This window comes from Streptomyces sp. CRCS-T-1 (assembly GCF_024442335.1).
Classification (GTDB): domain Bacteria; phylum Actinomycetota; class Actinomycetes; order Streptomycetales; family Streptomycetaceae; genus Streptomyces; species Streptomyces koelreuteriae.
This window is the reverse complement of sequence record NZ_CP101651.1, coordinates 967,318-1,024,371: the sequence shown is the minus strand read 5'-3', so window position 1 is coordinate 1,024,371 and position 57,054 is coordinate 967,318. Positions and strand designations below refer to the sequence as shown.

The following is a 57,054-nucleotide window of genomic DNA, read 5'->3' as shown; positions in this document are numbered from 1 at the left end:
CCTGAAACACTCCTTCCGCGCAGATTCCGTCATGTTCCGGCCATCCAGCACCTCAGGATGAGAGGTCTGTCCTTCATGTCCGAAGTAAACCGGCGCCGCTTTCTTCAACTCGCGGGTGCCACCACGGCCTTCAGTGCGCTGTCCGCCAGCATCCAGCGCGCCGCCGCACTTCCGGCGAACCACCGCACCGGGTCGATCGAGGACGTCGAGCACATCGTCGTCCTGATGCAGGAGAACCGTTCCTTCGACCACTACTTCGGGACTCTGAGAGGCGTCCGCGGCTTCGGCGACCCGCGTCCGGTCGCGCTCGACAACGGCAAGTCGGTCTGGCACCAGGAGAAGGACGGCAAGGAGATCCTGCCGTTCCATCCGGACGCCGACGACCTCGGCATGCAGTTCCTGGAGGGCCTGCCGCACTCCTGGCCCGACGGCCACCAGGCCTACCGCGGCGGCAAGTACGACCGGTGGGTGCCCGCCAAGGGCACCACGACCATGGCGTACCTGACCCGCGAGGACATCCCCTTCCACTACGCCCTCGCCGACTCCTTCACCGTCTGCGACGCCTACCACTGCTCGTTCATCGGCTCCACCGACCCGAACCGCTACTACATGTGGTCCGGCTACACGGGCAACGACGGCACCGGCGGCGGCCCGGTCCTCGGCAACGACGAACTCGGCTACGGCTGGACGACCTACCCCGAGCGCCTGGAGCAGGCCGGCCTCTCCTGGAAGGTCTACCAGGACATCGGCGACGGCCTCGACGCCAAGGGCTCCTGGGGCTGGATCGAGGACGCCTACCGCGGCAACTACGGTGACAACTCCCTGCTGTACTTCAACAAGTACCGGGGCGCCCAGCCCGGCGACCCCTGGTACGACAAGGCCCGCACCGGCACGAACGCCAAGGCGGGCGAGGGCTACTTCGACCAGTTGAAGGCGGACGTCAAGGCGGGCAAGCTGCCGCAGATCTCCTGGATCGCCGCCCCCGAGGCCTTCTCCGAGCACTCCAACTGGCCCTCGAACTACGGTGCCTGGTACATCGCGCAGGTCCTGGACGCCCTCACCTCCAACCCGGAGGTCTGGTCGAAGACCGCCCTGTTCATCACGTACGACGAGAACGACGGCTTCTTCGACCACGTGGTGCCGCCGCTGCCGCCCAAGGACGCCTCGCGCGGTCTGTCCACCGTCGACGTCTCCCTCGACCTCTTCCCGGGCGACGCGAAGAACACGGCCGGCCCCTACGGCCTCGGGCCCCGGGTGCCGATGCTGGTCGTCTCGCCGTGGAGCAAGGGCGGTTACGTCTGCTCGGAGACCCTCGACCACACCTCGATCCTGCGGTTCATGGAACGCCGCTTCGGGGTGCGCGAGCCCAACATCTCGCCCTGGCGCCGGGCCATCTGCGGCGATCTGACGGCCGCGTTCGACTTCTCCCGCAAGGACGCGCGACCGGTCCCGCTGCCCGGCACCGACGAGTACGAGCCGCAGGACCGCGAACGCCACCCCGACTACAAGCCGGCCCCGCCCGCCGACCCGCGCATGCCCCGGCAGGAACGCGGCTCGCGCCGCACCCGGCCGCTGAGGTACGCCCCGCACGTGGACGCCTCCGTCGACGCCGCCGCCGGGAAGCTCACCCTCGCCTTCGCCTCCGGGCCGAAGGCCGGCGCCGCCTTCCACATCACCTCCGGCAACCGGACCGACGGCCCCTGGATGTACACCACCGAGGCCGGCAAGTCGCTCTCCGACACCTGGAACTCGGCCTATTCGGGGGGCTCGTACGACCTGACCGTGCACGGCCCGAACGGCTTCGTGCGGGTCTTCAAGGGGTCGAACAAGAAGGCCGGCTGTGAGGTCACCGCACGCCACACCGGTGACGACATCGAGCTGACCTTCACCAACAAGGGCTCCGGCACGGCACGGCTGAAGCTCTCCGACCGCTACGGCGCCAAGCCCACGACCGTCTCCGTCCGCCCGGGCGCGAAGGTACGGCGGACCGTCGACCTCGACCGCAGCCGCCGCTGGTACGACCTGACCGTCACCGTCGAGGGCGACGCGGCGTTCCTGCGGCGGTTCGCGGGACACGTCGAGAACGGCCGGCCGGGTGTGAGCGACCCGGCGATCATCACCGGGTAGCAGGGAAGAGGTGCCCCGGATCGTGCGGCCGGGGCACCAACACCGGTTCGGCCGTGGCCGAGCCGGGTTCCAGGGCCAGGACGGCGGCCACCGGATGGTCGTCGTCCACCGGACGGTCGTGGTCCTGGGGCGTCGCCCTGCTGAGCAGTACCACGCCCCAGGACGCCAGCCCGGCCCCGGCGAGCGCGAGCAGCACGCCCGCCGGGCCGCCCTGGAGGCGTTCGCCCAGCAGCGACAGCCCGATCACCGCGGCGGCCAGCGGGTTGGACAGGGTCACCATGGCGAGCGGGGCGCCCAGACCGCCCCGGTACGCCACCTGCGACAGCAGCAGCCCGCCGGCCGCGAAGGCCGCCACGAGCAGCGCCACCCCGACCACCTGGACGCTCAGCAGCGGACCCGAACGGTCCGTCGCGGCCACCGTCACGGTCTGGGTGAGGGCCGAGGCCACTCCTGACGCGATGCCGGACGCGGTCGCGTGCCGCAGCCCCGGGCGGGCGCCCGGCCGGGACAGCATTCCGATGAGGGCGGCGGTGGCACCCGCCACGGCCAGCGCCTCGGGAACGCTCAGCACCTCCTCGGGCGCCGGGCCGGACGCGGTGACCAGGACCGCGCCCAGGCCGAGCAGTGTCAGCGCGGTGCCCTTCCACTCGACCGTGCTCACCCGCCGTCCCGCGAGCCGCGCACCCATGGGCACCGCCGCGACCAGGGTGAGCGCGCCGAGCGGCTGGACCACGGTCAGCGGCCCGTACCTCAGGGCCACGACGTGCAGCAGCGCGGCCGACGCGTTCAGTCCGACCGACGACCACCAGGCGCCGCTGCCGAGCATCCGCAGCACGCCCGAGCCGGGGGAGCGGGAGGCGAGCCGCTCCTGGGCGACGGCCGCTGCCGCGTAGGCGACGGCGGAGACGAGGGACAGGGCGACGGCGACGACGACGGCGTTCATCGGCCGGCTCCCGCGAGTGCCTGCTCCTCGGTTCGGCCCTGGGCGGGTACGAGCCCGCCCTGCGCGCGGCCCGCCGTGGTCGCCGTGCGGTGCGGCACGTGGACCACGGCGAGCGCGAGAGCGAGCAGGGCCGTCGCCACGATCGCGTCCAGCCAGTAGTGGTTCGCGGTGCCGACGATCACCAGCAGCGTCAGCAGCGGATGCAGCAGCCAGAGCAGGCGCCACCGCGACCGGGTCGCGACGATCAGGCCGATCGCCACCATCAGGGCCCAGCCGAAGTGCAGTGACGGCATCGCGGCGAACTGGTTCGAGAGGGAGTCGGTCGCGGGATCGCCGTAGACCGACGGCCCGTACACGCGGGCCGTGTCCACCAGGCCGGTCGCGGCCAGCATCCGGGGCGGGGCGAGCGGGAAGAGCAGGTGCAGTGCCAGCGCGGCGGCGGTGACGGCGGCCAGGACCCGGCGGGCCCAGACGTAGTGGGCCGGGCGGCGCAGATAGAGCCAGACCAGGAAGGCGACCGTGGCCGGGAAGTGGACGGTCGCGTAGTAGGTGTTCGCGACACGCACCAGAGCGTCGCCGTGCAGCAGCAGGGACTGCACCGCCCCTTCGCCGGGCAGATGGACCGCCCGCTCGAAGTCCCACACGCGGTGCGCGTTGTGGAAGGCCTCGCCGGTGTGGCCCGTGGCCAGCTGCCGGCCGAGCTTGTAGACGAGGAAGAGCCCCGCGACGAGCAGGAGCTCCCGGACGAGCGGCGGTCGGGCTATGACGTGCGGCGGTCGCGCTGTCGCGTCGGACCCCGCCGGCGCAGGCTCGGTGCGGGCATTCATCCCCCGGCCCCTTCGGTGACGGTGGTGCTGTTATCGGTACGAGTGCGTACCGATACGCCAGTGTACCGATACGCTCGCGTTCCGGTACACTGGCGTATCGATAGACGTAGAACACACTGCCGGCCGGAATGTCTCGGCCGCCCGAGGGAAGCCAGGAGCACGGTCATGACGCCGCAGGCTGCGGACGACCGACCCGAGCCGGTCGGTGCCACACGCCGCTCCAAGATCACGCCGGAGCGTGAGCAGGAGTTCTTCGACGCCGTGCTGGAACAGCTCCGCGAGTGCGGCTACGACTCCGTCACCATGGAGGGGATCGCCGCCAGCACCCGCTGCAGCAAGTCCACGCTCTACCGGCAGTGGAAGACCAAGCCCCAGTTCGTGGCGGCGGCGCTGCGCTCACACCGGCGGACGCACTGCATCGACACCGGCTCGCTCGCGGACGATCTGCGTGAGGCCGCCCGGGCGGCGGGGGAGTTGTCCGGCCGGGACACCCAGCTCCTCCAGGCGCTCGCCCACGCGGCCCCTCAGGACCCGGAGTTGCAGCGGGCGTTGCGCGAGGCCCTGATCGAACCGGAGATCGCCGCGCTGAAGGAGATCATCCGGCGCGGCGTCGAGAGGGGAGAGGTGCCCGCCGATCACCCGGCGCTGGAGTACATCCCTGCGCAGATGTTCGGCGTCCTGCGGGTGCGGCCCGTCCTGGAGGGCGAGTGGGCCGACCCGGACTATCTGGTCCGGTTCGTGGAGGCCGCCGTGCTGCCGGCGCTGGGCCTGAGATGAGACCCGGGCCGCCGTCCGTCGGATGACAGGACGGTGACCCGACCGCGCCGACCCGTGGGGACGGGGGCGGCGCGCACCCCCCGGCCGGGTGGGGTTCCCCTGTGAGCGGCGGGGGCGCCCCACCCGGCCGACCGGTTCTTGTGCTCTGTGTCAGACGTCCTGGCCGTTGCCGCTGCCCGTCGACACCTTGATGCCCTTGGCGATGTCGTCGAGGACGGACTCCTTCTGGTCGGCGTCCACGCCGAACCGGACGACGACCATCTGCTTCGCGTTCGCCGGGGAGGGGAACGCGAGGGACTCCACGATGCCGTCGGCGCCCTTGCTGGTGACGGCCTTCCAGCGGACCAGGTAGCCCTTCTGCCCGGCCACGGTCACCGCCTTGGCCGCCAGTACGTCGTGGGAGGTGATCCCGCCGTAGGACTTGCCGCCGTACGACTCCTCCGCGTTGGCCGAGATGTCCGCCTTGGCGATCTCCTCGGGGGTGCTGCCCTTGGTGCCGAGGGCCAGGGCCGGAGCGGAGTAGGCTCCGCCCTTCGTGCAGGTCGAGGAGGTGTCGCCGGGGCACTTGTAGGAGTCGTCGGACGTGACCTGCGCGCCGACCGTGATCTCCTGGCCGTACCAGCCCTTCGGGATCGGCATGCTGATCCCGCTGACCGCGTCGGTCACCGACCCGCTCCTGATCTTCGGCGGCTCGGACTGCTCGGGGGACGGACTCTGCCCACCGGAGCCGCCGGAATCTCCGGAGCCACCATCGTCGCCGGATCCCCCCGAGCCACCCGGTCCGCCGAACGGCCCGCCATTGCCGCCGGGCGCTCCCGGCCCGCCCGGGCCCTGCGAGGTGGCCGAACCTCCGCCCGAGCCCCCGTTGTCGGTCAGCGCGTACACCCCGACCCCGATGCTCGCGAGCACAACGACAGCCGCCCCGACGGCAATCCCGACCCGCAGCCGGCTTCCCCGGGCGGCCGGGGGAGCGGCGGGGTAGCCGGGGTAGGCGCCGGCGGCCGGGTATCCGGGGGTGTGGGGGTATCCGGGGGCGTTGGGGTATTGGGCAGGCCCTGGGGGTTGTTCCGGCGTGCCTGGGTATCCGGGGGTGCCTGGGTATGCGGTGGCGCCCGGGTGCCCGGGGGTGCCTGGGTGGCCAGGGGCGCTCGGATGTCCGGTGGTGCTCGGGTATCCGGGAGGTCCCGGTTGCCCGGCGGCGCTGCCATGCCCGGCAGCGTCCGGATGTGCGGCAGCAGGTGGATCCCCCGCCGGGGCCGAATCACCCGCGGTGCCCAAGTCTGCCGCAGGAGCAGAATCGCCGGCGGCGCCTGAGCCTGCCGCAGGAGCAGAATCGCCGACGGCGCCCGAGCCTTCGGCAGAGGCCGCATTCACCGCAGCGTCGGAGCCCGCGGCAGGGGCGTGACCGCCCGCGGCGCCCGAGCCCGCCGCAGGGGCGTGACCACCTGCGGCGCCCGAGCCCGCCGCAGGGGTGTTATCGCCCGCAGTGGCCGAACTGTTCCCGCTGTCCGAGTCCCTCGCAGGCGCAGAGGCCTCCGCGGCGGCCGGATTCCTCGCGGCGGGAGCCGGGCCGTCAGTCGCGCCCGAGTCTCCAACAGAGCCCGGGGTGCCCGCAGCACCCGAGTTCGTCGCAGCCGAACCCCCCTCAGCCGCCGGAGGCGTCGGCGGCTGGGTCGGGCGGATGTCGGCCGTCCAGGCCTTGCCGTCCCACCAGCGTTCGGTGGCGGGCCCGTCACTTTTCTGGCCGGGGTCGGGGTACCACCCGGAAGGAGTCTCCTGCGTCATGCCCCCACCGTATGAGGCGTCGGTGAAAGAGGCATGAGAGGAGTCGACCAGGATCGGTCATTCCAGGATCAACCGGGTCGGCCGCAGGTGCGCGGGCGGTGGGAGTCGCAGTCCGTCCCGGCCCGGGGTCACCGAACCCAGCACGCTCGGATGCCGGGCACCCGTGCTCGCGGGGGACGTGCCGGGCAGGCCGTGCAGGGTCAGGAAGCCCAGGACGGCGAAGGCGTAGGTCTCCTTCGCCCCGGACGGCAGCCCCAGTTCGTCCGAGGCGCGCACCGCAACCCCGGGCAGCAGCTCCCCGAGCATCCTCATCAGCACCGGGTTGCGCGTCCCGCCGCCGGAGGCGATCACCTCCGTCGCGTCCACCGACCGCACGGCGTCCGCAACGGTCCGGGCCGTGAGCATCGTCAGGGTCGCGACGACGTCCTCGGCGGGCAGCGTCCCGAACCCGGCCAGTGCGTCCCGCAGATGCCCCAGGTGGAACAGCTCCTTGCCCGTCGTCTTGGGCGCGGGCAGCGCGTAGTACGGCTCCTGGAGCAGCCGTTCCAGCAGCGGCCCGTGCACCCGGCCCCGGGCGGCCAGGGCCCCGTCCGTGTCGTAGGCCAGGGCCCCGCCGCTGAACCCCCGCGCCGCCGCGTCGATCAGCGCGCAGCCCGCCCCGGTGTCGAAGGCGGTCCCGTCGAGGGCGGTGAGGTTGGCAATGCCGCCGACGTTCAGTGCGACGGGCCGGCCCGGACGGCCGCGCAGCCACAGCAGGTCGACCAGGCTGACCAGCGGCGCGCCCTGCCCGCCCGCGGCGATGTCACGAGGCCGGAAGTCGGCGACGACCGGCAGCCCGGTCGCCTCGGCGATCCAGGCCGGCTGCCCCAGCTGGAGCGTGCCGTGGACCTCGCCCTCGGCGACCCAGTGGTACACGGTCTGCCCGTGCGAGGCCACCAACTCCGCTCGTCCCACGCACAGTTCCCGGTCGGCCCGCAGCGCCGCCGCCGCGAAGGCCTGACCGATCCGGGTGTCCAGCCGGCACACCTCGCCCAGGGTGGTGGTCCCCGGCGGCAGCGCGGCCGACAGGGCATCGCGCAGTTCGCCGTCGTACGCCTCGCTCACCATGCCGAGCGGCTTCAGCACCAGGCTGTCGCCGACGAGCTCCAGCTCGGCCGCCGCCGCGTCGATCGCGTCGTACGACGTCCCGGACATCAGCCCGATCACCCGCATCGCCTCAACCCGTCCTCTCCGCCACCGCTTTCGCCCCGCGCACCCGCCGCGCGGGCAGCGTGAGCAGGGCCGGTACGCTCACCGCGCACGCCGCCGCCGCGTAGTACGCGGGGATGTCCACGCTCCCCGTCCGCTCGATCGTCTCCGTGATGATCAGCCCGGCGCACCCCGAGAACACCGCATTGGACAGCGCGTAGGCGAGCCCCAGGCCCGTGTAGCGCACCCGCGCCGGGAACATCTCCGACAGCATCGCCGGTCCCGGGCCCGCCAACAGCCCCACCACCGCACCCGCGCCGCACACCGCCGCACCCTTCACGGAGTTCGAAACGCCGGGCTCCTGGAGAAGGTTGAGCAGCGGCACCGACAGGACCACGACCAGCACCGCGCCCGTCAGCATCACCGCCCGCCGGCCGAGCAGGTCACTGAGCAGCCCCGCCGGCACGATCGTCACCGCGAAGCCCACATTGGCCAGCACGGTGGCGACCAGCGCCTCCTGGAAGGTCGCACCCAGCGAACTCTGCAGATACGACGGCAGCACGACGAGGAACGTGTAACCGGCCGCGGCCCAGCCCATGATCCGCCCCGCGCCCAGCGCGATCGCCCTCGCGACCTCGCGCGGGGGAGGTCTCTCCAGCGACCGCTCCGCCACGAACTCCGGTGTCTCGTCCAGCCGCAGCCTCAGCCACAACGCCCCCAGCCCCAGCGGCAGGGTCAGCAGGAACGGCAGCCGCCAGCCCCACGCCCCGAGCTGCTCCTCGGTCAGCACGGTGGCCAGCAGCGCCGCCGCGCCCGCACCGCCCAGCAGCCCCAGTGCCACCGTGAACGACTGCAACGACCCGTACAGCCCCCGCCGGCCCCGCGGAGCGAACTCCGTCATCACCGACACCGCCCCGCCGAACTCCCCACCGGCCGACAACCCTTGGAGCACCCGCAGGAAGGTCAGCAGCCAGGGCGCCAGCGCACCCGCCTGCGCGTAGGTCGGCAGCACGCCGATCAGCGTCGTCGCCACCGTCATCAAAGTGATCACCAGGACCAGCACCGGCCGACGGCCCACGCGGTCCCCGAGACGGCCGAAAAGCGCCGCCCCGACCGGTCGGAAGAAGAACGCGAGCGCGAACGAGGCGTACGTCTTCACGAGAGCCTCGATCTCGCTGCCGCCCTCCGGCGTGAAGAACCGCGCCGCGATGATCGTCGCGAAGTAGCCGTAGACGCCGAACTCGTACCACTCGATGAGATTGCCCACCGACCCCGCGATCAGCGCCCGTCGGCCGCGCCGTGCGTCCAGTCCCTGGTGAATGGCCGTCACCTCCCGTACCGTTGTGCCTTGTTGACCACAAGGCGGCTGGTGACGGGCCGGATGCGTCGTACGGTCGCCGTCGGTTTCACCCGTCACGGCAACAGGTGCCCGGACCGCCCACCGCTCAGGCAATCGGACGGCTACGCTCGACGTCTGTACGTCGTTCGGGCGACTTGGGGAGGTAGCGGGATGACGGAGGTACGGCCCACGGCCGCCGCCTCGGCTTCCCTTTGGGAGCGCGACGAGGAAGTCGCCGCCGTCGCGCGGGCGGTCGACAACCTGTGCGCGGACCGCTCCTCGTCCGGCGGACTGCTGGTCTTCCGGGGCGAGGCCGGACTCGGCAAGACCACGCTGCTGGCCGAAACCCGCCGCATCGCCGAGGCCCGCGGCTGCACGGTCTGGTCGGCACGCGGCGGCGAGACCCTCAGGTCCGTCCCCTTCAACGTGGTACGGCAGTTGCTGCAGCCGGCCCTCGTGTCGATGCTCCCGGAGGAGGCCCGCGAATACCTCGGCGACTGGTACGACATCGCCGGCCCCGCCCTCGGCATCGCGGAGCCCGGCGACCGGCAGGCCGACCCGCAGGGCGTGTGCGACGGACTGGTCGCCGCCGTGCGCCGGCTCGCCCGCCGGGACTGGCCGCTGGTCCTGCTCATCGACGACGCCCACTGGGCCGACCAGGAGACCCTGCACTGGCTCGCCGAACTCGCCGAGCGCCTCGACGAGATGTCCGTGCTGGTCGTCGTCACCCGCCGCCCCGGCGAGGTCTCCGGCACCAGCGCCCGCCACCTCGACACCGTCGCCGCCGCCGCGGACGGCCCCGTCACGACGCTGAGCGCCCTCACCCCGGACGCGACGGCGGGACTCACCCGCGCCACCCTCGGCCCGCACGCGGACGCCGCGTTCTGCCGCGAGGTCTGGGCCGTCACCGCGGGCAACCCCTACGAGACCGTCGAACTCCTCGCCAAGGTCCAGGACAGCGAACTCGAACCCGTCGAGGCCCGGGCCGGGGAACTGCGCGAACTGAACCGCTCGGCCCGCGGCGGCGGCCTCGTCGCCCGCCTGGAGGAACTCGGCATCGACGCCACGCGGTTCGCCTGGGCCGCCGCCATCCTCGGCACCGGCATCTCCACCGACCTGGTCGCCAAGCTCGCCACCCTGCGGCCCGACGACGCCCGCCGCTGCGCCGAACTGCTGCGCACCGCCCGCATCCTCACCACCCCCGACCCCGCGACCGGCCGCGGCGCCGACGGCGCCCTGGAGTTCGTCCACCCGCTGATCGCCACCGACGTCTACAACTCCATACCGGACGCCCTGTGCACCGCCATGCACGGCATAGCCGCCAGGATCGTCACCGACGAGGGGCGCGGCGCCGCCGCTGCCGCCCGCCACCTCCTCGAAGTCCACCCGGACGACGACGAGGAACTCGTCGGGCAACTGCGCGAGGCCGCCCGCGAGCACCTCGCCGTCGGCGCGCCCGACGCCGCCCGCCGCTGCCTGGAGCGCGCCCTGAAGGAACCGCCCCGGCCCGAATCGCACCCGCATGTGCTGTACGAACTGGCCGAGGCCACCTTCCTGACCGCGCCCGCCCGCACCATCGGCCATCTGCGGACCGCGCTCGCCATGCCCGGCCTCGGCGGGGACCAGCGCGTGGACGCCGTCTTCCGGCTCTCCCAGGCGCTGCTCCACAACGACCAGCTGGAGGAGGCGGTCCGCACGGTCGAGGCGGAGGCCGCCCGGCTGAGGCCCGGACCCGCCCGGATGCGGCTCCAGGCCGTGCACTTCATGTGGGAGGGCATACACGCGGGCGAGGCCACCTCGCCGGACCGCTCCCGGCGGCTCGCCGACCTCGCCGCCACCTGCACCGGCCGGGACAACTCCGAGCGCGCGCTGCTCATGCTGCGCGGCTTCGACGCCCTCATGCACGGCGAGAACGCCGAAGAGGTCGCCGAGCTGTGCGACCGCGCCCTCGTCAACGGCCGTCTGGCCCCCGGGCTCGGCTGGACCGACACCGAGTGGGGCATCGAGCTGCTGCTGATGCTGGCCAACGCGTACGCCTTCACCGACCGCCTCGACCGCGCCGAGACCCTCTACAACGAGGCCCTGCGCGCCTACGAGACGGCCGGCTGGAGCGGCGGCCACCTCGCGCTCGCCCACGCCTACGTCGGGCTCGGCCACCGCAGGCGCGGCCGGCTGAAGGAGGCGGAGGCGTCCCTGCGCGAGTCGCTGCGCCTCGCCGAGCGCGTCGGACGCGGCCTGCCGCTGTACTGGTCCGCGACCTGCAACCTCGTCGACACGCTGCTCGCCCGCGGCCATGTCCAGGAGGCCTGGGAGGTCGCCGAACGCTACGGCTTCGCCCCGCCCTACCCCTCCACCATCGTCCTGCCGGACCCGCGCTCGGTGCGCGGGCGGCTGCTGCTGGCCGTCGGCCGTACCAAAGACGGCATCAACGAACTGGAGGCCGCAGAGAAGGCCGCGGCGGCACGCGGCCACCACAACCCCGTGCTCGTCCCCTGGGCGGCCGACCTCGCCCGGGCCCTCAGCACCGAGGACCCGGCCCGTGCCGCCCGGCTCGCCGTCGACGTCCGGCGGCAGGCCGAGCGCTTCGGCACGGACACCGCCATCGGCGAGGCCCTGCGCTGCGCCGCCGCCCTGGAGACCGGGCAGCGCGCGGTCCGGCTCGCCACCCAGGCGATCACCTACCTGGAGGCGTCGCCCTGCCAGTACGAGCATGCGGCGGCCCGTATCGAGTACGGCATCATGGCCCGCTCGGTGAGCGACCTCGAACGCGGCCTTGACCTGGCGGTCTCCTGCGGCGCGGACGGCCTCGCGGAGCGGGCACGGGCCGTGCTCGCGGCCGGCCTAGGACCGGCATAGCCCGGACCACGACCGGCGGGGTCAGCCTGCCGTGCCGTCCTCCTCCGCCAGCACCCGCTGGGCCGTCGCGAACGCCGAGTTCGCCGCGGGCACCCCGCAGTACACGGCCGTCTGCAGCAGTACCGCGCCGATCTCCTCGGGTGTGAGCCCGCCCCGGCGGGTGGCCCGGACGTGCATGGCCAGTTCGTCGTAGTGGCCGTGCGCGACCAGCGCGGTGAGGGTGATCATGCTGCGCTCGCGGCGCGACAGCGTCGGGTCGGTCCAGATCTCGCCCCAGGCGTAGCGCGAGATGAAGTCCTGGAAGCGCGCGGTGAAGGGCGTCTGCTTGGACTGGGCCCGGTCGACGTGGGTGTCGCCGAGCACCTCCCGCCGCACCTCCATCCCGCGTCCGGCGGGCCCGCCGAAGTGGGCCCGCAGCGCGGTCAGTACCGCTTCCGGGCACTGCGCGGGCGCCAGATGCGAGGCGCCCGGGAGTTCGACGAGTGTCGAGTCCGGCACCGCGTCGGCGATCTCCCGTAGATGCGCGGGCGGCGTCGCCGGATCCTCGCGGCCGGCCACCAGCAGCGTCGGTACGGCGATTTCGGACAGCCGGTCGCGCAGATCGAACGCGGCGAGCGCGTCACAGCAGGCGGCGTACGCGTCCGGGTCGGCGTCCCGGTGGTCCCGTACCAGCTCCGGCACGGTGAACCCGGGCGTGAACCAGCGCGCGTCCGCGCCCTCCGCCAGCCCGGCCAGGCCCTCCCGCCGCACCAGCGCGGCCCGCTCCTCCCACGGCTTGGCCCCGTTGAAGTGCGCCGAGGAGCAGATCACGGCCAGCGACGACAGCCGCTCCGGACGGTGCACCGCGAGATGCAGCCCCACGGCCCCGCCCAGCGACACACCCGCGTACGCGAACCGTTCGACGCCGAGGGAGTCGGCGAGCGCCAGCACCAGGTCGGCGAGGTCACCGACCGTCGCGCCGGCCTCGATGAGCCCGGCCGCCGAACCGCCGTGCCCCGGCAGATCCCAACGGACCACCCGGTGGGTGATCGACAGTTCGGGCGCGACCTTGTCCCAGAGGGCGTACGACGTGCCGAGGGAGGGGCCGAGCAGCAGCGGGGGAGCGGAGGCGGGCCCTTCGGTGCGGTGGTTCAGGAGTGTCAACGTCGCTCCAGAGCGCGGTCGGTGAGGGCTCCGGCGGAGCCGGTGTAGTGGGTGGGGTCGAGGTCGACGTCCGCCAGCTCCGGTGCCTCGGCGAGCGGGCGTCCCTCGGCGGCCAGTCGGGCGAGGAGTTCCTTGGCACGGGCGCGGCCCAGCACCGGGGCCAGTTCGGCGGAGAGCCGCTCGGAGACGATCAACCCGCCGGTCAGGTCCAGGTGTTCACGCATGACCTCGGGCCTGACCCGCAGTCCCTCGGCCAGCTCCACGGCGTCCCGGGCGGCCCCGCCGGTCAGCCGCAGCAGGTCCCGCAGCGGTTCCCACTCGGCGTGCCAGGACCCGGCAGGCCGCTCGTCCTCCGCCGCCAGCGAGCCGTACAGCGTGGCCGCGAGCTGCGGTGCCCGTCGCGCGGCGGCGGCGATCAGGGTGGACCGTACGGGGTTGGACTTGTGGGGCATGGCGGACGAGCCCCCGCCGTTGCCCTCCGCGACCTCGGCGATCTCGGTGCGCGACAGGGTGAGGACGTCCACGGCGAGTTTGCCGAGCGCGCCCGCCGTGAAGGCGAGGCACCCGGCGAGATCGGCGACGGGTGTCCGCAGGGTGTGCCAGGGCAGATCGGGTGCCCTGAGGCCGAGTTCACGGGCGTACGCCGTCGGCAGTCCGGTCGGATCGCTCGCGCCGTACGCCCCGAAGGCAGCCAATGTGCCCGCCGCGCCGCCGAGTTGAGCGGGCAGTGAGTCCCGTACGGCCGTCGTCCGGTCACGTGCGTCCAGGACCAGCGCCCGCCATCCGGCCGCCTTCAGCCCGAAGGTCGTCGGTACGGCGTGCTGGGTGAGCGTCCGCCCCGGCATCGCGGTGTCACGGTGTTCGGCGGCCAGCCGGGCGAGGGACTGCTCGGTGCGTCCGAGGCCGGCGAGGACCAGGTCCAGGGTGCGCGCGGCGACCAGCATCGTCGCCGTGTCCATGATGTCCTGGCTGGTCGCGCCCCGGTGGACGTAGGGGCCGTACTCCTCGCCGACGGCCTTCGTCAGCTCGGCGACCAGCGGGATGACCGGGTTGCCACCCGCGCGGGCCCGCTCGGCGAGGGACCGGACGTCGAAGGCACCGGAGCCTGCCGCCTCGGTCACCGCCGTCGCCGCCTCGGCGGGGGCGAGCCCCAGCGCGGCCTGGGCCCGGGTCAGCGCGGCCTCCGCGTCGAGCAGCGCCCGCAGATACGCGTGGTCGCTCGTCGCGGACGCGGCCGCCGAGTCGGCCCACCCGGGGGCGAGCAGGCCGGTGTCGCCGTGCGCAGTTGTCACTGGAACTCCAGGAAGACCGTCTCGCCTTCGCCCTGAAGGCGGATGTCGAAACGGTACGTGCCGCGCGCCTCCGCCACGGCGATCAGCGTGTCGCGGCGCCCGTCCTCCAGCCCGGACAGCAGCGGGTCGGCGGCCAGCGCCGCCGTATCGCCCGGCAGATAGATCCGGGTGTACAGGTGCACCAGCAGCCCGCGCGCGAAGACGCACACGCTGAGGTACGGGGCGTTCCGCCCGCGTGCGCCGGGTCGCAGGGTGCGCGCGTACCAGTGGCCGTTCGCGTCGGTCTGGATGCGACCCCACCCGGTGAACTCCACGCCGTTGCGCCCCAGGAAGCCCCCCGACGCCGGGTCGCGCCGCATCGAACCGTCGGCCGTCGCCAGGTTGCCGTCCGGGTCCGGCCCCCACAACTCGATCAGGGCGTCCGGCAGCGGGTTGCCCTCGCCGTCGGTGACGTACCCGTGCACGGTGACCGTGTCCGGATGCCCGGCGGGTGCGATGTCCTCACCGCCGCGGAACGGCAGGGCGTGGCCGTAGAACGGGCCGACGGTGTGCGAGGGGGTGGGCAGCACGCTCTCCGGGCGGCTCGCGTCGATCTTCGTCATGGCAGGTCAGCGCCCTTCCTCTATCCAGGTGGCCTGCGGCCCGTCGAGCACGATGTCCCAGTGGTAGCCCATCGAGAACTCCGGCACCGACAGGCTGTGGTCGTAGGTGGCGACCAGCCGCTGCCGGGCCGCGTCGTCCGTCACCGACTGGATGATCGGGTCGTAGGGGAACAGCGGGTCGCTCGGGAAGTACATCTGCGTCACGAGCCGCTGGGTGAACGCCGAGCCGAAGAGCGAGAAGTGGATGTGGGCCGGCCGCCAGGCGTTGACGTGCTGGCGCCACGGGTACGGGCCCGGCTGGACCGTGGTGAAGCGGTAGTGCCCCTCGGCGTCGGTGAGCGTGCGGCCCACGCCGGTGAAGTTCGGGTCCAGCGGGGCGTCGTGCTGCTCACGCTGATGGGCGTAACGCCCCGCCGAGTTGGCCTGCCAGATCTCCACGAGCTGGCCGCGCACCGGGCGGCCGTCGCGGTCCAGCAGCCGGCCCGAGACGGTGATGCGCTCACCGATCGGCTCACCGTCGTGCTGCCGCGTGAGGTCACTGTCGATCTCGGTGATGTCCCGCTCCCCGAACGCCGGGGAGGACAGCTCCACCAGCTCCGGGTCCTTGCTGACGTCGATGGTGACCGGCGGCCGTTTGGGGTGCCGCAGTACCGAGGAGCGGTACGGCGCGTAATCGCGGCGCGGCTGGTTCTCGACGGGCCCGCCGTCGGCGAGCCGCTTCTCGTACGCGGCGTGCTCGGCCGCGATCTCCTGATCGATGTCGTGCTGAGTGAGAGTCATGGGGTTCCCTGAAAAGGTTCGTGAGGTTCTCGCCCTAAAGGGGCGCGGGGAACTGCGCGACCGGCCACGGACGGCCCGCAGCCGAACGCCTAACGTTCCAGAACGAGCGCAAGGCCTTGACCCACCCCGATGCAGAGCGTGGCAACACCGACGCCACTGCCCCGCCGGGCAAGCTGATGCGCAACCGTCCCGGCGAGCCGAGCCCCGGACGCACCCAGCGGATGCCCCAGAGCGATCGCCCCACCCTGCGGATTGAGAATCGCCGGGTCGAACTCGGGCCACTCGGCCACACACCCCAGCACCTGCGCCGCGAACGCCTCGTTCAGCTCCAGCACGGACAGGTCGTCAAACCCCTTACCCGCCTTGGCCAGAGCCCGGTTGACGGCCTCGACCGGAGCGAGTCCGAAGTAGTCCGGGTCGAGGGCGTTGACGCCGCTCGCGGACACCCGGGCCAGCGGCTCGCGCCCCGTGGCCCTCAGACCTTCCTCGTCGACCAGAAGAAGGGCAGCCGCACCGTCGTTGAGCGGTGACGCGTTACCCGCCGTCACCGTGCCGCCCTCCTCACGGAACGACGGCTTCAGCTTGGCCATCGACGCCAGGGAGGCATCCGTACGCACACACTCGTCGGCGTCAAAGACCACCGGATCGCCCTTGCGCTGCGGCACCGCCACCGGCACCGACTCCGCCTCGAACAGACCCTGTTCCCGCGCCCGCGCGGCCTTCTCATGGCTGCCGAGCGCGTACTCGTCCTGCTGCTCGCGGCTGATCTTGTGCTTGTCGGCGATGAGTTCGGCCGACTCGCCCAGCGGAATCGTCCACTGCGGCTCCATCCTCGGGTTGACCATCCGCCAGCCCAGAGTCGTGGAGTACAGCTCGGTGTGCCCGGCCGGGAAGGGCCTGTCGGACTTGGGCAGCACATAGGGCGCCCGGGTCATCGACTCGACGCCACCGGCCACGGCGATCGAGGCGTCCCCGACCGCGATCGCGCGGGCCGCCTGGATGACCGCCTCCAGCCCGGACGCGCACAGCCGGTTGACGGTCACACCCGGCACCGAGGTGGGCAGGCCCGCCAAAAGGGCCGCCATGCGGCCGACGTTGCGGTTCTCCTCACCGGCACCGTTGGCGTTGCCGAAGTACACGTCCTCGACGCGCGCAGGATCCAACTCCGGCGTGCGGGCGAGCAGTTCGCGGATCGCGTGCGCGCCCAGGTCGTCCGGGCGGACCGAGGCCAGCCCGCCGTTGTAGCGGCCGATCGGGGTGCGGACCGCGTCGACGATGTAGACGTCCTTCACTTCAGTCCCTCCGGCACGGTCAGTTCGGCGTCGGTCCTGGTGACGATCTCCTGGGCGCTCACGCCCGGCGCGGTCTCGACCAGGATGAGCCCGTCGTCGGTGACGTCGAGGACGCCGAGGTCGGTGATGATCCGGTTCACACACCCCTTGCCGGTCAGCGGCAGGGCGCACTCGGTGAGGATCTTGGGGGAGCCGTCCTTGGCGGTGTGGGTCATGACGACGACGACCGTACGGGCGCCGTGCACCAGGTCCATCGCCCCGCCGATGCCGGTGATCAGCTTGCCGGGGATCGCCCAGTTGGCCAGGTCGCCCCGCTCGGACACCTGCATGGCGCCCAGCACCGCGACGTCGATGTGCCCGCCCCGGATCATCGAGAAGGACAGCGCCGAGTCGAAGAAGGACGCGCCCGGCAGGACCGTCACGGTCTCCTTGCCGGCGTTGATCAGGTCCGGGTCGACGGTGTCCTCGGTGGGGTAAGGGCCGGTGCCCAGGATGCCGTTCTCCGATTCGAGGACGACTTCGACGCCCTCGGGCAGGTAGTTGGGGATGAGCGTGGGCAGGCCGATGCCGAGATTGACGTACTGGCCGTCCCGCAGCTCGCGCGCGGCCCGCGCGGCCATCTGTTCACGCGTCCAGGCCATCAGCTGCTCACCGTCCGCCGCTCGATCTTCTTGTCCGCCGCCTGCTCCGGGGTGAGCGCGAGTACCCGCTGCACGAAGATGCCGGGCAGATGCACCGCGTCCGGATCGATCTCGCCGGGCTCCACCAGCTCCTCCACCTCGGCGATCGTCACCCGCCCGGCCATCGCGGCCAGCGGGTTGAAGTTGCGGGAGGACTTGTTGAAGACCAGGTTCCCGTGCCGGTCGCCCTTCGCGGCCCGGACCAGAGCGAAGTCGGTACGGATGCCGCGCTCCAGCACGAACTCCTCGCCGTCGAACTCCCGGACCTCCTTCGGCGGTGAGGCCAGCGCGACCCCGCCCTCACCGTCGTAGCGCCAGGGCAGGCCGCCGTCGGCGACCTGGGTGCCCACCCCGGCCGGGGTGTAGAAGGCGGGGATTCCGGCGCCGCCGGCCCGCAGCCGCTCGGCCAGGGTGCCCTGCGGGATCAGCTCGACCTCCAGCTCCCCGGCCAGGTACTGCCGGGCGAACTCCTTGTTCGCGCCGATGTAGGAGCCCGTCACCCGGGCGATCCGGCCGGCGGCGAGCAGGACCGCGAGGCCCGACTCCATCGCCCCGCAGTTGTTGGAGACCACCGACACCCCGGCCACCCCGCGCTCGTACAGCGCCTGGATCAGCACGTTCGGCACACCGCTCAGCCCGAATCCGCCCACCGCGAGCGACGCGCCGTCGGGCACGTCGGCCACCGCCTCCAGGGCTGTGGCGACCACCTTGTCCATCCGAGAAGCCCCATCTCTTCCGAGCACCCCGACCTCGATTAGTCAGCGCACTGAGTATTTCCGTGAAGCTCCTTTCACGCTGCCATCGCCACAGCAGGGCGTCAAGACCTCGGAGAATGCGTCTCTGATCCCTGGTGCGGCCGGCAGACAGCCGGGGAACGGGTCGGTATTGTTCAGTGCACCAACGAAAACTACGGAGGGGTGCACATGGCGGCGGCCGACCTCACCACCCACCCCGGGCACCTGGCCCGGCGGCTCCAGCAGGCGCACTACCTGCTGTGGAACACGATGGTCTCCGAGGAGATCACCTCGCCCCAGTACGCGGTCCTCAACACGCTCGTCGCCGAGCCCGGCCTGGATCAGCGCACGGCGGGGGAGCGGGTGGGGCTCGACCGCTCCACCATCGCCGAGGTGATCAGCCGGCTCATCCGGCGCGGGCTGCTCGACAAGGTCCGTGACCCGCAGGACGGCCGCCGCTTCCTGCTCCGGCTCACGGAAGAGGGCGTGCGCACCCACCGCAAGCTGACCGTGCGCACCGCCCGGATGAACCAGATCTTCCTCGCGCCGCTGACCGCCGAGGAGCAGACGGTGTTCTTCGACCTCATCCGGCGTGTGTCGGACGCGGCCGAAGGCCTGCGCAACCCGGGGGAGTCCCTGGTGGCGCCCCGCTGACCGACGCGGCGGGCCCGGCCCGCGCGATCCGGTCAGGGCGCCTTGGCGTACACCACCCACACCTGGCCCTTCGCGAAGTTCACGGGTGTGCCGTCACGGGTGGTGAACGCCGTGCCGTCCGTGGCGTCCTCGCGCTCCCAGTTCACGTCGTAGGCCCGCCCGTCGCGCAGCACCTTCGCCTTCCCCGAGCCCACCGTCTCGGTGTACGGCGTGTTGTTGCCGAGGAAGTCCCGGAAGGCGGACTCGCGCACCTTCACGTACTGCACGACGACCGTCGCCGCCGCCATGCGCTTGCCGTCGGCCGTCGCGGCCGGTGTGCCGTCCATGCCGATCAGCCAGTGGTCCCGGGAGTCCGACCAGGTGAAGGTGAAGCGGGCCGCCGGATAGCGCACCGTCTGCGAGGGCGTCGCCGTGCCGCCCGCCGGGGCGGAGCCGTAGCGGAAGCCGGTGGTCAGGGCGTCCCGGCCCGGGGCTTCCGGCACGATCCGCTCGGGCCGCACATAGAGGTTGTGCGGGGCGGACCGGTCCGGGTCGCGGAAGAAGGCGTCGGAGGCGCTGCCCGGCGTCGCCGCCCGCAGCGGCGCCTTGTCGATCAGCGGCAGGAGCTTCGTCTGGGCGCCGGAGAAGGCGAGCGTGGGCCGGTCGAACTGGCGCAGCAGCTCCAGATCCGACTCACGGGCGCTGCGCACCGGACCGACCGCCTGCGGCAGCTTCGTGGCGTACACCGCCATCAGACGGCTCAGCCCGCCCTCGACCTGCTCCACGTACACCACGTCCGCGGCATCGACGCCCGTGGGCGGCCGGGCCGTACCGGCGTTGTCGATCTTGACGGCGAGTACCGAGCCGTCGGTCGCCCCGGGTGAGGCGCCGCGCTCCGAGGCGGTGGCCGATCCCCGGCCGTCGTCGGGCGGCCCGCCCCCGCTCGTACAGCCCGCCGCCAGGGCCGCCGTCACCGTCGCGGCCAGCAGCGCCGCCGTCGTAGCGGCCCGCCGTCCGCGCGCTTCTCGTCCCATGCCCACCGTCGCCACCGCGCCTCAAGTCATTCGTTTGTCATGATTGTGCGCTTATCTGAGCATCGATGGCCACATTCGATCGTTTCTGGCGGGACGGTGTCCCCGTCGCGTCCGTCGATCGGCTCAAGGTTCGCCACGGGCCACCCGGGTACCCGGGCCTCTCCGAAATGGCCGAGCCGAAACGACCGAGCCGAAACGACCGACGCGCACGCCGACGGAGGGAGCGCGAGGCGATGAGGGCAGTGACCTGGCAGGGCAAGCGGGACGTGCGGGTGGAGAACGTGCCCGATCCGACGATCCAGGAGCCGACGGACGCGATCATCCGCATCACCTCCAGCGGGTTGTGCGGATCCGACCTGCATCTGTACGAAGTGCTCACGCCGTTCATGACACCGGGCGACATCCTCGGCCATGAGCCCATGGGCATCGTCGAGGAGGTCGGCGCCGGTGTACCGGACCTCCAGGCCGGGGACCGGGTCGTGGTGCCGTTCCAGATCGCCTGCGGCAACTGCTGGATGTGCCTCACCGGCCTGCCCACCCAGTGCGAGACCACCCAGGTCAGCGGCGAGGGCATGGGTGCCGCCCTGTTCGGCTACACCCGCCTGTACGGAGCGGTGCCGGGGGCCCAGGCCGAGTATCTGCGGGTCCCGCAGGCGCAGTTCGGCCCGATCAAGGTCCCGGAGGGCCCGCCCGACGACCGCTTCGTCTACCTCTCCGACGTGCTGCCCACCGCCTGGCAGGCCGTCGCCTACGCCGACGTCCCGCAGGGCGGCAGCGTCGCCGTGCTCGGCCTCGGCCCCATCGGCGACATGGCCTGCCGCGTCGCCCGGCTCCGGGGTGCCGGACGGGTGTTCGGTGTGGACCTGGTTCCGGAGCGGCTGCGCCGGGCCCGCGCACGGGGCGTGGAGACCTTCGACCTCAGGTCCTTCGACGACGAGAAGGAACTGATCGAAGCGATCCGCGACGAGACCGACGGCCGCGGCCCCGACGCCGTGATCGACGCGGTCGGCACCGAGGCCCACGGCAGCGCGGCCGCGCGCATGGTGCAGAGCGCCTCAGCGATCCTGCCCCGCAAACTGAGCGGCCCGCTCGCCGAACGCTTCAGCGTCGACCGGCTCTCCGCGCTGAACACCGCCATCGAACTGGTGCGCCGCGGCGGCACCCTCTCGCTGTCCGGTGTCTACGGCGGCCTGGCGGACCCGCTGCCGCTGCTCACCCTGTTCGACAAGCAGATCCAGATCCGGATGGGCCAGGCCAACGTCCGCCGCTGGAGCGACGACATCATTCCGTACCTGACCGACGAGGACCCGCTCGGCGTCGAGGACTTCGCCACCCACCGGGTGCCGCTGTCGGAGGCCCCGCACGCCTACGAGATGTTCCAGCGCAAGCAGGACGGCGCGGTCAAGGTGCTGATGCAGCCCTGAACCGGCGTGACGCTACGCGCCGAGGATCTCCGCCAGGTCGTAGCGGACCGGCTCCTGGAGCTGCGCGTAGGTGCAGCTCTCGGGGGTCCGGTCCGGGCGCCAGCGGCGGAAGCGGGCGGTGTGCCGGAAGCGCTGCCCGTTCTCCATGTGGTCGTACGCCACCTCGGCCACCCGCTCCGGCCTGAGCGGCACCCACGACAGGTCCTTCCGGCCCGACCAGCGGCTCGGCGCCCCCGGCAGCCGGGCCTTCTCGTGCGCGGCCTCGTCGGACCAGGCCGCCCACGGATGCCCCTGGGCGTCGTCCAGGCGCAGCGGCTCCAGCTCCTCCACCAGCTCGGCACGCCGCTTCATCGGGAAGGCGGCGGACACGCCCACATGCTGGAGGGTGCCCCGGTCGTCGTACAGGCCGAGCAGCAGCGAGCCCACGACCGGGCCGCTCTTGTGCAGGCGGTACCCGGCGACGACCACGTCCGCCGTACGCTCGTGCTTGATCTTGAACATGGCGCGCACGTCCGGGCGGTAGGGCACGGTCAGCGGCTTGGCGATGACCCCGTCCAGGCCCGCCCCCTCGTACTGCTCGAACCACTGCCGTGCCACCTCGATGTCGGTGGTCGCCGGCGCCAGATACACCGGAGCCGTCACCCCCGCCAGCTCCCCGGCCAGCCGCTCCCGCCGGTCGGTCATCGGGACGTCCATCAGCGACTCGTCCCCCAGTGCCAGCAGATCGAAGGCGACGAGCGAGGCCGGCGTCCGCTCCGCCAGCATCCGCACCCGCGAGTCCGCCGGATGGATCCGCTCCGTCAGCGCGTCGAAGTCCAGATGCCCCTCCCGCGCGATCACGATCTCCCCGTCCACCACACAGCGCTCCGGCAACCGCTCCCGCACAGCCGTCACCAGCTCGGGAAAGTACCTGGTCAACGGCTTGCCCGTACGGCTGCCGAGCTCGACCTCGTCCCCGTCGCGGAACACGATCGCCCGGAACCCGTCCCACTTCGCCTCGTACTGCATGCCCGTGGGGATCGCCGCCACGGACTTGGCGAGCATGGGCAGCACGGGGGGCATCACCGGGAGATCCATGCCTCGACTCTAAGAGCCGCCCCCGCGGTCCGCCTGTCGAGCGACGAGGCGAAAGCCGCAGGTCAGGACGGGATCGCCCGAGGATGCGGAGGCGGGGCACCGGCGACACACTGGAACCTGGCGTGCTCCGATCAGGGGGCGGACGAGGAGGATCCGCGTGGGCTTCGACCAGCTTCCGCTGAAGTCGCTCTTCTCCGGTGCCGAGGACGCGCTGCTGTCGATGCCGGCCGACGCCCCGGCCGAGGCCGACCACCGGCTGGCGAGCATCGGCCTCGACCGGGTGGGCCACCTGTCTGCTCGCCCTCGTCGACCCCGGCCAGGGCACCTGCACCTTCGCCGGCGCCGGACACCCGCCGCCCGTGCTGCTGCACCCCGACGCCCCGGCCGAACTCGTCCATGTCCCGACCGGACCGCCCCTCGGCACCGACCTCGGCGGCTACGAGGCACTGACCCTGCCGGTGCGCCCCGGAACCGTCCTGCTCATGTACACCGACGGGCTGATCGAGGACCGCCGCAGGGACATCGACTCCTCGCTGCGACGCCTGACGCATCTGAGCCTCGACCTCGACGGCCCTCTGGAGAGCGTCGTCGACGCCCTCCTCGCCCGCCTGGTGCACGGCACCACCGAGGACGACGTCACCCTGCTCGCCACCCGCCTGCGTGCCCCGTGACGCCCGAACGCTCCGCATGCGAGGCCCACCCGCTGCGCCTACCGTGTCGAGCATGGGTGACGCGGTGGAACTTCAGGCGGGCGGCCGGACCGTACGGCTGTCCAGCCCGGACAAGATGTTCTTCCCGGAGCGCGGCTTCACCAAGCTGGACCTCGCCCGCTACTACATCGCCGTCGGCCCCGGCATCCTGCGCGCCCTGCGCGACCGGCCGACGACCCTGGAGCGCTACCCCGAGGGCATGAACGGCGAGAACTTCTTCCAGAAGCGGGCGCCCAAGAACATGCCCGACTGGATCCCGACCGCGCACATCACCTTCCCCAGCGGCCGCAGCGCCGACGAGATGTGCCCCACCGAGGTCGGCGCGGTGGTGTGGGCCGCCCAGTTCGGCACCCTCACCTTCCACCCCTGGCCGGTACGCCGCGACGACGTCGACCACCCGGACGAACTCCGCATCGACCTCGACCCGCAGCCCGGCACCGACTACGACGACGCCGCCCGCGCCGCCCACGAACTGCGGGCGGTGCTCGACGAGTTCGGCGGACTGCGCGGCTTCCCCAAGACCTCGGGCGGCCGGGGCCTGCACGTCTTCGTGCCCATCGAACCCCGCTGGACCTTCACCCAGGTCCGGCGCGCCGCCATCGCCGTCGGCAGGGAGCTGGAGCGGCGCATGCCGGACCAGGTGACCATCAAGTGGTGGAAGGAGGAGCGGGGCAGCCGCATCTTCGTCGACTACAACCAGACGGCACGCGACCGCACGATCGCCTCCGCCTACTCCGTACGGCCCCGCCCGCACGCCCCCGTCTCCGCGCCCCTGAACTGGGACGAGGTGGGGGTCGCGCACCCCCAGGACTTCGACCTCGCGACGATGCCCGCGCGCTTCGCCGAACTCGGCGATGTGCACGCGGACATGGACGACCACCGCTACTCCCTGGAGTCCCTGCTCGACCTCGCCCGCCGTGACGAGCACGACCACGGGCTGGGGGATCTGCCGTACCCGCCCGAGTATCCGAAGATGCCGGGTGAACCGAGGCGGGTACAGCCGAGCAGGGCCCGCAAGGAGAAGCCTCCTACGGCTCCTTGACGCCTACAGCTCCTTGATGCGGATGTCCCGGTAGGACACCACATCCGTCGTGCCGTGCACCTGGAGCCCGAGGTAGCCGGAGGCGAACCGCCGCCCGTCCGTGCCCGGGTCGTCCGAGCGGGGCGGGGTGAAGGCCTGGCCGCCGGTGTTGTCGAACTCGTTGATCAGCACGCCGTTGCGGTACACCGAGTAGTGCTGGTCGACCACGCGGATCTCGTAGTCGTTCCAGGTGCCCTTCTGGGTCACGCCGGCACCGGCGAGCCCCACCCGGTCGAAGCCGTAGACCGACCCCGTCTTGTACATGTCGCCGTCGGGCCGGTCGAGCACCTGCACCTCGTGCCCGTACTTGATGGCGACCCACTCCGGCCGTGACTCCTCCGGGTGGTCGTGGACCCAGGGGAAGCGCACGAACACACCGGAGTTGGCGTTGCCCGTGCCCGGGGCGTCGTCACGCCACTGGAGCTTCAGCGAGAAGTCGCCGTACTTGCGCTCCGGGAACCACAGCATGCCCATGCCGGGCGTCGTGGTGCTGGAGGTGATCGTCCCGTCCGCGTTCAGCCCGAACGAACCGCCGCCCACCTGCCGCCACTTGGCCAGCGACTCCGCGGTGCCGTCGAAGAGCGCGCGATAGCCCTCGGTCTGCCCCGGCTTGCCGATGCCGGACTGGCGGGCGGCCTTCCGGACGGCGTTGTACTCGCGCTGGTCGAGCACGCCCTCCTTCAGCAGGGCGTCGAGGACGGACGTCACATGCTTGAGGAACAGCGCGTGGGACGTCCACTCCTTCTCGTCCTCGATCAGCTCGCCGATCCGGCACCGGTTGTCGGTCACCCGGTTGCGCACTCCCGAGTCGACCGTGCCGACGATCACCGTCAACCGCTCGTCGTACTCCGGGCAGTCGGGCGCCGGGACCTGCCCGGAGACGACCGTGAAGGACACGGTGCGTGCCGCCGCGGTGTTGCCGGCCTTGTCGCTCGCCCGGTACGCCACCGTGTGCCCGCCCGCCCGGTCGACCACCACCGGGGCCGAGTAGGCGAGGTACGGCCCGCCGTCGAGCGAGTACTCGATCTTCTCGACGCCCGAACCGTGCGCGTCGGTCGCCGTGACGGTCACCCGGGCGCTGTTGACATACGCCCCGGCGGAGTTCCTGGTGCCCTCCACGGACACGCCCGTCACCGGCGGGGTGGTGTCCTGAGGCGGCGCCGCGACGACCTTGAACTGCACGCTCTTCTCGGCCGCCACATTGCCCGCCTTGTCGGTGGCGCGGTAGCGAACGGTGTGGGTGCCGACCTGGTGCACCATCACGGGCGCGGTGTACGGCTGCCAGGCCCCGGAACCGATCGCGTACTCGATCGTGTTGACGCCGGAACCCGTGTCGGAGGCGGAGACGGTGACCGTCGCCATGTCGATGTACGCTCCGTCGGCATCGCGCTCACCGCTCACCGTCGCCGAGGTCTCCGGCGCGGTCGTGTCGTCCGACTGCGGCGCCACGACCGTGAACGCCGCGCTCTTCTCGGCGGAGACGTTCCCCGCCTTGTCGAAGGCGCGGTAGCGGACCTTGTGTGCGCCGACCTGATCGACGACGATCGGCGTGGTGTACGGCTGCCAGGCACCCGAGTCGCCGATCGCGTACTCGATCCTCTCGACGCCGGACCCGCCCTCGTCGGTGGCGTGCAGTTCGACGCTCGCCGAGCCGACGTACTCGCCCTGCGTGTTCTGCGTCCCGCTCACATGCGCCGACGCCTCGGGCGCCGTGGTGTCCTCGCCGGTGCCCTCGGTCACCACGAGGATGCCCTGCATCTGGCCGTGGCCGGGGATCGTGCAGTGGTAGAAGTACCGGCCGGGCGTGAGCGTGACCTGCGCGGTGTGCTTGCCGCCCTGGGCGTCGTTCGGATTGGCCAGGATGTTGAGCGTCACGTCGTCGTTGAACTCGGGATCGCTCGTCACGAACGTCAGCGTGTGCGGCATGCCCATGGTGTTGCCCGTGGCCACGCTGTTCTCGAACACGATCGTGGCCGTACCCGCGACCGCCGTCTTCGGCGCCGAGAGGTACTTGTCGATGTCGTTGCCGGCCGTCCAGGTGAGGACCTGATCGGCGGCCTTCGCCTCCGGCTGCCCGGACGCCGGTATCGCCTGCACGCCGAGCATCACGAGCAGGGCGGCCAGCAGGGCGGCCCAGATTCTTCGGTGCCGGATCACTCGGTCCCCCTCGCCAGCCGGTCGGCGGCCGGGGTCGGCCCGCCGCCCTTGTAGGTGACCCGCCACAGGGCCGACTTGGAGTCCGAGGTGAAGAAGCCGCGGCCGTAGTCGAGGACGTACAGCACACCGTCCGGACCGAACTTCCAGTCCATGAGGTTCTTGATGCCGTCGTTGCCGATCGGCACGATCTTCTTCAGCGACTCCGAGTGCACCGGCAGACCGCCGTCGCCCTGGGTCTTCGGGTCCATGAGCACCGCGTTGCGCGGCTGGTCGGCGTCGTAGAAGTCACCGACGAACCACTTGCCGTCCCAGTAGGCGGGCCACTTGGCCGCGCTCGTGCTGCCGGCGTCGTAGCGGTACACCGGCCCGTTCATCGCGGCCTGGCCGCCGCCCTTCAGCCAGGGCAGCCGGTACGTCGCCTGCTCCGGCTTGTACGAGGGGACGCCGCTCGCGTCCCGCGGGTAGTCCGGCGCGCCGCCCTGCGGCGAGTACCAGATGTTGTTTCCGGTGACCGGCGGCAGATCGACCAGGCCGTCGTTGTTCGGCGACTCGTTCTTCGGGCGGTCGCAGTCGTACCAGCCCAGCGGCTTGGACGGATCCGGCAGATTGCGGTCCCGGTAGGGCTGCTTGTTGCCCATGCAGTACGGCCAGCCGCGGTTGCCCGCCTTGGTGATGGCGGCGAACGTGTCGTACTTGGCCGGGCCCCAGGTCGTCGAGGGCGCGCTCGCGTCCGGACCGACCCAGCCCGCGTAGAGCACGTCGGTCGACTTGTCGACGAAGATACGGGCGGGGTTCCTGACCCCCATCACATAGATCTCGCCGCGGGTCTTGCCACCGCCCTCGTCGGTCTCCTTCCCGGTGAAGAGGTTGCCCTCGGGAAGCGTGAACGTCCCGTCCGGCTCCGGGTGGATGCGCAGGATCTTGCCGTTGAGGTTGTTGGTGTTGCCGGCCGTGCGGCGCGCGTCCGCGAAGGAGACGCCCTTGTAGTTCGGCTGCGGGTTGTTGCCCGAGTAACCGGAGCTGAACCCGCTGGAGTTGTTGTCACCGGTGGCGATGTACAGATTGCCCTTGGAGTCCCAGGCCATCCCGCCGCCCGAGTGGCAGCAACTGTGAATCTGCACAGGCCACTTCAGCAGCACCTTCTCACTGGCCAGGTCCAGCTTGTTCGTTGCCTGATCCAGCGTGAAGCGGGAGACGCGCCGCTCGGCCATCCGCGTGTCACGGTTGATCTGCGCGTGCGGCGTGTAGTGCAGATACACCCAGCCGTTCGTCGCGAACCCCGGGTCCAGCTCGATGCCGAGCAGGCCCTCCTCGACCTTGACCAGCTCGTCGCCGCCGCCCTTGTTGCCGAAGACGGTGAGCGCACCCGCGAGCGTGACCTGCTTGGTCTTCGGGTCGTAGACGTGGATCTCGCCCTTGCCCTTGCCGATGTCGGGGTGGTTCCAGTCCGTGACCACCGGCTGCGAGGAGTCGGCGCCGCCCCGGCCGATGTAGAACACCCGGCCGTCGGGCGCGGTGACCAGCCCGTGCGGTTCGCCGATCTGGTCGTTCTGCCCCGGCTGGTTGGGCTTGGTCAGCCGCTCCGCCTGGTAGTTGGCGTTGATGGTCGCCTTGCAGTCGGCCTGCTCCAGCCGGGTCGTCCACATCAGCGCGCCGCGCAGATGGGCACGGAAGTCGGTCTCGTCGTACGACGACACCGTGCCGCCCATGCCGGTGTAGAAGGAGCGGCCGCCGTCGTAGTCACGGCACCAGCTGACCGGGTGGTCCCAGCCGTTGGCGCCCGTGCCCGGCTGGTAGCTCGACTCCCTCACCCGGGCCACCGTATGGACGTCGCCCGACGGGTTCTTCACCCAGTTCAGCCACTTGTCCGGGTGCTTCCACTGCACCGGCAGGTCCTTGGTCGCCGGGTGCCGGCGGTCGCCGACCTCGACGGTCGCCCGCTGCGCGGCCGAGGGGCTCGACGCGGCCGGGCGGGCTCCCACCAGTCCGGTGAACCAGTCGGAGTACGGCTCCGCGCGCGCCGCGTCATGGAGACCGACGAAACCGCCGCCCGCCTCCATGTACGCCTCCAGGCCCGCCTCCTGCTCCGCGTCGAGGACATCGCCCCCGCCGGTCAGGAACACGATCGTGTTGAAGCGGCCGAGTCTTGTCTCGTTGGTGAACACCGAGGCGTCGCCGGTGGCCTCGACCTTGAAACGGCGGTTCGCCGGGCCCGAGAGCCCGATCTTCTCGATCGCCTCGATCCCGGCGTTCACGACCGGGGACTCCTCCCCGGCCGCCGCGGAACCATGGAAGAGCAGCACGCGTACATTCGCGCCGCCCGGCGGCGACTTGATCGACATCGTTGTCAGCGGGGGTTCCGGATACGGCCTCGCGTTCGCGGCCGGCCCCGACAGCAGCCCGGCGGTCACGACTCCGGCGGCCACGGAGGCCGCCCAGACACGTCTTCCCTTGCTCAACCCTCGTAAGTGCATGGGCACCTCCTCGGTCACAGCAACACCGCCAAGGAAGCTAAACCCCTTTGCTCGGCTCGCCAATACCTATGACCGGGATGGCTCCAACTTTGTCTTGAGTGTGGATAAACGGGAGCGCGGCCGGTACCGTCGCACAGGTTCATCACAGGTACGCCTCTGCAAAAGCCTTACCAGGGTGGGGAGTTCCGCATGGACAGACGCAGCTTCAACCGGCGGGTCCTGCTGGGTACCGCGACCGTCGCGACATCGTTGTCGGTGGCGCCGGAGGCCATCAGCGCCGACGGACCGGCGAAGACGGCACCCGCCGGAGGCGAGGTGAAGCGCATCAAGCTGTACGCCGAGAAACTCGCCGACGGCCAGATGGGCTACGGCCTGGAGAAGGGCAAGGCGACGATCCCCGGCCCGCTGATCGAGCTCAACGAGGGCGACACCCTGCACATCGAGTTCGAGAACACCATGGACGTCGCGGTGAGTCTGCACGTCCACGGCCTGGACTACGAGATCACCAGCGACGGCACGAAGATGAACCGCAGCCACGTCGAACCGGGCGGCACCCGCACCTACACCTGGCGCACCCACGCCCCCGGCCGCCGCAAGGACGGCACCTGGCGGGCGGGCAGCGCGGGCTACTGGCACTACCACGACCATGTCGTAGGCACCGAACACGGAACGCAGGGACTCCAGAAGGGCCTCTACGGCCCCGTGATCGTCCGCCGCAAGGGCGACGTCCTGCCGGACCGGACGCACACGGTCGTCTTCAACGACATGCGCATCAACAACAGGCCGCCGCACTCCGGGCCGAACTTCGAGGCCACGGTGGGGGATCGCGTCGAGTTCGCCGTGATCACGCACGGCGAGTTCTACCACACGTTCCATATGCACGGTCATCGCTGGGCGGACAACCGCACCGGCATGCTGACCGGCCCCGACGACCCCAGCCAGGTCATCGACAACAAGATCACCGGCCCGGCCGACTCCTTCGGCTTCCAGGTGATCGCGGGGGAGGGGGTCGGCGCCGGGGCGTGGATGTACCACTGCCATGTGCAGAGCCACTCCGACATGGGGATGGTGGGCCTGTTCCTCGTGAAGAAGCCGGACGGGACGATCCCCGGGTACGAGCCGCACGAGCACGGGGGCGAACAGCCGGGGCACGAGCACGCGCACTGAAGTCGCGCGCGAGAGCGCTCTCACCACCCTGCCCGCCCGGGGCTATCCTGATCCGCAGCCGCAGATGAGGAGCCCCGAAGTGACCGACACCGCGCCACGTCCCACTCTGGAGGCCGTGGCCGCCCGGGCCGGTGTCTCACGGGCCACCGTCTCGCGCGTGGTCAACGGCGGGGACGGGGTGCGGGATGTTCTCGTGGAGCGGGTCCGCAAGGCCGTGGACGAACTCGGCTACGTCCCCAACCAGGCCGCCCGCTCCCTGGTGACCCGGCGGCACGACGCCATCGCGGTCGTCGTCGCCGAACCCGAGACCCGGGTCTTCGCCGACCCCTTCTTCGCGCTCCAGCTGCGCGGCATCAGCAAGGAACTCACGGCCCACGACAACCAGCTCGTCCTGCTGCTCACGGAGGGCCGGGACGATCACGCCCGGGTCGGCCGGTACCTGGCCGGCGGACATGTCGACGGGGCCCTCGTCTTCTCCCTGCACCTCGACGACCCGCTGCCGGAGCTGATCCAGCGGGCGGGCATTCCCACCGTCTTCGGCGGCCGGCCCGGCTGGAGCGGCGACCGGCAGGGCGTGGTGTACGTCGACAGCGACAACCGGGGCGGAGCCCGCGACGCCGTCCGCCACCTGGCCGCCCTCGGCCGCACCCGGATCGCGCACATCACCGGCGCACTCGACCAGACCTCCGCGGCGGACCGCCTCGACGGCTACCGGGACGTCATGGTCGACGCCGACCCGCGATTGATCGCCGAAGCCGACTTCACCCCGGCCGGGGGCGAGCGTGCGATGCGCGAACTCCTCGACCGCTGCCCGGACCTGGACGCGGTGTTCGCCGCCAACGACCTCACCGCCTCCGGTGCCCTGCGCGTCCTGCGCGAGTCCGGCCGCCGCGTCCCCGACGACATCGCCGTGATCGGCTTCGACGACATGCTGCCCGTCGCGGAACAGACCGACCCGCCCCTCACGACGGTCCGTCAGGACATCGAGGAAATGGGCCGCCTGATGGCCCGCCTGCTGCTGCGCGACCTCGACCGCGGCGCCTCGCACGGGGGCTCCTCGCACGGGGGCTCCTCGGGCAGTGCCGCCGATGGCACGCCCTCGAGCGTGGTCCTGCCGACGACGTTGGTCCGGCGGGCTTCGGCGTAGGCGGTCGGTGCGGTTCGGGGGAGGCGTCGCTCCGGCCGTTGTGCGGCAGCCGGGCAGGGCCGGGCCGGGAGGCGGGGTGGGCTGGGCAGGCTCTCGGCCTGGCACCACTCCGCGACACGGGGCCGACGCCAGCGCATGCCGGCATCACGCCAGGAGTGCCCCTCAGGCCGCCTGCGGCTCGCTGTGGATCACCGCGAAGCGGGCCCCGTACGGGTCGGCGAGCTTGGCGAGGCGGCCGACGCCCGGCAGGTCCGTGGCGGGCAGGCGGATCGTGCCGCCCCGCTCCTGGGCACGGGCGACGATGGCGTCCGGGTCGGTGACCTCGAAGTACGGGAGCCAGTGCGCCTCCTCCTCGACCGGGTCGTCGGCCAGCGCCACGATGCCGCCGAACATGGCGTCCTCCGGCTCCCCGGCGGGGACGAAGGTGGTGTAGGCGCCGCCGGGGAACTCCACTCCGAAGGTCTCCAGGCCGAGCACGGAGTGGTAGAAGGCGGCCGCCGCGGGGACGTCCGCCGTGTACAGCTCCACCCAGCACAGCGAGCCGTGCTCCTGGACGACGTCCAGGCCCTTGTTGCGCCCCGGCTGCCACAGGCCGAACTGCACACCCGCCCGGTCGGCGAGGATCGCCATGCGGCCCAGGTCCAGCACGTCCATGGGCTGCATCCGCACCGAGCCGCGCGCCTGCTCCGCGGCCTTCGCCGTGCCGTCCGCGTCCGGGGCTTGGAAGTACACCCCCCAGGAAGGCGGGCCCTGCTCAGGCGTGGTCTGCATACCGCCGGCGGCGGTTCTGCCGCCGAGCTGGAAGAGGCCGTACCCCCCGACCTCGGGGTCGCCCGGCTGGAAGCTCCAGCCGAACAGATCCCCGTAGAAGGCGGCGGCGCCGTCGATGTCGGGTGTGCCGAGATCGATCCAGTTCGGAGCGCCGGTGACATACCGGGTGGTGAGCATGGCCGCCCTCCTCGCACAGGGTCCCGTCGTCTCACCGTCGAGTCTCGCACCGCCCACTGACACGCGCCGCCGGAGCGCCGCCGGGTCACCTCCGGGGCGTGTCAGCGAGACGTTCCCGCGCGCCGCCGTGCGCCGGCTGATTGAAAAGGTGATGATCGCAGTGGCCGGGGGCATGAACGCGGTGTTGATCCCGCGTTGATCGAACGTTTTTCGTCGACCGCGACGCTTCTTGCCATGCACATCGACACCATCACCTCGCCCGAACTCGCCTGGCAGCAGGAAGCGTTGTGTGCGCAGACCGGGGCGGAGTTCTTCTTCCCCGAACCGGGCAGTTCGGTGCGAGAGGCGAAGCGGATCTGCGGCCTGTGCCCGATCCGTACGGAGTGCCTCGAGTACGCGCTGGACAACGACGAGCGTTTCGGCGTCTGGGGCGGCCTGTCGGAGAAGGAACGGCTGGAGCTGCGGCGCAGGTCGAGCTAGCGGGCCGTATCGCACGCGAGAGCCCCCTGGCAGGACGACCTGCCAGGGGGCTGAGCGTATGGCCGGGGCCGGTCTACCGGGTCACGCGCCGGCCGCCCGGGCCGCCATGCGGGCCTTGCGCGCGGCCAGCTTCTCGTCGAACTTCGACGCCTCGGAGTCCAGACCGCCCATGAACAGGCCGAGTTCCTCCTGCGCCTTGCGGCCCTCGGGGCCGAGGCCGTCGATCTCCATGATCTTCAGGAAGCGCAGCACGGGCTGGAGCACGTCGTCGTGGTGGATGCGCATGTTGTAGACCTCGCCGATCGCCATCTGCGCGGCGGCCCGCTCGAAGCCGGGGATGCCGTGACCGGGCATCCGGAAGTTCACGACCACGTCCCGCACGGCCTGCATCGTCAGGTCGGGCGCGAGCTGGAACGCCGACTTGAGCAGGTTGCGGTAGAAGACCATGTGCAGGTTCTCGTCGGTCGCGATGCGGGCCAGCATGCGGTCGCAGACCGGGTCGCCGGACTGGTGGCCGGTGTTGCGGTGCGAGATGCGGGTGGCCAGCTCCTGGAAGGCGACGTAGGCGACCGAGTGGAGCATCGAGTGGCGGTTGTCCGACTCGAAGCCCTCGCTCATGTGGGACATGCGGAACTGCTCCAGCTTGTCCGGGTCCACGGCGCGCGAGGTGAGCAGGTAGTCCCGCATCACGATGCCGTGCCGGCCCTCCTCCGCCGTCCAGCGGTGCACCCAGGTGCCCCAGGCGCCGTCACGGCCGAAGAGCGAGGCGATCTCGTGGTGGTAGCTGGGGAGATTGTCCTCGGTCAGAAGATTGACGATGAGCGCGATGCGGCCGATCTCGGTGACCTGGGACTGCTCCTTCTCCCACGCCTCGCCGTCCTCGAAGAGGCCGGGGAAGTTGCGCCCGTCGCTCCACGGCACGTACTCGTGCGGCATCCAGTCCTTGGCGACCTGCAGATGCCGGTTGAGTTCCTTCTCGACCACTTCCTCCAGTGCGTACAGCAGCTGAGCGTCGGTCCAGGCGCCGGCGGGGCTGCCGAGGTGGGGAGCGGCGATCGTCATGGACTCTCCAGGGGACATGCGTACGAGCGGTGAGCGGTAACCTACGGCATCGTAGGCTACGTTGCCGTAGGTTACGAGGCCGTAGGTTAAGGGCGCGGTAAAGGCCGCTGATCAGCGGGTCGCTCGGACGCTCGGCGTCGCTCCCGGGGCCCGCAGGTCGAGGGCCGATGGAGGGACACTCCGGCCCGGTCAGACGTAAAGGTCCCGCAGCCGCACCGAGAGGCACGTCACACATCCCTCGAGCTTCTCGAACTCGCTGATGTCCACGACGACCGGTTCGTACCCGAGATCCGAGAACAGCTCGGCGGTCTTCGGCGCGCTCGCGGCCATCAGCAGTTTGTCACCGCCGAGCAGGACCACGTGCGTGCCGGCCTCCTCGGGCACCGGCAGGAAGCGCGCGAACAGCGACGGCGTGTCCATCTTCGGGATGTGCCCGATGACCGTGCCGTCCGGCAGCGCCGTCACCGCCGACTTCAGATGCAGCACCTTGCTCACCGGTACGGCGACGACCCGCGCGCCCAGCGGCTCGAACGCGGCGCGCAACTGCTGGACGCCGGCGGCGTTGGTGCGCCCGCCGCGGCCCACGTACACGGTGTCGCCGATCTTCAGTACGTCGCCGCCCTCCAGGGTGCCCGGCTCCCAGATCCAGTTCACCGAGCAGCCCAGACCGGCCACGGCCTCCTCGACCCCGGCGGTCTCGTCCCGCCGCGACTCGGCACCCGGGCGCGCGATCAGTGCCACGTTCCGGTACATCACGACCGTGTCCTCGACGAACACCGAGTCCGGGCAGTCGTCGGCCGGATCCACCTCGATGGTGTCCCAGCCGTGCGCGCGCAGAGCCGTCACGTACGCCTCCCACTGCTCGACCGCGAGATCGGCGTCGATCCCCTCCCGCTCGATGTGCGTCACCAGCCCCTCGGCAAGACGCGGGCTGGGACGACGGACGAGGGCCTTCTTGCTGGGCACGAGCGTGACTCCGTATCGGATGGGACGTGTCTGCACCGCACCGACGGAACCTCCGGGATCGACCGGAACGCGTCGGGCGTCAGCCGACCATGATGCAGGTCGATCCGACGAGAGGACACCCCCGGGAGGGAGGGAGGAGCTGGGGGCCTGGCGCCGAGGTCGGGGAGGGAACAGGAGGCGAAGCCCCCGCCGGGGCCCGGGGTGGAGCCCCGAGGCAGGGCATGCGCGGCTTGGGGCGCATGAGGTGCAGCCCGGCTGGAAGCCGGGCATGAGGCGTGTCGAGTACGCGGCGGGCGACGCGTTGCTGAGGGTGCAGGGGGCCAAGCCCGGCTTGGTGTGCAGGGGGGGGCATAGCCCCCGCCGGGGTTGGGAGCGGCTGGGAGCCGCGCATGGGGCATGCCGAGCACGCGGCCAGCGCCGCGTTGCCGGGGGCGGGGGACCAAGCTCGGCTCGGGGTGCAGAGGGTGAAACGCCCGCTAGGGGCCCGGGGCGGGGCCCTCCCGGTGCCCGGGGCCCCGAGGCAGGGCAAGCCCCCGGCTTGGGGCGCAGGAGGCGAACCCCGGCTGGAGCCGTGCACGGGGCATGCCGAGCACGCGATGGGCGACGCGTTGCCGGGGGCAGGGGACCAAGCCCGACTCGGGGAGCAGAGGGCGAAACGCCCGCTGGGGGCCCGGGGGCCCCGAGGCAGGGCAAGCCCCCGGCTTGGGGCGCAGGAGGCGAACCCCGGCTGGAGCCGTGCACGGGGCATGCCGAGCACGCGACGGGCGAGCGTTGCCGGGGGGGCAGGGGACCAAGCCCGGCTCGGGGAGCAGAGGGCGAAACGCCCGCTGGGAGCCCCGGAGGCAGGGCAAGCCCCGGCTTGGGGCGCAGGGGATCAAGCCCGGCTCGGGGCCCAGGGGGCGAACCCGCCGTTGGGGGTGCAGGGGGCGTAGCCCCCGTCGGGGGCCGGGGCGGAGCCCCGGGGCGAGGTCAGCCTCTTGTCCGACCGATTCGGGTGGGTGGGTGGGTGGGCAAAGGAAAGGCACACCCCCTACCCCCGCACCGCCCGCCGCAGATGCCCCCCAGTGAACGACCCCTCCGCCTCCAGCAGCTCCCGCGGCGTGCCCTCGAAGACGATCTCGCCGCCGGCCCGGCCGCCGTCGGGGCCGAGGTCGATCACCCAGTCCGCACGGGCGACCACGTCCAGGTTGTGCTCGACGACGATGACTGTGTTGCCCGTGTCGACCAGCCGGTCCAGCAGGGCGACGAGTCCTGCCACGTCCGCCATGTGCAGGCCGGTCGTCGGTTCGTCGAGCACGTAGACCGCACCCGTCCGGTGCAGCCGCGTGGCCAGCTTGATCCGCTGCCGCTCGCCCCCGGAGAGCGTGGAGAGGGGCTGGCCGAGCGTCAGATACGTCAGCCCGACGTCCCGCAGGGCGCGCAGCCGGCGCCGCAGACCCGTGTCGTCGAAGAAGCCGAGCGCCTGCTCGGCCGTCATCTCCAGGACGTCGGCGATGGAAGCGCCCCGCACGGTGAGCCGCAGCACCTCGTCCCGGAAGCGCCGCCCCTCGCAGTCGTGGCAGGCCGTCGTCACCGGGTCCATGAACGCGAGGTCGGTGTAGAGGATGCCCCGGCCCTCGCAGGTACCGCAGGCACCGGTCGAGTTGAAGCTGAAGAACCCCGCGTCGGCCCCGGTCTCGCGGGCGAAGATCTTCCGTACCGTGTCCATGATCCCGAGATAGGTCGCGGGAGTGGACCGGCCCGAGATCCCGATCGACGACTGGTCGACGACCACGGCCTCGTCATGGGCGGCGGTGAACTCCGCGACCAGAGTGCTCTTCCCCGACCCGGCGACCCCGGTCACCGCTGTGAGCACACCGGCCGGGAACCGTACGGTCACGTCCCGCAGATTGTGCCGATCCGCGCCCTTGACCCACAGCTCACCGACGGGCCGGCGCACCTCGCTCTTGACCGTCGTACGGGTGCGCAGACAGCGGCCGGTGAGCGTGCCGGACGCGGCCAGCTCCTCCGGTGTGCCCTCGAACACCACCGTGCCGCCCCCGGTGCCCGCCCCCGGCCCCATGTCCACCACATGGTCGGCCAGCGCGATCACGTCCGGGTCGTGCTCGACGACCAGCACGGTGTTGCCCTTGTCGCGCAGCCGCAGCAGCAGCTCCCCGAGGCGGCCCACATCGCGCGGGTGCAGACCGACGCTCGGCTCGTCGAAGATGTACGTCATCCCGGTCAGGCTGGAGCCGAGGTGCCGCACGGTCTTCAGCCGCTGCCCCTCCCCGCCGCTGAGCGTCGCCGTCTCCCGGTCGAGGCTGAGGTAGCCGAGCCCGATCGTCTCGATCCGCTCCAGCGCGGCCACCGCCGCCCCCGCGATCACCCCGGCCACCGGATCGTCGATCTCCTTCAGTACGGCGATGAGATCGGTGACCTGCATCCCGGCGCAGTCGGCGATGGAACGTCCGTTGATCCGGGTCGCGAGCGCCGCCGCGTTGAGCCGGGCTCCCCGGCATGCCGGGCAGGCGCCCTCCACCAGGAACTCCCGGACCAGATCGCGGGTCTTCTGGCTCATGGCCGACAGGTCCCGCTTCAGATACAGCCGCTCGAAGCGGTCGGCCAGGCCCTCGTACTCGGTGGTCCAGGTGCCGCCGGTGCCGTGGACGGTGACCTTGCTGCCGGGCCGCCCCCGCATCAGGAACTCCCGCTCGGCGGCCGTGAACCGCCCCACCGGCTTGTCCGGGTCCAGGTCGGCGCTGTTGATGTACGCCTGCCCCTGCCAGGTCCCGGCGGCGAACGGCGGGAAGCGGACCGCCCCGTCGGCGAGGGAGCGGTCCGGGTCCAGGATGCGGTCCCAGTCGGGCCGGACCGTACGGCCGAGCCCGTCGCAGTCGGGGCACATGCCCGACGGGTCGTTGAACGAGTACGCCGTCGCCGGCCCGGCGCTCGGGGTGCCGTGCCTCGAGAACAGCACCCGGATCACCGAGTAGACGTCCGTCATGGTGCCGACCGTCGACCGGGAGTGGCCGCCGACCGGCCGCTGGTCGACGACGATCGCGGGGGAGAGGTCCTCCAGGCCGTCCGCGTGCGGCCGCTCGTACTTGGGCAGCCGGTTGCGGACGAACCACGGATACGTCTCGTTGAGCTGACGCTGCGACTCCACCGCGATCGTGTCGAACACGACGGACGACTTCCCCGACCCCGAAACGCCGGTGAACACGGTCAGCCGGCCTTTCGGGATGCGGAGGGTGACGTCCTTGAGGTTGTTCTCGCGTGCTCCGGTCAGGGTGATGACATCGTGCGTGAAGTCGCTCATGCCGCCGACGCTAGGCGGAATACCCGACAGCCTCTGGCGTGATTTCCTTCAGCTCTCCGTCCTCCAGTCGCAGCCAGCGCGTGATGCCGATCGACTCCAGGAACGGCAGGTCGTGACTGGCCACGATCAGCGCCCCCTCGTAGGAGTCCAGGGCCGTGGTGAGCTGCCGCACGCTCGCCATGTCGAGGTTGTTGGTCGGCTCGTCGAGCATGAGCAGCTGCGGCGCGGGCTCCGCCAGCATCAGCGCGGCCAGCGCCGCCCGGAAGCGTTCGCCGCCGGACAGCGTCGCCGCCTTCTGGTCGGCGCGGGCGCCCCGGAACAGGAAGCGGGCCAGCCGCGCCCGGATCCGGTTGTTGGTGGCGTCCGGCGCGAACCGGGCCACGTTCTCGGCGACGGTCAGCTCCCCGTCGAGCACATCGAGCCGCTGCGGCAGGAACCGCAACGGCACATGCGTCCGTACGTCCCCCGCCTCCGGATCCAGCTCACCGGTGATCGTGCGCAGCAGCGTGGTCTTGCCCGAGCCGTTGCGCCCGATCAGCGCGACCCGCTCGGGACCGCGCAGCTCGAAGCCGCCCTCCACCCGGGCCCCGTACCGCAGCCCCAGATCCTGGAGGGTGAGGACGGTACGCCCCGGCGGTACGGCCGTGTAGGGCAGGTCGACACGGATCTCGTCGTCGTCCCGTACGGCCTCCACCGCCTCGTCGAGCCGCTCCCTGGCCTCGGCCAGCTTCTCCTCGTGCATGATGCGGTGCTTGCCCGCGGACTCCTGCGCCGCGCGCTTGCGCGCCCCCATGACGATCTTCGGCTCACGCTTCTGCTCGAACATCTTCTGCCCGTACCGCTTGCGGCGGGCCAGCTTCACCTGGGCGTCGGCCAGTTCGCGCTTCTGCTTGCGGAAGTCGGACTCGGCGACGCGCACCATGCGCTCGGCCGCCTCCTGCTCCACGGCGAGGGCCTCCTCGTAGTCGGAGAAGTTGCCCCCGTACCAGGTGATCTCTCCGGAGCGCAGATCCGCGATCTGGTCGACGAGGTCCAGGAGTTCACGGTCGTGGCTGACGACGACCATCACGCCCGGCCAGGACTGGACGGACGCGTACAGCCGCCTGCGCGCGTACAGGTCGAGGTTGTTGGTCGGCTCGTCCAGCAGCAGTACGTCGGGCCGGCGCAGCAGCAGCGCGGCCAGCCGCAGCAGGACCGACTCGCCGCCCGAGACCTCACCGATGGTGCGGTCCAACTCGACGTGCCCGAGGCCGAGTTCGCCCAGGGTGGCCAGGGCGCGCTCCTCGACGTCCCAGTCGTCGCCGAGGGTCTCGAAGTGCGCCTCGGCCACGTCGCCGGCCTCGATGGCGTGCAGCGCGGCCCGCTGTGCGGCGATGCCGAGTGCCTGGTCGACGCGCAGGGTGGTGTCGAGCGTGACGTTCTGCGGGAGGTAGCCGACCTCGCCGGCGACGCGGACGGCGCCGTCGGCCGGTGCGAGCTCACCGGCGATCAGCTTCAACAGGGTCGACTTTCCCGACCCGTTGACGCCGACCAGGCCGGTCCGGCCCGGGCCGAACGCGGCGTCGAGGCCCTCGAAGACGACGGAACCGTCGGGCCAGGTGAAGGAGAGGGAGGCGGCAGTGATGGAAATAGGCATGTGGGGCCTCTTTCGCGGTTGCTTGATGCGGTCAGGGGCAAACGCGTAGCGAGACACCTGCGACCAGGGAGGAGGGACTCCACAGGCATGAGAAAAGCCCTGCACCGGAGGACGGCTCTGTCGCCGAGGTCGCACGCAGCGCACACACCTGATGGGTGTGACGCGGTGTCTCAGGACCTCAGACGAGCAACGTCCTTCTCCAATCGGCGGCAACAGGACGCTGTCCAACGTACGAGGGGGTGTCAGGCCTGTCAACGAATTAACGCGCGGCCCGAGCGCCCCGAGGAGGCCCCGTGACCGACGGCCCGCTCTCGCTGCCGGCCCGGCTCTGCCTGCTGGCCTGGGACTCCGCGTGCCCGCCGGCCGCCGACGCCGGCCGCCTGGCCGGACTGGTGCGCGCCGGTGCCCTCACCGAACTGGCCCAGCGCGGTCTGCTCATCGACGACGACGGCATCGCCACGCCGGTCGACCTCGACGCGCGTGCCGGTGACGCGGTCCTCGACGGGCTGCTGGAACTGGTCCATGAGTCGTGCCCGCACTCCTGGCGGACGTGGGTGACACTGCGCGCCCGGGTGACCCTCGACGCCGTGCGGGAGCAGCTCGTGGCCGGGGGATATCTGCGGGCGGAGAAGAAGCGGGTCCTCGGCGTGTTCCCCTCCGTGGACCACGCACTGGAGCGGGTCACCGCGGTGGAGGCGCTACGGGAGGAGACGCGGCGGATCCTCCGGGGACCGTCGCCCGTCGCCAAGACCTCCTGGCGCGACGCGGCGCTCGTCGCCCTCGCCGCGGCGGCGGACCTGCTGCCCGAGCAGGACGTCCGCGCCCACGAGCGACGCGTCGAGGAGCTGACCGAGCGCGCCGGGGCAACGGCGCCAGGTCTGCGGAGGATCGTGCGCGAGGTGCTCGGGGCGGTGGCCGCGGAGCCGGGTGCGCCCGCCCGGGCCTGACCCACACCCCTGCCGGATTCCCGCCCCGGGCCCCTCACGCGTCGCGCATCAGCTCCGCCAGGCCGTGGTCCAGATCCAGCTGGAGGTGCTCGAGACCGACCGGCACGAGCTCGCTCGTGGCCTCCAGGAACCGGCGTATCTCACTGGAGCGGACATGCACGACGGCGGTGCCCTCGGGGGCGTGGAACTCCAGCACGGTGCGGTCGTACCCGTACGGCCGCACCCGTACGTCGCCGTGTCCCTCGGCCTCCTTCATGCCTGCGGCGAGCAGCTCGCGGGAGAAGGTCCAGCAGACCTCGACGCCCTCCAGCGTGGCCGGGGCGGGGAAGGTCATGCGGACGGCGAACGGATCACGTCGGTCGTAGTGCAGCGTCGCGGGAATGCTCGGCATACGCGGCGCGGCGGCGACGAGGCGGGCCTCCACGGGCTGCTCGATGACGATGGACAACGCCTTGCTCCCTTGTGACGGCTGGACGGACTTCCGGTCGGATTGCGGCCGGGCATTGGAAGAGACGCCGGATTCAGCCAATCCGTGCACACGAGATGCGAGTGACCTCCGTCACCGCGTTCATGCACCAGAGTGACGTGACTCTCCTCATGTGCCAGGGCGGGCGCGTGTGGCGCCCGCCGGAACACCCGCCGGGCCCGCGAGGCCGTCTGGACGGCGCCCGGGCGGTGGGCTAGCTTCCCCGGCCATGAGGCGCTTGGGGAGCACGCGACGGACGGGACGAACACGGCGCAGGGCGACCGCCGCGGCGGTGTGCGCGGCGGCACTGGCGGCCCTGACCGCCGTACCGGCGCAGGCGCACGGGCCGGACGACCGGGCGCCGCACTGGGAACTGAAGGACACCGGCACCCCGGAGGTACGGTTCCGCGGCCTCGCCGCCGTCAGCCGGAACACCGCCTGGGTCGCCGGCACCGGCGGCACCGTCCTGCGCACCACCGACGGCGGGGCGAGCTGGCGGAACGTCTCGCCCCCGGGTGCGGGGGAGTTGCAGTTCCGGGACGTCGAGGCGTTCGACGCGCGCCGGGCCGTGGTCCTGGCCATCGGCGAGGGCGAGGCGTCCCGGGTGTACCGGACCGACGACGGCGGGGCGACCTGGACGGAGTCCTTCCGCAACACCGACCCGAAGGCCTTCTACGACTGCCTCGCCTTCTTCGACTCCCGCCACGGCCTCGCCATGAGCGACCCGGTGGACGGGAAGTTCCGCATCCTGTCGACCGGCGACGGCGGCCGTACCTGGAAGGTGCTGCCGAACACGGGCATGCCGGCCGCGCAGGAGGGCGAGGCCGGGTTCGCGGCGAGCGGCCAGTGCTTGGTCACCTCCGGGCCGAAGGACGTCTGGCTCGCCACCGGCGGGGCCGCACGCGCGCGGGTGCTGCACTCCGCCGACCGGGGACGCACCTGGACGGCCGCCGACACGGCCCTCCCGGCGGGCGACCCGGCCCGCGGCGTCTTCGCGCTGGCCTTCCGCGACCGCGCCCACGGTCTCGCCGTCGGCGGTGACTTCCGCCCCGACCAGCCCTCCCCGCAGGCCACCGCGCGCACCTCCGACGGTGGCCACACCTGGCGGCCCGCCGCCGCACCCCCGCCCGCCTACCGTTCCGGCGTCGCCTGGCTCCCGCACAGCCGCTCCGCCGCTCTCGCCGTCGGCCCCACCGGCACCGACCTCACCTCCGACGGCGGCCGCACCTGGCGGACGGTCGACACCGGTTCCTACGACACCGTCGACTGCGTCCCGCGCCAAGGGTGCTGGGCCGCGGGTGAGAAGGGCCGGGTTGCCCGCCTGGAGCACTGAGCGAGCGGACCGCTCTGATCGTTGGCAGCGTGGGTACCCGTTCACCGGTCGGGAAAGGAAGTGAGCGGTGATGCCACGCGGTTCGAGCTCCAAGCGGGAGCGCCAGTACGAGCACATCAAGGAGAGCGCGCGGGACCGGGGCGAGAGCACCGGCCGCGCCGAGGAGATCGCCGCGCGGACGGTGAACAAGGAACGCGCCCGCGCCGGCGAGTCGAAGACGGCCAGCCGGACCTCCACGCAGGACATGTCCTCCGGCGAGCGCGGCGGCCGGCGGTCCGGGAAGGGCTCCCAGGGGCCCACCTACGACCAGCTCTACCAGGAGGCCAGGCGCCGCGGCGTCGACGGACGCTCCACCATGAACAAGAGCCAGCTGCGGCGCGCACTGGACAAGTAGCGCGCACGGAACAAGTGAGGCGCGAGCCTCCCGAGGCCGGCCGGACTCCCTGGTCCCGCCGGCCTTCGCGCTGCCCGTAGGCTCGGGCCCACCATGACGACCGTAGACATCCCCGAACACTGGCCCGTGACCGAGGAACAGGCCCGCGCCGTCCAGGACGAACTGCGCGGGCGCGTGATCCTCGACGAACCCGGACCGCCGCCCGGCACGGGCCATGTGACGGGGGTCGACGTGGCCTACGACGACGAACGGGACGTCGTCGCGGCGGCCGCGGTCGTCCTGGACGCGTCGAGTCTCGAGGTTGTCGCGCAGGCCACGGCGGTGGGCCGCGTCTCCTTCCCCTATGTGCCCGGACTGCTCGCCTTCCGCGAGATCCCCACGGTCCTGGCCGCCCTCGACGCCCTGCCGCTCCCACCGGGCCTGGTGGTCTGCGACGGCTACGGCCTCGCCCACCCCCGCCGCTTCGGCCTCGCCAGCCACCTCGGCGTCCTGACCGGCCTCCCCACGATCGGCGTCGCCAAGAACCCCTTCACCTTCACGTACGACGACCCGGACACCCCGCGCGGCAGCGGCTCCGCGCTGCTCGCCGGCTCCGAGGAGGTCGGCCGCGCCCTGCGCACCCGGGAGGCGGTCAAGCCGGTCTTCGTCTCGGTCGGCCACCGCGTGACGCTCGACGGGGCCTGCGCCCACACCCTCGCGCTGACCCCCGAGTACCGCCTCCCGGAGACCACCCGCCGAGCGGACGCCCTCTGCCGCAAGGCCCTCCGGGAGACCTGAGGGTCGGTGTGATCTGAGTACCGGCTCTGAGTACCCGTACGGATGTCCGGCCGCGGCCCCGTCGGCAGGCTGGGGCGCATGACAACGCACCGCGCTCCCAAGCCTGTTGCCGGACCGACCCAGACGGTCGAGCGGGCCGTCACGGTCGGGCTGATCCTCGCCGTGCTGGCCGGTCTCGCCTGGATCGCCGGGATGATCTACACCCTCGCCGCGTGGCCGATGTAGGACGGAGCCCCTCGGCAGTCCTCGGCAGCCCTCGGCAGTCCCTCAGCGGGTGGACGCGACGCGGAAGCGGATGCCCGCCGCGCGCAGCCGGTCGATCAGCGCGTCGCCCATCGCGACCGCCGTGGTGACCTGGCCCGCCGTCTTCGGCAGCTCGTCGAAGGCCAGGCACAGCGCCGACTCGGCGAGCATCTTCGCCGTCTCGTCGTACCCCGGGTCGCCGCCCGAGACCTCCGTGAACACCCGACGGCCGCCGCCCTCGCCCACGAAGCGCAGGGAGAACCAGCTCTTCGCCCGCTTCTCCGGGCTCGGCCCGTCCCCGGGCCGCAGCCGGTCCGACAACCAGCGCCGCGCGGGCGCCACCTGGGCCGCCGCGACCAGCGCGCCGACGGCCGCGACCCCGCCCACCGCGACGGGCAGGTGCCGGACGGCCGCGTACTGCCGGTAGCGGAAATCAGGGCCGTACCGCTCGAGGGTCGCCGCCGACCGCCGCACGATCTGCGGGTCGATGGTCGGCATCGGCAGCGCCCAGGCGCCGACCTCCTTGGCGAACCGCGGCGTACCCAGCGGCGCGGAGACCCGCCGTCCCACCAGCCGCGGCTCATGCCGCCGCCGGTCCCGCACGGCCGCCGCCATCTCCCGCTGCCGGGCGAACTGGTTCAGGGCCGAGTTGAAGGTGCCGCCCGAGAAGGCCGCGTCGGCGGTCACGAAACCCTCCACGGTCAGCGGCACGTCCTCGGGCAGCTGCTGAACCGTGAAGTACACGCCCAGATCGTGCGGGATCGAGTCGAAGCCGGCGGCGTGCACCAGCCGTGCCCCGGTCTCCCGCGCGCGTGCGTCGTGCCGGACGTACATCAGGTCCACGAACTCTGGCTCGCCCGCGAGGTCGAGGTAGTCGGTCCCGGCTTCCGCGCAGGCGGCCACGAGCTCCTCGCCGTACGTCACGTACGGGCCGACGGTCGTGGCCACCACGCGCGCCTGCTCGGCGAGAGCGCGCAGCGAGGCCGGGTCGGAGACGTCCGCCCGCAGCACCCCCACCTCCGCGTCGTCCGGCAGCCGCTCGCGCAGCCGCTCCAGCTTCTGCGCGCTGCGTCCCGCGATCGCCCAGCGCAACCCGTCCGGCGCGTGCGCGGCCAGATACTCCGCGGTCAGCGCTCCGGCGAAACTGGTGGCTCCGAAGAGCACGATGTCGTACGGACGGTCCGTCCTGTTCAGCCTGCTCATGACACCCCTCGGTCGTTCAGCCCGTGCCGCTGTCGGTGGCCGAGGCTAGCGTGAGGGGTGCGGAGCCCGACGACGAGCCCGGAGGAACGACGATGGCCGTGCCCAGGAATGCCCTGAAGAAGTGGGAGAAAGTGCGCGAGTTCGCGCTGAGGCTGCCGGGTGCCGTCGAGGAGTTCCCCTGGGGCGAGTCCGTCGCGAAGGTCAACAAGAAGGTGTTCGTCTTCCTCGGCGTCCAGGACGGCAGCTACCCCCTGGGCGTGACGGTGAAGCTCAAGGACGAGACGGCCCACGCCCACGCCCTGTCCAGCCCAGGCGCCGAGCCCGCCGGTTACGGCCTGGGCAAGGCCGGCTGGGTGAGCATCCCCCTGGAGCGGCAGGGCGCGCCGGCCGCGGAGATGCTCTGCGACTGGGTGGAGGAGAGCTACCGGGTGATCGCGCCGAAACGGCTGATAGCGGAACTGGACGGGGACTGACTCCGTCGGGCAGATTACTAAGCGCTTGCTCTCTTCAGGTCTTGTGTCGATCGGAACGCGTTCTTAGCATCACTGGTGTTACATCGGTTGTGTCACAGCACTGGGGGCTGGATGACCACGGCAAGGACGCCAGGACACGGCCCGCTCACCGGCGTGCGCGTCGTCGAGCTGGCCGGCATCGGGCCCGGCCCGTTCGCCGCCATGCTCCTGGCCGACCTCGGGGCCGACGTCGTGCGCGTGGACCGCCCCGGCGGCCCCGGACTCGCGATCGACCCGGCGTACGACGTCACCAACCGCAACAAGCGCTCGGTGGTCGTCGACCTGAAGTCCCCGGACGGCCCCGACCGGGTGCTCGACCTCGCCGCCCGCGCCGACATCCTGGTCGAGGGCTACCGCCCCGGTGTCGCCGAGCGCCTGGGCGTAGGCCCCGAGGCCTGCCACGCCCGCAACCCGCGTCTCGTCTACGGCCGGATGACCGGCTGGGGGCAGGACGGCCCGCTCGCCGAGCGCGCCGGACACGACATCGCGTACATCGCCCCCACCGGCACCCTCGGCATGATCGGCCGGCCGGACGAGCCGCCGGCCGTCCCGGCCAACCTGCTCGGCGACTACGCGGGCGGCTCCCTGTACCTCGTCGTCGGCGTCCTCGCTGCCCTGAACCACGCCCGCGCGAGCGGCACCGGCCAGGTCGTCGACGCCGCCATCGTCGACGGCACCGCCCACCTCGCCACCATGATCCACGGCATGCTCGCCGCCGGCGGCTGGCAGGACCGCCGCAGCGCCAACCTCCTTGACGGCGGCTGCCCCTACTACGGCACGTACGAGACGGCCGACGGCCTGCACATGGCCGTCGGCGCGCTGGAGCCGCAGTTCTACGCGGAGTTCCTGACCCTCCTCGGCGTCGAGGACCAGGCCGCGGCCCGCAAGGACGTCACCCGGTGGGGCGAACTGCGCGAACGGATCGCGGTCCGCTTCAAGACCCGGACGCGGGACGAGTGGACGGCCGTCTTCGAGGGCTCCGACGCGTGCGTGGCGCCCGTCCTGTCCCTGCGCGAGGCCCCGCACCACCCGCATCTCGCCGCCCGCGGCACCTTCACCGACCACGGCGGCATCACCCAGCCCGCCCCGGCCCCCCGTTTCTCCGCGACCCCGACCTCCGTCCGCACCGGCCCGGCGCGGCCGGGCGCCGACACGGCGGACGTCGCCCGGGACTGGGACGTCCCCGGGCTGCTCGCCTCGTCCCGCAACCCTCAGTGAAAGGCCCTCTCGTGAGCACCGAAGCGTACGTGTACGACGCGATCCGCACCCCGCGCGGCCGCGGCAAGGCAGGCGGCTCCCTGCACGGCACCAAGCCCATCGACCTGGTCGTCGGACTCATCCACGAGATCCGCGCCCGCTTCCCCGGCCTCGACCCGGCCGCAGTCGACGACATCGTGCTCGGCGTCGTCGGCCCCGTCGGCGACCAGGGCTCCGACATCGCCCGGATCGCCGCCATCGCGGCGGGCCTGCCCGACACGGTGGCCGGTGTCCAGGAGAACCGCTTCTGTGCCTCGGGTCTGGAGGCCGTCAACCTGGCCGCCGCCAAGGTGCGTTCCGGCTGGGAGGACCTCGTCCTCGCGGGCGGCGTGGAGTCGATGTCCCGGGTGCCGATGGCCTCCGACGGCGGCGCCTGGTTCAACGACCCGATGACCAACCTCGACGTGAACTTCGTGCCGCAGGGCATCGGCGCCGACCTCATCGCCACCATCGAGGGCTTCTCCCGGCGGGACGTCGACGAGTACGCGGCCCTCTCCCAGGAGCGCGCGGCCACCGCCACGAAGGACGGCCGCTTCGAGAGGTCCGTCGTCCCGGTGAAGGACCGCAGCGGCCTCGTCGTCCTCGACCACGACGAGTTCCCCCGCCCCGGCACGACCGCCGACAGCCTGGCGGGGCTCAAGCCGTCCTTCGCCGACATCGGCGCACTCGGCGGCTTCGACGCGGTCGCGCTCCAGCAGTACCACTGGGTGGAGAAGATCGACCACGTCCACCACGCGGGCAACTCCTCCGGCATCGTCGACGGCGCCTCGCTCGTCGCGATCGGCTCCAAGGAGGTCGGCGAGCGCTACGGCCTCACCCCGCGCGCCCGGATCGTCTCCGCCGCCGTGTCCGGCTCCGAGCCCACGATCATGCTCACCGGCCCCGCCCCCGCCACCCGCAAGGCCCTCGCCAAGGCCGGACTCACCATCGACGACATCGACCTCGTCGAGATCAACGAGGCGTTCGCGGCGGTCGTGCTGCGCTTCGTCAAGGACATGGGCCTGTCCCTGGACAAGGTCAACGTCAACGGCGGCGCGATCGCCCTCGGCCACCCCCTCGGCGCGACCGGCGCGATGATCCTCGGCACGCTCGTCGACGAACTGGAGCGCCAGGACAAGCGCTACGGCCTCGCCACCCTGTGCGTCGGCGGCGGCATGGGTGTCGCCACCATCGTCGAGCGCATCTGACCCCCTCCCGACGGATCACACGGAGCACCTCCACATGAGCACTGAATCCACCACCATCCGCTGGGAACAGGACCGCACCGGCCTCGTCACCCTCGTCATCGACGACCCGAACCAGTCCGCGAACACCATGAACCAGGCGTTCCGCGACTCGCTCGCCGCCGTCACCGACCGCCTGGAGGCCGAGAAGGACTCCATCCGGGGCGTCATCATCACCTCCGCCAAGAAGACCTTCTTCGCCGGCGGCGACCTGCGCGACCTCATCCGCGTCACGCCCGGGACGGCCCAGGAGCTGTTCGACGGCGGCATGGCGATCAAGCGGAACCTGCGCCGCATCGAGACCCTCGGCAAGCCGGTCGTCGCCGCGCTCAACGGCGCTGCCCTCGGCGGCGGTTACGAGATCGCCCTGGCCTGCCACCACCGCGTCGCGCTCGACGCGCCCGGCTCGAAGATCGGCTGCCCCGAGGTCACCCTCGGCCTCCTCCCCGGAGGCGGCGGCGTCGTCCGCACCGTCCGGCTGCTCGGCATCGCCGACGCCCTGCTGAAGGTCCTCCTCCAGGGCACCCAGTACAGCCCGCGCCGCGCCCGGGAGAACGGTCTCGTCGACGACGTCGCCGAGACCCAGGAGGAACTGCTCGCCAAGGCCCGTGCCTTCATCGACGCCAACCCGGAGTCGCAGCAGCCCTGGGACAAGCCCGGCTACCGCATCCCGGGCGGCACGCCCGCCCACCCCAAGTTCGCCGCCAACCTGCCCGCCTTCCCGGCGAATCTGCGCAAGCAGACGGGCGGCGCCCCCTACCCGGCGCCGCGCAACATCCTCGCCGCCGCCGTCGAGGGCTCCCAGGTCGACTTCGAGACCGCCCAGATCATCGAGGCCCGCTACTTCGTGGACCTCGCCGCCGGACAGACCTCGAAGAACATGATCCAGGCCTTCTTTTTCGACCTCCAGGCCGTCAACTCCGGCGCCAACCGGCCCAAGGGCATCGAGCCCACGAAGGTCCGCAAGGTCGCCGTCCTCGGCGCCGGAATGATGGGCGCGGGCATCGCCTACTCCTGTGCCCGCGCCGGCATCGACGTCGTTCTGAAGGATGTCTCCCTGGAGTCGGCCCTCAAGGGCAAGGGCTACTCCGAGAAGCTGTGCGCCAAGGCCGTCGCCAAGGGCCGTACGACCCAGCAGAAGGCGGACGCGCTGCTCGCCCGCATCACGCCCACCGCCGAGGCGCAGGACCTGGCCGGCTGTGACGCCGTGATCGAGGCCGTCTTCGAGGACACCTCCCTCAAGCACAAGGTGTTCCAGGAGATCCAGAACGTCGTGGCGCCCGACGCGCTGCTGTGCTCCAACACCTCCACCCTCCCCATCACCGCACTCGCCGAGGGCGTCGAGCGCCAGGGCGACTTCATCGGACTGCACTTCTTCTCGCCGGTCGACAAGATGCCGCTCGTCGAGATCATCAAGGGCGAGCGCACGGGCGAGGAGGCCCTGGCCCGCGCCTTCGACCTGGTCCGGCAGATCAACAAGACGCCGATCGTCGTCAACGACTCGCGCGGCTTCTTCACCTCCCGCGTCATCGGGCACTTCATCAACGAGGGCGTCGCCATGGTCGGCGAGGGCATCGAGCCCGCGTCGGTCGAGCAGGCCGCGGCGCAGGCCGGCTACCCGGCCAAGGTGCTGTCCCTGATGGACGAGCTGACGCTGACGCTGCCCCGCAAGATCCGGGGCGAGACGAAGCGCGCCGTGGAGGAGGCGGGCGGCACCTGGACGGCCCACCCCGCCGAGGCCGTCATCGACCGCATGGTCGACGAGTTCGGCCGCAGGGGCCGCAGCGGCGGCGCCGGCTTCTACGACTACGGCGACGACGGCAAGCGCGCCTCGCTCTGGCCGGGACTGCGCGAGCACTACACCAAGCCCGGATACCAGATCCCGTTCGAGGACATGAAGGAGCGCATGCTCTTCTCCGAGGCGCTGGACACCGTCCGGCTGCTGGAGGAGGGCGTGCTGACCTCGGTCGCCGACGCCAACATCGGCTCGATCTTCGGCATCGGCTTCCCGGGCTGGACCGGCGGCGTGCTCCAGTACATCAACGGCTACGAGGGTGGCCTGCCCGGATTCGTGGCACGCGCGCGTGAACTCGCCGAGCGCTACGGCGACCGGTTCACCCCGCCCGCGCTGCTGGTGGACAAGGCGGAGAAGGGGGAGCGGTTCAGCGACTCAGCCCGGGGCTGACTCGTCCGAAGGCTCCGTGAGCCACTCGCCCAGCTCTTCCTTCAGCGACCGCTGAAAGGCCGTGAGGAGCGCCTGCACCACCAGGGGGTGCATGTGCGCCGACAGGGACCGCACGTCCCGGGCGTCACGCTCCGCCACCTCGCCCCGGAAGAGCTGGGAGAGTTCATGGGCGGCGGCGCGCGCGTGTTCGATGAGAACCGTGCGCGCCGCGAAGATCGCCTCCTGAGAGAGCGGCACGTCCAGCAGCCCGACGCCCAGCCGGAGCAGACCGAGGTCGGCCTCGTACCCGACGTCCCCGGGCCTGACCACGCCCATCGCGACCAGCCGCTCGACGTCCTCGGCGCCGAGCGGCCGCCCGGCCCGCCGCTCCAGTTCCCGGTGTGTGACCGTCTCGACGGTGTCCGGCGCCCAGGAGGCCACCACGGCCCGGTGGATGGCGAGGTCGTGCGGGCTCAGATCCGGCGGTAGTTGGCGCAGATAGCGCTCGATGCCGGAGAGTGTCATGCCCTGTCGCTGCAACTCCTCGATCAGCGCCAGCCGGGCCAGGTGGTCCCGTCCGTAGTGCCCCACGCGCCGGGGGCCGAGCACCGGCGGCGGCAGCAGCCCCTTCGTGCCGTAGAAGCGGACCGTGCGCACCGTGACACCGGCCCGGGCGGCCAGCTCGTCGATCGTGAGGGTCGGCTCCTCGGTGTCGGTCGTCATGTGCAGCAGTATCGCTGTCTCACCGGTGCTGTGAAACCTCCGGCGGCCGAGGTGAGGATCGTGTGAGAAGTAGCGCTCTGTGACGTATGACACCGCGTGAGTCGCTCTCCGTGGGGGAAGGTGGCCCCTTGGTCTGTGCCTTTACCGAGGGCGCAGACCTTATGTACGTCCGGACAGCCGAGCGGGACCCGCTCGGGCGCACCAGAGAAGTGGATCCACCGTGAGCAAGGACGCCGTGAACACGGCAGCAGCCGCATCCCGCAGCGACGCGGCCCAGGTGCCCGCGGACGCGGGTGACGCCGGCTACAGCAAGGACCTCAAGCCCCGCCACGTCAACATGATCGCCATCGGCGGCGCGATCGGCACCGGACTCTTCCTGGGCGCCGGCGGGCGGCTGCACAATGCCGGCCCGGCGCTGGCGATCGCCTACCTGGTGTGCGGCGTCTTCGCCTTCTTCGTCGTCAAGGCCCTCGGTGAGCTCGTGCTCTACCGCCCCTCCTCGGGCTCCTTCGTGTCGTACGCGCGCGAGTTCCTCGGGGAGAAGGGCGCCTATGTCGCCGGCTGGATGTACTTCCTGAACTGGTCGACCACCGGCATCGCCGACATCACCGCGATCGCGCTCTACACGCACTACTGGAGCCTGTTCACCGACATACCCCAGTGGGTGCTCGCGCTGATCGCCCTCGCGGTCGTGCTGGCCGTGAACCTGATCTCGGTGAAGATCTTCGGCGAGATGGAGTTCTGGTTCTCGATCATCAAGGTCGCCACGCTCGTCGGCTTCATGTTCATCGGCATTTTCCTGCTCGCCACGCAGCACAAGGTGGGCGGGCAGACGCCGGGCATGAGCGTGATCACGGAGAACGGAGGCGTCTTCCCGAACGGCCTGATGCCCGTCGTCCTGGTCATGCAGGGCGTGATCTTCGCGTACGCCGCGCTGGAGCTGGTCGGTGTCGCCGCGGGTGAGACCGCCGAGCCGGAGAAGGTCGTCCCGCGCGCGGTGAACTCGATCATGTGGCGGGTCGGTCTCTTCTACGTCGGCTCGGTCGTCCTGCTGGCCCTGCTCCTGCCCGGCTCGGCCTACTCGGGCGACCAGAGCCCCTTCGTCACGGTCCTGTCGAAGATCGGCGTGCCCGCGGCGGGCGACGTGATGAACCTGGTGGTCCTCACGGCGGCGATGTCCTCCCTCAACTCCGGCCTCTACTCCACCGGCCGCATCCTGCGCTCCATGGCGATGGCCGGCTCGGCCCCGAAGTTCACGGCCCGCATGAACCGCAGCCAGGTCCCCTACGGCGGCATCCTGCTGACCTGCGCGGTGTGTGTGCTCGGCGTCGGCCTGAACTACCTGGTGCCGGCCCAGGCCTTCGAGATCGTGCTGAACGTCGCCTCCCTCGGCATCATCAGCACCTGGGTGATCATCATGGTCTGCCACCTGGTCTTCGTCCGCCGCGCCAAGGCGGGCCTGCTCGACCGCCCCACCTTCCGCCTCCCCGGCAGCCCGTTCACGGAGATCACCACCATCGTCTTCCTGCTGGCCTGCCTCGGCATGATGTGGAACGACCCCGAGGTCGGCCGCAAGACCCTCCTCCTCGTCCCCGTGATCGCGGTCATGCTGATCGCGGGCTGGTTCGGCATCCGCCGCCGGGTCTCCGCGACGGCGGACCAGGAGCTTTCGCAGTTCACGAAGTAGCGGGCCGGGGCCGTTGTCAGTGGCCGCGTCTACGGTGGCGTCATGTCGGGGATCAAGTATGTCCGGGGTGACGCCACCGTTCCGTCGGTGAAGGGCGTCAAGATCATCGCCCATGTCTGCAACGACATCGGGGGCTGGGGCAAGGGCTTCGTCATGGCGATATCGCGCCGCTGGCCCGAGCCGGAGCAGGCGTACCGGGCCTGGCACCGAGAGCGCGCGGCGAACGACTTCGGGCTCGGCGCGGTGCGGTTCGTGCAGGTCGAGCCGTATGTGTGGGTGGCCAACATGATCGGCCAGCGCGGCATCAGGACCGGCAGCAAGGGCGTCCCCGTCCGCTACGAGGCGATCGACACGGCCCTCGGCTCCCTCGCCGGCAAGGCCGCCGAGTTGGGCGCGTCCGTGCACATGCCGCGCATCGGCTGCGGTCTGGCCGGCGGGAAGTGGTCCCGTGTCGAGCCGCTCGTCGAGGAACGGCTGGTGCGACAGGGGATACGGGTGACGGTGTACGACCACGGGGACTGAGGCGAGGCGGCGCGGACCGGCTCAGCCCTGCCCGTCGAAGCTCCGTACCAGGCACTCGGTCAGACGTTCCGTGATCGACCCGTCCGGATCCAGCCGGGGGTTGAAGATCGCGACGTCGAGGCCCACCGCTCCGCCGTCGGAGAGTGCCGTGCGCAGGACGGTTTCCAGTTCCTGCCAGGTCAGGCCGCCCGGGAGTCGGTAGTCGACGGCGGGCATGGCCGTGTCGTCCAGTACGTCGACGTCGAGGTGGATCCAGTAGCCGGTGTCGGTCAGCAGCCCGACCGCGCGCCGGGCCGCCTCGGCCGCCCCCTGGGCACGCACGGTGGCCAGGTCCATCGCGTGCAGTGCGGACGGCAGCGGCTGCATGCCGTAGGACCCGGAGTCCTCCGCGTCCCGGAAGCCCAGGGCGACGACGTCCTCGTCGCGTACCAGGGGGCCACGGCCCTCCAGCTCGGTCAGGACGCGGGGGCCGCGCCCGGTGGCCAGGGCGAGTTCCATGGAGGCCGCCTCGCCGACCGGTTCCGCCGACGGCTGGTAGAAGTCGGTGTGCCCGTCGAGGAAGAGCAGCCCGTGCCGGTCCCGGCGGCGCAGCGCGAGGAGGTTGCCGAGGAGCACGGTGCAGTCGCCGCCCAGGACCAGAGGGAAGCGGCCGTCGTCGAGGACCGCGCTGACCGCGTCGGCCAACGCGACGGAGTACCCGGCGATGCCGCCCGGGTTGAGCACCCCGGTGTCCGGATCTCGCTCCGGGTCGTACGCCGGCGGCTCCACCCGGCCCGCCCGCACCGCTCCCAGCCCCTCGGCCAGCCCGGCCCCGAGCAGCGCCGCGGGCAGTTCCTCGACCCCGGTCGGACGCAGCCCCAGCACGGACGGCGCCTCGATGATCGCCACATCCCGCACGGCCGGCTCCCTTCACCCGCCGGCCGACGCGCCGCCGGGCCCATACGCCTCACGCGCATGGGCCCACCGTAGACCGCCGTACGGGAACAGGCGCGTCAGTGCTCGTGCCCACCGCTCCCGTGCCGCGCGTGCTCGTGCGCCCCGTTCGTCGCGGCGATCTTCTTCCACGACCTCGGCTGCGACACCGCCTCGCCCGCCTTCGCCACGGACGCGGTCCGGGCCGCCGCCGACGCCGGCTTGGACGCCTCGAACAGCCACGTGTCGAAGAGCGCGGCCAGGGGCTTCCCGGACACCTCCTCGGCATAGCGCCGGAAGTCGGCGACCGACGCGTTGCCATGGGCGTACTTCTTCGGCCAGCCCTTGAGGATCGCGAAGAACGCCTCGTCACCGATCGCGTTGCGCAGCGCCTGGACGGCCAGCGCGCCCCGGTCGTAGACCGCCGCGTCGAACTGGTTCTCCGGCCCCGGGTCCCCGGGCTTCACCGTCCAGAACTCGTCGTCCGCCGGATGCGAGGCGTACACGTAGTCGGCGAGTTCCTGCGCCGTCCCCTCGCCCTCGTGCTCGGACCACAGCCACTGCGCGTACCGCGCGAACCCCTCATTGATCCAGATGTCCTTCCAGCGCTTGAGCGACACGTCGTCCCCGTACCACTGGTGGGCGATCTCATGGACGACGAGGGACACGTTCGACCCGTTCGCGAACTGCCGCGGGCTGTAGTACGGCCGGGTCTGCGTCTCCAGGGCATAGCCCGTGGTGGTGTTCGGAACGTATCCGCCGAGCGCGTTGTAGGGGTACGGCCCGAAGTACCCGGACAGCCAGTCCGCGATCTCCCCGGTGCGTTCGATGCTCGCTCGTGCCGCGCCGGCGTGGTCGCCCAGGTCCTTGCTGTAGGCGTTGAGGACCGGAATGCCGCTCTCGGTCGTGCCCGTCGTGATGTCGAACTTCCCGACCGCGAGCGTGGCGAGGTACGTGGCCTGCGGCTTGTTGGAGCGCCAGTTCCAACGGGTCCAGCCGAGGCGTGAACTCGTCGACTGGAGCGTGCCGTTGGAGATGGCCTGCGTACCGTCCGGAACCAGTACGGACACGTCGTAGGTGGCCTTGTCGAGCGGATGGTCGTTGCTCGGGAACCACCACGCCGCGGCCTCGGGCTCGTTCGCCGCGACCCCGCCGTCCGGGGTGCGGTGCCAGCTGGTGAAACCGTAGGCCCGCTTCGACGACGGCACCCCGCGGTAGCGCACGACGACCGTGACGGACGCGCCCTTGGCCAGCGGTGTCCTCGGCGTGATCTCCAGTTCGTGCTCGCCCGACGTCCTGAACGAGGCCTTCGCGCCGTTGACGCGCACCTCGCCGACGTCCAGCAGGAAGTCCAGGTTGAAGCTCGACAGCTCCTGTGTGGTGCGGGCGACGAGGGTCGCCGTGCCCTCCAGTTCGTCCGTGACCGGCTGGTACTTCAGCCTCAGGTCGTAGTGGGAGACGTCGTATCCGCCGTTCCCGTAGGCCGGGTAGTAGGGGTCGCCGATACCCGGCGCGCCGGGGGAGTGGGGCGCGGCCGACGCCGGGATCGCCAGCAGGAGAACGGCCGCTGCCAGGGCTCCCGGCGCGATGATTCTGCGGTGCACGCAAGGCTCCAAGTCGTAGGTCCCGAAAGCTGTCCGGAGCCTATTGACTCCCTGTGTCACTAGTCATGTCCATGGTCCCTGCTGTCACACGATCGCCATTCGGCCGACATGAGGCACCCGCCCCCGGGCCTTCCCGGGACACGCCGGTCCGTCAGCTGCCCTCTTCTGAACAGGAGTTCACCGATGTAGCGTCCGGCGCATGCCGAAACGCACGCGCTTCACGACCTGGAGACCGCTCGCGACGGCGGCCACCGCCGCCCTCTTGGCCACCCTGCTCACCCCGGCCGCGGCCCAGGCCGCCCCGCGCGGGAGCGAACCCGTCTACTCGTACGACAAGGCCGTCCGCGAGGCCGTCTGGGTGGACACCGGACTCGACGGCGACGGCGACGGAAAGGCCGACCGGGTCGCCGTCGACATCGTCCGCCCCCGCGAACCCGCCCGGCAGGGCCGCAAGATCCCCGTCATCATGGACGCCAGCCCGTACTACTCCTGCTGCGGGCGCGGCAACGAGAGCCAGCGCAAGACGTACGACGCGAACGGCGACGTCGTGCAGATGCCGCTGTACTACGACAACTACTTCGTGCCCCGCGGCTACGCCTTCGTCGGCGTCGACCTGGCCGGAACCAACCGCTCCGACGGCTGCGACGACGTCGGCGGCCGCTCCGACATCCAGTCGGCCAAGGCCGTCGTCGACTGGCTGAACGGCCGCGCCAAGGCCTATACGACCCGCACCGGCGCCACCCGTGCCAAGGCCGGCTGGACCAACGGCCGCACCGGCATGATCGGCAAGAGCTGGGACGGCACCATCGCGGGCGGCGTCGCCGCCACCGGCGTCAAGGGCCTGAAGACCATCGTCCCGATCAGCGCCATCTCCTCCTGGTACGACTACTACTTCCAGCAGGGCGCCCCGCTCTACGACTCCGGCCCCGAGTGGCTGTCCGACTACGTCAACAGCCCCGACGCCCGCGAGAAGTGCGCCGCCGTGCAGCAGAAGCTCGTCGACGGGGCCCCGCGCACCGGCGACTGGACCCCGCTGTGGACCGAGCGGGACTACGTGAAGAACGCGAAGAAGGTCAGGGCCAGCGTCTTCCTGATCCACGGCATGCAGGACCTCAACGTGCGCATGAAGCACGTCGGCCAGTGGTGGGACGCCCTCGCGCAGCACGGCGTCGACCGCAAGATCTGGCTCTCCCAGACCGGCCACGTCGACCCCTTCGACTTCCGCCGCGCCACCTGGGTCGAGACGCTGCACCGCTGGTTCGACCACGAACTCATGGGCTACGACAACGGCATCGACCGCGAGCCCATGGCCGACATCGAACGCCACCCCGACCAGTGGAGCACCTCCGAGGTCTGGCCCCCGTCCGGCACCCGGGCCACCACCCTGCGTCCCGACCGGGGAGCCCAGCCCGGCGTCGGCACTCT

At 71.6% G+C, this 57,054-nt stretch carries 48 protein-coding genes and 1 pseudogene (1 of these 49 only partly in view); 22 read left to right on the top strand and 27 right to left on the bottom strand.

Annotation, left to right across the window (positions count from 1 at the left end; translation table 11 throughout):
- The first annotated feature begins 75 nt into the window (after positions 1–75).
- The gene (locus tag NNW99_RS04585) at positions 76–2,127 is read left to right on the top strand and encodes a phosphocholine-specific phospholipase C (protein ID WP_215117403.1); all 2,052 of its coding nucleotides are present in this window, start codon (positions 76–78) and stop codon (positions 2,125–2,127) included.
- On the opposite strand, the gene NNW99_RS04580 is transcribed toward NNW99_RS04585, so the two are convergent.
- The gene (locus tag NNW99_RS04580) at positions 2,117–3,070 is read right to left on the bottom strand and encodes a hypothetical protein (protein WP_215117402.1); all 954 of its coding nucleotides are present in this window, start codon (positions 3,068–3,070) and stop codon (positions 2,117–2,119) included. The two genes, NNW99_RS04585 and NNW99_RS04580, sit on opposite strands and share 11 nt — an antisense overlap.
- Positions 3,067–3,897 (bottom strand): phosphatase PAP2 family protein, encoded by an 831-nt coding sequence (locus NNW99_RS04575; RefSeq protein ID WP_215117401.1) that lies wholly within the window; start codon positions 3,895–3,897, stop codon positions 3,067–3,069. The genes NNW99_RS04580 and NNW99_RS04575 overlap by 4 nt, the downstream gene beginning before the upstream one ends.
- Before the next feature lie 165 nt (positions 3,898–4,062).
- Here NNW99_RS04575 and NNW99_RS04570 point away from each other — a divergent pair, with 165 nt between their 5' ends.
- Positions 4,063–4,674: a TetR/AcrR family transcriptional regulator gene (locus NNW99_RS04570; protein WP_215117399.1), complete on the top strand. Its 612-nt coding sequence runs from the start codon at positions 4,063–4,065 to the stop codon at positions 4,672–4,674.
- A gap of 150 nt (positions 4,675–4,824) precedes the next feature.
- Here the strand turns inward: NNW99_RS04570 and NNW99_RS04565 are convergent, their stop codons facing one another.
- The 4 genes and pseudogenes from NNW99_RS04565 to NNW99_RS04555 all read right to left on the bottom strand — a co-directional run bounded on the left by NNW99_RS04565 (position 4,825) and on the right by NNW99_RS04555 (position 8,977).
- A complete protein-coding gene (locus tag NNW99_RS04565) occupies positions 4,825–5,952 on the bottom strand; it encodes a collagen-like protein (protein WP_370869193.1) in 1,128 nt (375 codons plus the stop codon).
- A gap of 390 nt (positions 5,953–6,342) precedes the next feature.
- Positions 6,343–6,459 (bottom strand): annotated as a pseudogene (locus NNW99_RS39080) (DUF2510 domain-containing protein); the annotation flags it as partial.
- A gap of 57 nt (positions 6,460–6,516) precedes the next feature.
- Positions 6,517–7,671 (bottom strand): anhydro-N-acetylmuramic acid kinase, encoded by a 1,155-nt coding sequence (locus NNW99_RS04560; protein ID WP_215117397.1) that lies wholly within the window; start codon positions 7,669–7,671, stop codon positions 6,517–6,519.
- A gap of 4 nt (positions 7,672–7,675) precedes the next feature.
- Positions 7,676–8,977, bottom strand: coding sequence for an MFS transporter (locus tag NNW99_RS04555; protein WP_215117395.1), 1,302 nt, complete (start codon positions 8,975–8,977; stop codon positions 7,676–7,678).
- Between the two features lie 180 nt (positions 8,978–9,157).
- Between NNW99_RS04555 and NNW99_RS04550 the strand changes: the two genes are divergently transcribed.
- Positions 9,158–11,842 (top strand): AAA family ATPase, encoded by a 2,685-nt coding sequence (locus NNW99_RS04550; protein WP_215117393.1) that lies wholly within the window; start codon positions 9,158–9,160, stop codon positions 11,840–11,842.
- Between the two features lie 21 nt (positions 11,843–11,863).
- On the opposite strand, the gene pcaD is transcribed toward NNW99_RS04550, so the two are convergent.
- From pcaD to NNW99_RS04515, 7 genes are all read right to left on the bottom strand, one after another.
- Complete coding sequence (pcaD, locus tag NNW99_RS04545; RefSeq protein ID WP_215117392.1) at positions 11,864–12,985, bottom strand: 3-oxoadipate enol-lactonase; 1,122 nt, start codon at positions 12,983–12,985, stop codon at positions 11,864–11,866.
- A complete protein-coding gene (gene pcaB, locus NNW99_RS04540) occupies positions 12,982–14,277 on the bottom strand; it encodes a 3-carboxy-cis,cis-muconate cycloisomerase (RefSeq protein WP_215117390.1) in 1,296 nt (431 codons plus the stop codon). The genes pcaD and pcaB overlap by 4 nt, the downstream gene beginning before the upstream one ends.
- On the bottom strand, positions 14,274–14,879 hold the full coding sequence (gene pcaG, locus NNW99_RS04535) for a protocatechuate 3,4-dioxygenase subunit alpha (protein ID WP_215117388.1): 606 nt from the start codon (positions 14,877–14,879) through the stop codon (positions 14,274–14,276). The genes pcaB and pcaG overlap by 4 nt, the downstream gene beginning before the upstream one ends.
- Positions 14,880–14,885: 6 nt before the next feature.
- On the bottom strand, positions 14,886–15,659 hold the full coding sequence (gene pcaH, locus NNW99_RS04530) for a protocatechuate 3,4-dioxygenase subunit beta (protein ID WP_215117386.1): 774 nt from the start codon (positions 15,657–15,659) through the stop codon (positions 14,886–14,888).
- Between the two features lie 89 nt (positions 15,660–15,748).
- Positions 15,749–16,951 (bottom strand): thiolase family protein, encoded by a 1,203-nt coding sequence (locus tag NNW99_RS04525; protein ID WP_215117384.1) that lies wholly within the window; start codon positions 16,949–16,951, stop codon positions 15,749–15,751.
- Complete coding sequence (locus NNW99_RS04520) at positions 16,948–17,592, bottom strand: CoA transferase subunit B (RefSeq protein ID WP_215117382.1); 645 nt, start codon at positions 17,590–17,592, stop codon at positions 16,948–16,950. Before NNW99_RS04520 ends, NNW99_RS04525 begins: the two co-directional genes overlap by 4 nt.
- On the bottom strand, positions 17,592–18,347 hold the full coding sequence (locus tag NNW99_RS04515; protein ID WP_215117380.1) for a CoA transferase subunit A: 756 nt from the start codon (positions 18,345–18,347) through the stop codon (positions 17,592–17,594). The genes NNW99_RS04520 and NNW99_RS04515 overlap by 1 nt, the downstream gene beginning before the upstream one ends.
- A 207-nt stretch (positions 18,348–18,554) precedes the next feature.
- On the opposite strand from NNW99_RS04515, the gene NNW99_RS04510 reads away from it, so the two are divergent.
- Positions 18,555–19,019: a MarR family winged helix-turn-helix transcriptional regulator gene (locus tag NNW99_RS04510; protein ID WP_215117379.1), complete on the top strand. Its 465-nt coding sequence runs from the start codon at positions 18,555–18,557 to the stop codon at positions 19,017–19,019.
- 32 nt (positions 19,020–19,051) lie between these two features.
- Here NNW99_RS04510 and NNW99_RS04505 read toward each other — a convergent pair whose 3' ends face one another.
- On the bottom strand, positions 19,052–20,032 hold the full coding sequence (locus tag NNW99_RS04505; protein WP_215117377.1) for a DUF3048 domain-containing protein: 981 nt from the start codon (positions 20,030–20,032) through the stop codon (positions 19,052–19,054).
- Positions 20,033–20,265: 233 nt separating this feature from the next.
- Here NNW99_RS04505 and NNW99_RS04500 point away from each other — a divergent pair, with 233 nt between their 5' ends.
- A complete protein-coding gene (locus NNW99_RS04500) occupies positions 20,266–21,456 on the top strand; it encodes a zinc-dependent alcohol dehydrogenase (protein ID WP_215117375.1) in 1,191 nt (396 codons plus the stop codon).
- Positions 21,457–21,468: 12 nt separating this feature from the next.
- Here the strand turns inward: NNW99_RS04500 and NNW99_RS04495 are convergent, their stop codons facing one another.
- Positions 21,469–22,533, bottom strand: coding sequence for an ATP-dependent DNA ligase (locus NNW99_RS04495; RefSeq protein ID WP_215117373.1), 1,065 nt, complete (start codon positions 22,531–22,533; stop codon positions 21,469–21,471).
- Between the two features lie 197 nt (positions 22,534–22,730).
- Between NNW99_RS04495 and NNW99_RS04490 the strand changes: the two genes are divergently transcribed.
- Both NNW99_RS04490 and ligD read left to right on the top strand, forming a co-directional pair.
- On the top strand, positions 22,731–23,204 hold the full coding sequence (locus NNW99_RS04490) for a PP2C family protein-serine/threonine phosphatase (protein ID WP_215117371.1): 474 nt from the start codon (positions 22,731–22,733) through the stop codon (positions 23,202–23,204).
- Positions 23,205–23,256: 52 nt separating this feature from the next.
- Entirely contained in the window at positions 23,257–24,285 is a 1,029-nt protein-coding gene (gene ligD / locus NNW99_RS04485) for a non-homologous end-joining DNA ligase (RefSeq protein ID WP_215117369.1), read from the top strand.
- A 3-nt stretch (positions 24,286–24,288) separates the two neighbouring features.
- Here the strand turns inward: ligD and NNW99_RS04480 are convergent, their stop codons facing one another.
- Together NNW99_RS04480 and NNW99_RS04475 are read right to left on the bottom strand one after the other, a co-directional pair.
- Entirely contained in the window at positions 24,289–26,430 is a 2,142-nt protein-coding gene (locus tag NNW99_RS04480; RefSeq protein ID WP_251058071.1) for a family 16 glycoside hydrolase, read from the bottom strand.
- A gap of 47 nt (positions 26,431–26,477) precedes the next feature.
- Complete coding sequence (locus tag NNW99_RS04475) at positions 26,478–28,955, bottom strand: ThuA domain-containing protein (RefSeq protein ID WP_215117366.1); 2,478 nt, start codon at positions 28,953–28,955, stop codon at positions 26,478–26,480.
- A 189-nt stretch (positions 28,956–29,144) separates the two neighbouring features.
- On the opposite strand from NNW99_RS04475, the gene NNW99_RS04470 reads away from it, so the two are divergent.
- A complete protein-coding gene (locus NNW99_RS04470; RefSeq protein WP_215117364.1) occupies positions 29,145–30,122 on the top strand; it encodes a multicopper oxidase domain-containing protein in 978 nt (325 codons plus the stop codon).
- 79 nt (positions 30,123–30,201) lie between these two features.
- Positions 30,202–31,269, top strand: a complete 1,068-nt coding sequence (locus NNW99_RS04465; RefSeq protein ID WP_215117362.1) for a LacI family DNA-binding transcriptional regulator — start codon at positions 30,202–30,204, stop codon at positions 31,267–31,269.
- 162 nt (positions 31,270–31,431) lie between these two features.
- Here NNW99_RS04465 and NNW99_RS04460 read toward each other — a convergent pair whose 3' ends face one another.
- Entirely contained in the window at positions 31,432–32,217 is a 786-nt protein-coding gene (locus NNW99_RS04460; protein WP_215117360.1) for a VOC family protein, read from the bottom strand.
- Positions 32,218–32,451: 234 nt separating this feature from the next.
- Between NNW99_RS04460 and NNW99_RS04455 the strand changes: the two genes are divergently transcribed.
- Positions 32,452–32,697 carry a WhiB family transcriptional regulator gene (locus NNW99_RS04455; protein ID WP_215117358.1) on the top strand — a complete coding sequence of 82 codons (246 nt, stop codon included), beginning with the start codon at positions 32,452–32,454 and terminating at the stop codon, positions 32,695–32,697.
- An 81-nt stretch (positions 32,698–32,778) separates the two neighbouring features.
- Here the strand turns inward: NNW99_RS04455 and NNW99_RS04450 are convergent, their stop codons facing one another.
- The 4 genes from NNW99_RS04450 to NNW99_RS04435 all read right to left on the bottom strand — a co-directional run bounded on the left by NNW99_RS04450 (position 32,779) and on the right by NNW99_RS04435 (position 39,662).
- On the bottom strand, positions 32,779–33,759 hold the full coding sequence (locus NNW99_RS04450) for an acyl-ACP desaturase (protein ID WP_215117356.1): 981 nt from the start codon (positions 33,757–33,759) through the stop codon (positions 32,779–32,781).
- A 189-nt stretch (positions 33,760–33,948) separates the two neighbouring features.
- Positions 33,949–34,725 carry a dimethylargininase gene (ddaH, locus tag NNW99_RS04445; RefSeq protein ID WP_215117354.1) on the bottom strand — a complete coding sequence of 259 codons (777 nt, stop codon included), beginning with the start codon at positions 34,723–34,725 and terminating at the stop codon, positions 33,949–33,951.
- A gap of 1,030 nt (positions 34,726–35,755) precedes the next feature.
- Positions 35,756–38,026, bottom strand: coding sequence for an excinuclease ABC subunit UvrA (locus NNW99_RS04440; protein ID WP_215117352.1), 2,271 nt, complete (start codon positions 38,024–38,026; stop codon positions 35,756–35,758).
- Between the two features lie 10 nt (positions 38,027–38,036).
- On the bottom strand, positions 38,037–39,662 hold the full coding sequence (locus tag NNW99_RS04435; protein ID WP_215117350.1) for an ABC-F family ATP-binding cassette domain-containing protein: 1,626 nt from the start codon (positions 39,660–39,662) through the stop codon (positions 38,037–38,039).
- Positions 39,663–39,955: 293 nt separating this feature from the next.
- On the opposite strand from NNW99_RS04435, the gene NNW99_RS04430 reads away from it, so the two are divergent.
- On the top strand, positions 39,956–40,609 hold the full coding sequence (locus tag NNW99_RS04430) for a GPP34 family phosphoprotein (protein ID WP_215117348.1): 654 nt from the start codon (positions 39,956–39,958) through the stop codon (positions 40,607–40,609).
- A gap of 34 nt (positions 40,610–40,643) precedes the next feature.
- Here NNW99_RS04430 and NNW99_RS04425 read toward each other — a convergent pair whose 3' ends face one another.
- Positions 40,644–41,057 carry an SsgA family sporulation/cell division regulator gene (locus NNW99_RS04425; RefSeq protein ID WP_215117346.1) on the bottom strand — a complete coding sequence of 138 codons (414 nt, stop codon included), beginning with the start codon at positions 41,055–41,057 and terminating at the stop codon, positions 40,644–40,646.
- 247 nt (positions 41,058–41,304) lie between these two features.
- Here NNW99_RS04425 and NNW99_RS04420 point away from each other — a divergent pair, with 247 nt between their 5' ends.
- The 4 genes from NNW99_RS04420 to mmpA all read left to right on the top strand — a co-directional run bounded on the left by NNW99_RS04420 (position 41,305) and on the right by mmpA (position 43,804).
- Positions 41,305–42,408 (top strand): oxidoreductase, encoded by a 1,104-nt coding sequence (locus tag NNW99_RS04420; protein WP_251057700.1) that lies wholly within the window; start codon positions 41,305–41,307, stop codon positions 42,406–42,408.
- Between the two features lie 70 nt (positions 42,409–42,478).
- Positions 42,479–42,802: a plasmid stabilization protein gene (locus NNW99_RS04415; RefSeq protein ID WP_215117344.1), complete on the top strand. Its 324-nt coding sequence runs from the start codon at positions 42,479–42,481 to the stop codon at positions 42,800–42,802.
- A 93-nt stretch (positions 42,803–42,895) separates the two neighbouring features.
- Positions 42,896–43,579 carry an endonuclease V gene (locus tag NNW99_RS04410; protein ID WP_215117343.1) on the top strand — a complete coding sequence of 228 codons (684 nt, stop codon included), beginning with the start codon at positions 42,896–42,898 and terminating at the stop codon, positions 43,577–43,579.
- Between the two features lie 78 nt (positions 43,580–43,657).
- Entirely contained in the window at positions 43,658–43,804 is a 147-nt protein-coding gene (mmpA, locus tag NNW99_RS04405) for a morphogenic membrane protein MmpA (RefSeq protein ID WP_215117341.1), read from the top strand.
- 42 nt (positions 43,805–43,846) lie between these two features.
- Here mmpA and NNW99_RS04400 read toward each other — a convergent pair whose 3' ends face one another.
- Positions 43,847–45,025 carry a trans-acting enoyl reductase family protein gene (locus NNW99_RS04400; RefSeq protein ID WP_215117339.1) on the bottom strand — a complete coding sequence of 393 codons (1,179 nt, stop codon included), beginning with the start codon at positions 45,023–45,025 and terminating at the stop codon, positions 43,847–43,849.
- Positions 45,026–45,117: 92 nt separating this feature from the next.
- Between NNW99_RS04400 and NNW99_RS04395 the strand changes: the two genes are divergently transcribed.
- From NNW99_RS04395 to NNW99_RS04380, 4 genes are all read left to right on the top strand, one after another.
- Complete coding sequence (locus tag NNW99_RS04395) at positions 45,118–45,498, top strand: MmcQ/YjbR family DNA-binding protein (protein ID WP_215117337.1); 381 nt, start codon at positions 45,118–45,120, stop codon at positions 45,496–45,498.
- 111 nt (positions 45,499–45,609) lie between these two features.
- Complete coding sequence (locus tag NNW99_RS04390; protein ID WP_215117335.1) at positions 45,610–46,755, top strand: CaiB/BaiF CoA-transferase family protein; 1,146 nt, start codon at positions 45,610–45,612, stop codon at positions 46,753–46,755.
- Between the two features lie 11 nt (positions 46,756–46,766).
- Positions 46,767–47,981 carry an acetyl-CoA C-acetyltransferase gene (locus NNW99_RS04385; protein ID WP_215117333.1) on the top strand — a complete coding sequence of 405 codons (1,215 nt, stop codon included), beginning with the start codon at positions 46,767–46,769 and terminating at the stop codon, positions 47,979–47,981.
- A gap of 34 nt (positions 47,982–48,015) precedes the next feature.
- Positions 48,016–50,202, top strand: a complete 2,187-nt coding sequence (locus NNW99_RS04380; protein WP_215117331.1) for a 3-hydroxyacyl-CoA dehydrogenase NAD-binding domain-containing protein — start codon at positions 48,016–48,018, stop codon at positions 50,200–50,202.
- Here NNW99_RS04380 and NNW99_RS04375 read toward each other — a convergent pair.
- Positions 50,188–50,904, bottom strand: a complete 717-nt coding sequence (locus tag NNW99_RS04375) for a MerR family transcriptional regulator (protein ID WP_215117329.1) — start codon at positions 50,902–50,904, stop codon at positions 50,188–50,190. The genes NNW99_RS04380 and NNW99_RS04375 overlap by 15 nt on opposite strands.
- A gap of 220 nt (positions 50,905–51,124) precedes the next feature.
- Here NNW99_RS04375 and NNW99_RS04370 point away from each other — a divergent pair, with 220 nt between their 5' ends.
- Positions 51,125–52,591, top strand: a complete 1,467-nt coding sequence (locus NNW99_RS04370; protein WP_215117327.1) for an amino acid permease — start codon at positions 51,125–51,127, stop codon at positions 52,589–52,591.
- Positions 52,592–52,633: 42 nt separating this feature from the next.
- Positions 52,634–53,113, top strand: coding sequence for a macro domain-containing protein (locus NNW99_RS04365; RefSeq protein WP_215117325.1), 480 nt, complete (start codon positions 52,634–52,636; stop codon positions 53,111–53,113).
- A gap of 21 nt (positions 53,114–53,134) precedes the next feature.
- Here the strand turns inward: NNW99_RS04365 and NNW99_RS04360 are convergent, their stop codons facing one another.
- Positions 53,135–54,010 (bottom strand): arginase family protein, encoded by an 876-nt coding sequence (locus NNW99_RS04360; RefSeq protein WP_215117323.1) that lies wholly within the window; start codon positions 54,008–54,010, stop codon positions 53,135–53,137.
- A gap of 95 nt (positions 54,011–54,105) precedes the next feature.
- Positions 54,106–55,629 (bottom strand): M1 family metallopeptidase, encoded by a 1,524-nt coding sequence (locus tag NNW99_RS04355; RefSeq protein ID WP_215117322.1) that lies wholly within the window; start codon positions 55,627–55,629, stop codon positions 54,106–54,108.
- A gap of 199 nt (positions 55,630–55,828) precedes the next feature.
- Between NNW99_RS04355 and NNW99_RS04350 the strand changes: the two genes are divergently transcribed.
- On the top strand, positions 55,829–57,054 hold the 5' portion of the coding sequence (locus tag NNW99_RS04350) for a Xaa-Pro dipeptidyl-peptidase (RefSeq protein ID WP_215117320.1). It continues 730 nt past the right edge of the window; the window shows 1,226 of its 1,956 coding nt (coding positions 1–1,226); the start codon lies at positions 55,829–55,831; its stop codon lies off the right edge, out of view.

Bases quoted from the DNA above. Each gene is read 5' to 3' on its own strand.
- pcaG (WP_215117388.1), bottom strand. From the start codon at position 14,879: ATGACGAAGATCGACGCGAGCCGCCCGGAGAGCGTGCTGCCCACCCCC.
- NNW99_RS04365 (WP_215117325.1), top strand. From the start codon at position 52,634: ATGTCGGGGATCAAGTATGTCCGGGGTGACGCCACCGTTCCGTCGGTG.
- NNW99_RS04515 (WP_215117380.1), bottom strand. From the start codon at position 18,347: ATGGACAAGGTGGTCGCCACAGCCCTGGAGGCGGTGGCCGACGTGCCC.
- NNW99_RS04455 (WP_215117358.1), top strand. From the start codon at position 32,452: ATGCACATCGACACCATCACCTCGCCCGAACTCGCCTGGCAGCAGGAA.
- NNW99_RS04400 (WP_215117339.1), bottom strand. From the start codon at position 45,025: ATGAGCAGGCTGAACAGGACGGACCGTCCGTACGACATCGTGCTCTTC.
- NNW99_RS04550 (WP_215117393.1), top strand. From the start codon at position 9,158: ATGACGGAGGTACGGCCCACGGCCGCCGCCTCGGCTTCCCTTTGGGAG.
- NNW99_RS04435 (WP_215117350.1), bottom strand. From the start codon at position 39,662: ATGCCTATTTCCATCACTGCCGCCTCCCTCTCCTTCACCTGGCCCGAC.
- NNW99_RS04390 (WP_215117335.1), top strand. From the start codon at position 45,610: ATGACCACGGCAAGGACGCCAGGACACGGCCCGCTCACCGGCGTGCGC.
- NNW99_RS04580 (WP_215117402.1), bottom strand. From the start codon at position 3,070: ATGAACGCCGTCGTCGTCGCCGTCGCCCTGTCCCTCGTCTCCGCCGTC.
- ligD (WP_215117369.1), top strand. From the start codon at position 23,257: ATGGGTGACGCGGTGGAACTTCAGGCGGGCGGCCGGACCGTACGGCTG.
- NNW99_RS04440 (WP_215117352.1), bottom strand. From the start codon at position 38,026: ATGAGCGACTTCACGCACGATGTCATCACCCTGACCGGAGCACGCGAG.
- mmpA (WP_215117341.1), top strand. From the start codon at position 43,658: ATGACAACGCACCGCGCTCCCAAGCCTGTTGCCGGACCGACCCAGACG.
- NNW99_RS04570 (WP_215117399.1), top strand. From the start codon at position 4,063: ATGACGCCGCAGGCTGCGGACGACCGACCCGAGCCGGTCGGTGCCACA.
- NNW99_RS04460 (WP_215117360.1), bottom strand. From the start codon at position 32,217: ATGCTCACCACCCGGTATGTCACCGGCGCTCCGAACTGGATCGATCTC.
- NNW99_RS04450 (WP_215117356.1), bottom strand. From the start codon at position 33,759: ATGACGATCGCCGCTCCCCACCTCGGCAGCCCCGCCGGCGCCTGGACC.
- NNW99_RS04510 (WP_215117379.1), top strand. From the start codon at position 18,555: ATGGCGGCGGCCGACCTCACCACCCACCCCGGGCACCTGGCCCGGCGG.
- NNW99_RS04480 (WP_251058071.1), bottom strand. From the start codon at position 26,430: ATGCTCGGCGTGCAGGCGATACCGGCGTCCGGGCAGCCGGAGGCGAAG.
- NNW99_RS04520 (WP_215117382.1), bottom strand. From the start codon at position 17,592: ATGGCCTGGACGCGTGAACAGATGGCCGCGCGGGCCGCGCGCGAGCTG.
- NNW99_RS04395 (WP_215117337.1), top strand. From the start codon at position 45,118: ATGGCCGTGCCCAGGAATGCCCTGAAGAAGTGGGAGAAAGTGCGCGAG.
- pcaH (WP_215117386.1), bottom strand. From the start codon at position 15,659: ATGACTCTCACTCAGCACGACATCGATCAGGAGATCGCGGCCGAGCAC.
- NNW99_RS04380 (WP_215117331.1), top strand. From the start codon at position 48,016: ATGAGCACTGAATCCACCACCATCCGCTGGGAACAGGACCGCACCGGC.
- NNW99_RS04420 (WP_251057700.1), top strand. From the start codon at position 41,305: ATGAGGCGCTTGGGGAGCACGCGACGGACGGGACGAACACGGCGCAGG.
- NNW99_RS04375 (WP_215117329.1), bottom strand. From the start codon at position 50,904: ATGACGACCGACACCGAGGAGCCGACCCTCACGATCGACGAGCTGGCC.
- NNW99_RS04505 (WP_215117377.1), bottom strand. From the start codon at position 20,032: ATGGGACGAGAAGCGCGCGGACGGCGGGCCGCTACGACGGCGGCGCTG.
- NNW99_RS04495 (WP_215117373.1), bottom strand. From the start codon at position 22,533: ATGGATCTCCCGGTGATGCCCCCCGTGCTGCCCATGCTCGCCAAGTCC.
- NNW99_RS04470 (WP_215117364.1), top strand. From the start codon at position 29,145: ATGGACAGACGCAGCTTCAACCGGCGGGTCCTGCTGGGTACCGCGACC.
- NNW99_RS04560 (WP_215117397.1), bottom strand. From the start codon at position 7,671: ATGCGGGTGATCGGGCTGATGTCCGGGACGTCGTACGACGCGATCGAC.
- NNW99_RS04410 (WP_215117343.1), top strand. From the start codon at position 42,896: ATGACGACCGTAGACATCCCCGAACACTGGCCCGTGACCGAGGAACAG.
- NNW99_RS04585 (WP_215117403.1), top strand. From the start codon at position 76: ATGTCCGAAGTAAACCGGCGCCGCTTTCTTCAACTCGCGGGTGCCACC.
- NNW99_RS04415 (WP_215117344.1), top strand. From the start codon at position 42,479: ATGCCACGCGGTTCGAGCTCCAAGCGGGAGCGCCAGTACGAGCACATC.
- NNW99_RS04500 (WP_215117375.1), top strand. From the start codon at position 20,266: ATGAGGGCAGTGACCTGGCAGGGCAAGCGGGACGTGCGGGTGGAGAAC.
- NNW99_RS04475 (WP_215117366.1), bottom strand. From the start codon at position 28,955: ATGCACTTACGAGGGTTGAGCAAGGGAAGACGTGTCTGGGCGGCCTCC.
- NNW99_RS04575 (WP_215117401.1), bottom strand. From the start codon at position 3,897: ATGAATGCCCGCACCGAGCCTGCGCCGGCGGGGTCCGACGCGACAGCG.